General features: G+C 51.1%; 47 protein-coding genes, 2 pseudogenes and 1 other annotated feature (2 of these 50 running past the window's edge). Of the genes and pseudogenes, 32 read left to right on the top strand and 17 right to left on the bottom strand.

What is annotated here, in order from left to right; all coding sequences use genetic code 11:
- The 8 genes from cpsG to EDF75_RS09995 all read left to right on the top strand — a co-directional run.
- Positions 1-211 carry the 3' end of a phosphomannomutase CpsG gene (gene cpsG, locus EDF75_RS10030; RefSeq protein ID WP_133598952.1) on the top strand. It extends 1166 nt beyond the left edge of the window, so 211 of the gene's 1377 nt are visible here — the last part of the coding sequence; the start codon falls outside the window, past its left edge; it ends in the stop codon at positions 209-211.
- A gap of 101 nt (positions 212-312) precedes the next feature.
- The gene (locus EDF75_RS10025; protein ID WP_133598950.1) at positions 313-1467 is read left to right on the top strand and encodes a glycosyltransferase family 4 protein; all 1155 of its coding nucleotides are present in this window, start codon (positions 313-315) and stop codon (positions 1465-1467) included.
- 83 nt (positions 1468-1550) lie between these two features.
- Entirely contained in the window at positions 1551-2948 is a 1398-nt protein-coding gene (wcaJ, locus tag EDF75_RS10020) for an undecaprenyl-phosphate glucose phosphotransferase (protein WP_133598948.1), read from the top strand.
- A 10-nt stretch (positions 2949-2958) separates the two neighbouring features.
- Positions 2959-4131: a cellulase family glycosylhydrolase gene (locus tag EDF75_RS10015; RefSeq protein ID WP_133598946.1), complete on the top strand. Its 1173-nt coding sequence runs from the start codon at positions 2959-2961 to the stop codon at positions 4129-4131.
- A gap of 34 nt (positions 4132-4165) precedes the next feature.
- Positions 4166-5215, top strand: a complete 1050-nt coding sequence (locus EDF75_RS10010) for an acyltransferase family protein (protein ID WP_133598944.1) — start codon at positions 4166-4168, stop codon at positions 5213-5215.
- Positions 5216-5340: 125 nt separating this feature from the next.
- On the top strand, positions 5341-6747 hold the full coding sequence (gene gndA / locus EDF75_RS10005; RefSeq protein WP_133598942.1) for an NADP-dependent phosphogluconate dehydrogenase: 1407 nt from the start codon (positions 5341-5343) through the stop codon (positions 6745-6747).
- A 234-nt stretch (positions 6748-6981) separates the two neighbouring features.
- Positions 6982-8148, top strand: a complete 1167-nt coding sequence (gene ugd / locus EDF75_RS10000) for a UDP-glucose 6-dehydrogenase (protein ID WP_133598940.1) — start codon at positions 6982-6984, stop codon at positions 8146-8148.
- 81 nt (positions 8149-8229) lie between these two features.
- The gene (locus EDF75_RS09995) at positions 8230-9237 is read left to right on the top strand and encodes an acyltransferase family protein (RefSeq protein ID WP_133598939.1); all 1008 of its coding nucleotides are present in this window, start codon (positions 8230-8232) and stop codon (positions 9235-9237) included.
- A 363-nt stretch (positions 9238-9600) separates the two neighbouring features.
- On the opposite strand, the pseudogene EDF75_RS27595 reads toward EDF75_RS09995, so the two are convergent.
- Positions 9601-10710, bottom strand: a pseudogene (locus EDF75_RS27595) (IS3 family transposase).
- Between the two features lie 517 nt (positions 10711-11227).
- Here EDF75_RS27595 and EDF75_RS09985 point away from each other — a divergent pair.
- From EDF75_RS09985 to EDF75_RS09965, 5 genes and pseudogenes are all read left to right on the top strand, one after another.
- Positions 11228-12334, top strand: a pseudogene (locus tag EDF75_RS09985) (IS3 family transposase).
- Between the two features lie 528 nt (positions 12335-12862).
- A complete protein-coding gene (locus EDF75_RS09980; protein ID WP_133598937.1) occupies positions 12863-15499 on the top strand; it encodes a beta strand repeat-containing protein in 2637 nt (878 codons plus the stop codon).
- A gap of 308 nt (positions 15500-15807) precedes the next feature.
- Complete coding sequence (locus EDF75_RS09975; protein WP_133598935.1) at positions 15808-17577, top strand: type I secretion system permease/ATPase; 1770 nt, start codon at positions 15808-15810, stop codon at positions 17575-17577.
- A 53-nt stretch (positions 17578-17630) separates the two neighbouring features.
- Positions 17631-18962, top strand: a complete 1332-nt coding sequence (locus EDF75_RS09970) for an HlyD family type I secretion periplasmic adaptor subunit (RefSeq protein ID WP_133598933.1) — start codon at positions 17631-17633, stop codon at positions 18960-18962.
- 5 nt (positions 18963-18967) lie between these two features.
- The gene (locus EDF75_RS09965; RefSeq protein WP_133598931.1) at positions 18968-20344 is read left to right on the top strand and encodes a TolC family outer membrane protein; all 1377 of its coding nucleotides are present in this window, start codon (positions 18968-18970) and stop codon (positions 20342-20344) included.
- A 415-nt stretch (positions 20345-20759) separates the two neighbouring features.
- On the opposite strand, the gene EDF75_RS27060 is transcribed toward EDF75_RS09965, so the two are convergent.
- Both EDF75_RS27060 and EDF75_RS09960 read right to left on the bottom strand, forming a co-directional pair.
- Entirely contained in the window at positions 20760-20873 is a 114-nt protein-coding gene (locus EDF75_RS27060; RefSeq protein ID WP_166646153.1) for a small membrane protein, read from the bottom strand.
- A gap of 376 nt (positions 20874-21249) precedes the next feature.
- Positions 21250-22254, bottom strand: coding sequence for an NAD-dependent epimerase (locus tag EDF75_RS09960; RefSeq protein WP_132512183.1), 1005 nt, complete (start codon positions 22252-22254; stop codon positions 21250-21252).
- A 1125-nt stretch (positions 22255-23379) separates the two neighbouring features.
- On the opposite strand from EDF75_RS09960, the gene rfbB reads away from it, so the two are divergent.
- The 8 genes from rfbB to EDF75_RS09920 all read left to right on the top strand — a co-directional run bounded on the left by rfbB (position 23380) and on the right by EDF75_RS09920 (position 33210).
- Complete coding sequence (gene rfbB, locus EDF75_RS09955) at positions 23380-24444, top strand: dTDP-glucose 4,6-dehydratase (protein WP_133598929.1); 1065 nt, start codon at positions 23380-23382, stop codon at positions 24442-24444.
- Between the two features lie 17 nt (positions 24445-24461).
- Positions 24462-25331, top strand: a complete 870-nt coding sequence (gene rfbA, locus EDF75_RS09950) for a glucose-1-phosphate thymidylyltransferase RfbA (RefSeq protein WP_133598927.1) — start codon at positions 24462-24464, stop codon at positions 25329-25331.
- A 32-nt stretch (positions 25332-25363) separates the two neighbouring features.
- Positions 25364-26254, top strand: a complete 891-nt coding sequence (gene rfbD, locus EDF75_RS09945) for a dTDP-4-dehydrorhamnose reductase (RefSeq protein ID WP_133598925.1) — start codon at positions 25364-25366, stop codon at positions 26252-26254.
- A 14-nt stretch (positions 26255-26268) separates the two neighbouring features.
- Positions 26269-26823 (top strand): dTDP-4-dehydrorhamnose 3,5-epimerase, encoded by a 555-nt coding sequence (rfbC, locus tag EDF75_RS09940; protein WP_133598923.1) that lies wholly within the window; start codon positions 26269-26271, stop codon positions 26821-26823.
- A gap of 105 nt (positions 26824-26928) precedes the next feature.
- The gene (locus tag EDF75_RS09935) at positions 26929-27759 is read left to right on the top strand and encodes a glycosyltransferase (protein WP_133598921.1); all 831 of its coding nucleotides are present in this window, start codon (positions 26929-26931) and stop codon (positions 27757-27759) included.
- A 30-nt stretch (positions 27760-27789) separates the two neighbouring features.
- Entirely contained in the window at positions 27790-28623 is an 834-nt protein-coding gene (locus EDF75_RS09930) for an ABC transporter permease (protein ID WP_133598919.1), read from the top strand.
- Positions 28613-29941 carry an ABC transporter ATP-binding protein gene (locus EDF75_RS09925; RefSeq protein WP_133599440.1) on the top strand — a complete coding sequence of 443 codons (1329 nt, stop codon included), beginning with the start codon at positions 28613-28615 and terminating at the stop codon, positions 29939-29941. The genes EDF75_RS09930 and EDF75_RS09925 overlap by 11 nt, the downstream gene beginning before the upstream one ends.
- Positions 29941-33210, top strand: a complete 3270-nt coding sequence (locus tag EDF75_RS09920) for a GT99 family glycosyltransferase N-terminal domain-containing protein (protein WP_463671424.1) — start codon at positions 29941-29943, stop codon at positions 33208-33210. The genes EDF75_RS09925 and EDF75_RS09920 overlap by 1 nt, the downstream gene beginning before the upstream one ends.
- 110 nt (positions 33211-33320) lie before the next feature.
- Here the strand turns inward: EDF75_RS09920 and hisIE are convergent, their stop codons facing one another.
- From hisIE to hisL, 9 genes are all read right to left on the bottom strand, one after another.
- Entirely contained in the window at positions 33321-33920 is a 600-nt protein-coding gene (gene hisIE / locus EDF75_RS09915) for a bifunctional phosphoribosyl-AMP cyclohydrolase/phosphoribosyl-ATP diphosphatase HisIE (RefSeq protein ID WP_133598917.1), read from the bottom strand.
- Positions 33914-34690, bottom strand: coding sequence for an imidazole glycerol phosphate synthase subunit HisF (hisF, locus tag EDF75_RS09910; RefSeq protein WP_133598915.1), 777 nt, complete (start codon positions 34688-34690; stop codon positions 33914-33916). Before hisF ends, hisIE begins: the two co-directional genes overlap by 7 nt.
- Positions 34672-35409, bottom strand: a complete 738-nt coding sequence (gene hisA, locus EDF75_RS09905) for a 1-(5-phosphoribosyl)-5-[(5-phosphoribosylamino)methylideneamino]imidazole-4-carboxamide isomerase (RefSeq protein WP_076945658.1) — start codon at positions 35407-35409, stop codon at positions 34672-34674. Before hisA ends, hisF begins: the two co-directional genes overlap by 19 nt.
- A complete protein-coding gene (gene hisH / locus EDF75_RS09900; RefSeq protein WP_076945657.1) occupies positions 35409-35999 on the bottom strand; it encodes an imidazole glycerol phosphate synthase subunit HisH in 591 nt (196 codons plus the stop codon). The genes hisA and hisH overlap by 1 nt, the downstream gene beginning before the upstream one ends.
- Positions 35999-37066: a bifunctional histidinol-phosphatase/imidazoleglycerol-phosphate dehydratase HisB gene (hisB, locus tag EDF75_RS09895; protein ID WP_118842210.1), complete on the bottom strand. Its 1068-nt coding sequence runs from the start codon at positions 37064-37066 to the stop codon at positions 35999-36001. The genes hisH and hisB overlap by 1 nt, the downstream gene beginning before the upstream one ends.
- On the bottom strand, positions 37063-38124 hold the full coding sequence (hisC, locus tag EDF75_RS09890) for a histidinol-phosphate transaminase (RefSeq protein ID WP_133598913.1): 1062 nt from the start codon (positions 38122-38124) through the stop codon (positions 37063-37065). Before hisC ends, hisB begins: the two co-directional genes overlap by 4 nt.
- Positions 38121-39425 carry a histidinol dehydrogenase gene (gene hisD / locus EDF75_RS09885; protein ID WP_133598911.1) on the bottom strand — a complete coding sequence of 435 codons (1305 nt, stop codon included), beginning with the start codon at positions 39423-39425 and terminating at the stop codon, positions 38121-38123. Before hisD ends, hisC begins: the two co-directional genes overlap by 4 nt.
- Before the next feature lie 57 nt (positions 39426-39482).
- Positions 39483-40382, bottom strand: a complete 900-nt coding sequence (gene hisG / locus EDF75_RS09880; RefSeq protein WP_041146363.1) for an ATP phosphoribosyltransferase — start codon at positions 40380-40382, stop codon at positions 39483-39485.
- 46 nt (positions 40383-40428) lie between these two features.
- Positions 40429-40551: a sequence feature (His leader region), on the bottom strand.
- A complete protein-coding gene (gene hisL / locus EDF75_RS09875) occupies positions 40527-40577 on the bottom strand; it encodes a his operon leader peptide (protein ID WP_115193915.1) in 51 nt (16 codons plus the stop codon). (Overlaps the previous feature by 25 nt.)
- 175 nt (positions 40578-40752) lie before the next feature.
- Between hisL and EDF75_RS09870 the strand changes: the two genes are divergently transcribed.
- The 4 genes from EDF75_RS09870 (at position 40753) to EDF75_RS09855 (ending at position 44154) form a co-directional block, all read left to right on the top strand.
- Positions 40753-41577, top strand: a complete 825-nt coding sequence (locus tag EDF75_RS09870; RefSeq protein ID WP_133598909.1) for an SDR family oxidoreductase — start codon at positions 40753-40755, stop codon at positions 41575-41577.
- A 38-nt stretch (positions 41578-41615) separates the two neighbouring features.
- Positions 41616-42506, top strand: coding sequence for a LysR family transcriptional regulator (locus EDF75_RS09865; RefSeq protein ID WP_133598907.1), 891 nt, complete (start codon positions 41616-41618; stop codon positions 42504-42506).
- Positions 42507-42740: 234 nt separating this feature from the next.
- A complete protein-coding gene (yoeI, locus tag EDF75_RS27590) occupies positions 42741-42806 on the top strand; it encodes a membrane protein YoeI (RefSeq protein ID WP_115193916.1) in 66 nt (21 codons plus the stop codon).
- Positions 42796-44154, top strand: coding sequence for an APC family permease (locus EDF75_RS09855; protein ID WP_133598905.1), 1359 nt, complete (start codon positions 42796-42798; stop codon positions 44152-44154). Before yoeI ends, EDF75_RS09855 begins: the two co-directional genes overlap by 11 nt.
- Positions 44155-44208: 54 nt before the next feature.
- On the opposite strand, the gene EDF75_RS09850 is transcribed toward EDF75_RS09855, so the two are convergent.
- The gene (locus tag EDF75_RS09850; RefSeq protein ID WP_045859498.1) at positions 44209-44526 is read right to left on the bottom strand and encodes an ArsR/SmtB family transcription factor; all 318 of its coding nucleotides are present in this window, start codon (positions 44524-44526) and stop codon (positions 44209-44211) included.
- A 237-nt stretch (positions 44527-44763) separates the two neighbouring features.
- Between EDF75_RS09850 and fusA the strand changes: the two genes are divergently transcribed.
- Complete coding sequence (fusA, locus tag EDF75_RS09845; RefSeq protein WP_133598903.1) at positions 44764-46866, top strand: elongation factor G; 2103 nt, start codon at positions 44764-44766, stop codon at positions 46864-46866.
- Between the two features lie 46 nt (positions 46867-46912).
- Here fusA and sbcB read toward each other — a convergent pair whose 3' ends face one another.
- Positions 46913-48337: an exodeoxyribonuclease I gene (gene sbcB / locus EDF75_RS09840; protein WP_133598901.1), complete on the bottom strand. Its 1425-nt coding sequence runs from the start codon at positions 48335-48337 to the stop codon at positions 46913-46915.
- 317 nt (positions 48338-48654) lie between these two features.
- On the opposite strand from sbcB, the gene dacD reads away from it, so the two are divergent.
- Both dacD and EDF75_RS09830 read left to right on the top strand, forming a co-directional pair.
- Complete coding sequence (gene dacD, locus EDF75_RS09835) at positions 48655-49821, top strand: serine-type D-Ala-D-Ala carboxypeptidase DacD (protein WP_045859491.1); 1167 nt, start codon at positions 48655-48657, stop codon at positions 49819-49821.
- A gap of 155 nt (positions 49822-49976) precedes the next feature.
- Positions 49977-51413, top strand: coding sequence for a capsule assembly Wzi family protein (locus EDF75_RS09830; protein ID WP_133598897.1), 1437 nt, complete (start codon positions 49977-49979; stop codon positions 51411-51413).
- On the opposite strand, the gene EDF75_RS09825 is transcribed toward EDF75_RS09830, so the two are convergent.
- Positions 51403-52176: a molybdate ABC transporter permease subunit gene (locus EDF75_RS09825; RefSeq protein ID WP_133598895.1), complete on the bottom strand. Its 774-nt coding sequence runs from the start codon at positions 52174-52176 to the stop codon at positions 51403-51405. The genes EDF75_RS09830 and EDF75_RS09825 overlap by 11 nt on opposite strands.
- A gap of 14 nt (positions 52177-52190) precedes the next feature.
- A complete protein-coding gene (locus tag EDF75_RS09820; protein ID WP_133598893.1) occupies positions 52191-53105 on the bottom strand; it encodes an extracellular solute-binding protein in 915 nt (304 codons plus the stop codon).
- Positions 53106-53362: 257 nt separating this feature from the next.
- Here EDF75_RS09820 and sbmC point away from each other — a divergent pair, with 257 nt between their 5' ends.
- The 4 genes from sbmC to cobT all read left to right on the top strand — a co-directional run bounded on the left by sbmC (position 53363) and on the right by cobT (position 56716).
- On the top strand, positions 53363-53836 hold the full coding sequence (gene sbmC, locus EDF75_RS09815) for a DNA gyrase inhibitor SbmC (RefSeq protein ID WP_133598891.1): 474 nt from the start codon (positions 53363-53365) through the stop codon (positions 53834-53836).
- 98 nt (positions 53837-53934) lie between these two features.
- On the top strand, positions 53935-54993 hold the full coding sequence (locus EDF75_RS09810; protein ID WP_133598889.1) for an FUSC family protein: 1059 nt from the start codon (positions 53935-53937) through the stop codon (positions 54991-54993).
- Between the two features lie 167 nt (positions 54994-55160).
- A complete protein-coding gene (locus EDF75_RS09805) occupies positions 55161-55484 on the top strand; it encodes a DUF496 family protein (protein ID WP_041146350.1) in 324 nt (107 codons plus the stop codon).
- Positions 55485-55657: 173 nt separating this feature from the next.
- The gene (cobT, locus tag EDF75_RS09800; RefSeq protein WP_133598887.1) at positions 55658-56716 is read left to right on the top strand and encodes a nicotinate-nucleotide--dimethylbenzimidazole phosphoribosyltransferase; all 1059 of its coding nucleotides are present in this window, start codon (positions 55658-55660) and stop codon (positions 56714-56716) included.
- A 43-nt stretch (positions 56717-56759) separates the two neighbouring features.
- Here the strand turns inward: cobT and EDF75_RS09795 are convergent, their stop codons facing one another.
- Positions 56760-57671 carry the 3' portion of an adenosylhomocysteinase gene (locus EDF75_RS09795; protein ID WP_133598885.1) on the bottom strand. Its footprint extends 198 nt past the window's final position, so the window shows 912 of its 1110 coding nt (coding positions 199-1110); the start codon falls outside the window, past its right edge; its stop codon occupies positions 56760-56762.

The raw sequence follows: 57671 nt of genomic DNA, 5'->3' as shown, positions 1-57671 counted from the left end.
AGATGCAATTACCAGGGTATTAGATAAATACAAACCGGAAGCCTTATCTATAGACTATACTGATGGAATAAGTATTGCTTATGCTGATTGGCGATTTAATTTGCGCAGTTCTAATACTGAGCCAGTGGTTCGCTTAAATGTGGAGGCTAGGGGAAATAAGGAATTAATGTCTACCAAAACTGCGGAAATATTATCATTGCTTAGGGAATAATATTATGCAGGTGTACATGTTACACCTGCATAAAGTAAATAAAGTAGTAAGAAAAGTAAATCTTATTTTTCACGTTATTGCTTATGGATAAAAGGTTTTTTATGTCTAAAGAGTTTGATGTTGGAATTGTTGCTGACTGGCTTGTCACATATGCTGGAGCCGAACGTGTTATTAAAGAGTTTGTTGACCTCTATCCCAAAGCTGAATTATATTCTGTCGTTGATTTTTTATCAGATGACTCCAGATTACATTTTCAAAATAAAAAGGCAAAAACAACATTTATCCAAAATCTTCCTTCTGCGAAAAAGAAATATCAAAAATACTTACCTTTTATGCCGTTGGCAATTGAGCAGCTAGATGTTTCCTCTCATGATGTCATCCTCTCAAGTAGCCATGCGGTCGCAAAGGGGGTTTTAACTGGCCCCGACCAATTACATATTAGTTATGTCCATTCTCCTATTCGTTATGCTTGGGACTTGCAACATCAGTATCTCGCAGAAGCCGGTTTAAATCGAGGAGTTAAGGGTTTGATAGCCAAATTGATACTGCATAAAATTCGACTTTGGGATTACCGAACTGCGAATGGAGTAGATCATTTTATAGCTAACTCAAAATTTATCGCGCGCCGCATTAAAAAAGTTTATGGGCGTGAGGCGGATGTTATCTATCCACCTGTAGATGTGGATAGGTTTGCTCTTACACAAAGTAAAGATGATTATTACTTTACTGCCTCTAGATTAGTTCCTTACAAGCGAATTGACCTCATTGTTGAAGCTTTCAGCAAAATGCCAGATAAAAAGCTAGTTGTTATTGGTGACGGGTCAGAAATGAACAAAATAAAATCAAAAGCAAGTAAAAATATTGAAATACTTGGTTACCAACCAAATAATGTAATGGAAGAGCACATGAGGAATGCAAAGGCCTTTGTCTTTGCAGCAGAAGAAGATTTTGGTATTACTCCAGTTGAAGCTCAAGCGTGCGGAACGCCCGTAATTGCTTTTGGTAAAGGTGGTGCTTTAGAAACTATCAGGCCTTACGGTGTTAAAGATGCTACTGGTGTATTCTTTGGTGAACAATCTATTGGATCAGTAGTTGAAGCGGTCAATCAATTTGAAAAAATAAATGAATATATTGATCCGGTTTCCTGCAGAAACAACTCTTTACGCTTTTCGAACGAAAGGTTTAGTAAGGAAATGAGAGAGTATGTCGAGTGTAAATGGTTAGATTTCTCGGAATTTAAAGCTGTTAAATATTAATTAAATTTTAATGAGTTTTAGTAAAAATGTCTAAAATTATTACATTGGGCTGTTAACCAACAGTTAATAAGAGTGATATCCGTATGACTACATTTTCACACCGAGCGCGAGCAAATGCTAATGCATCACTTATATCAATGGTTCAGCGCTTTTCAGATATACTTATAATCTTTGTTGGGCTATATGCCATAAGCTTCTTCAATGGTTATGTTTTTGGTTATAAACATGTATTGATTTCGTTGGCTGTGCTTGTCGTATTCCAAATGATTGGTGGTATAACGGACTTCTATCGTTCATGGCGAGGCGTTAAAATCTCAGCCGAATTGATACTTATCTTAAAGAATTGGACATTAAGTCTATTGCTTACTCTCGGATTTGTATCTTTGTTGCCTGATTTTGACTTGAGTTTCTCCATATTTATACAATGGTATCTGATCGTTGTACTTGGATTCATATGCTGCCGATCCTCAATAAGATTGGGTTCAGGGCTATTACGTAACTTGGGTTATAATACCAGGCGTGTAGCCGTCGTAGGCTGTTTGCCAGCGGGTATTAATCTTTTAAAAGGTTTTATTGAGGAGCCATGGTTGGGGTTCATAGTTAAAGGAATATACGATGACCGAGTCGTCAGTGATTATGATGGTATTCCTTATGCTGGTACTTTAACACAATTAATTCAGGATGCTCGTGAGGGTAAATTAGATCGTATCTATATCGCACTTGGAATGAGAGATGAGACAAAAATTAAAGAAATAGTTAGCCAACTTACTGATACAACGTGCTCTGTATTACTTATCCCAGACCTTTTCACATTTAATATTCTTCAGTCGAGAACGGAGGAAATTAACGGTGTTCCTGTAGTTCCATTATTCGACTCGCCGCTGAATGGCATTAATATGGTTTTTAAAAGACTTGAGGATATAATTGTTTCTGCCATTATTATCATACTTATCTCACCGATCTTATTAGTGATCGCCTGTGCTGTTAAATTTACCTCTCCTGGGCCTGTCATTTTTCGTCAAATTCGTTACGGAATGGATGGAAAACCTATTAAAGTATGGAAATTTCGTTCAATGTCAGTAATGGAAAATGATGATAGAGTGGTTCAAGCAACCAAAAATGATTTACGTATCACTAAGGTAGGAAAGTTTTTACGTAGTACCTCTCTCGATGAGTTACCTCAATTTTTCAATGTACTTTTCGGTCAAATGTCTGTTGTAGGCCCTCGACCTCATGCAGTTGCACATAATGAGCAATATCGGTCACTTATTCGGGGATATATGTTGCGCCACAAAGTAAAACCAGGCATTACTGGCCTGGCACAAATTAATGGTTGGCGTGGTGAAACCGATACACTTGAGAAGATGGAAAAAAGAATAGAATTTGATTTATTATATATCCGAGGATGGAGTATTTGGCTTGACTTTAAAATTATATTTTTAACCGTATTCAAAGGTTTTATAAACAAATCAGCATACTGATGAGGCTTGTATGAACAAACTTTATTTAAGAACGCTGCTTATATCGTCTTTGCTAGTATGTAAAACTTCTCTTGCATTCGTTTTAGGTATTGGAATCCATACAGAGAATACTCGTTTATCTCCGCAAGAATATTTAGCCTATGCAAAACAGTATGGGTTTAATTCAGTCAGAACCGATTTTTATTGGTCTAAAGTTGAGCATCAACCAGGTACATTCAATGAAGGTGAATATATAAAGGCACAAGATTACATATTTAATAATTCCATTTCAGTACTAGGTAATAGTGCTATGATTGTACTCGATTATGGTAATAGCCTTTACACGCCAAAAAGATACCCTGAAAGTCAAAAGGAGATATCTGCATATGTCGCTTATGCTACACGTACTGCTCAGCGATATAAGGGAAAGGTTTTATATTATGAAGTATGGAATGAATGGCTACAAGGAACTGGTGTATCAAAGAAAAATAAACCTAACCCAGACCCAAAGATTTATACGGAATTGGTAAAGCAAACCTATAAGGCTATTAAAGCTGTGGACCCCAATGCTATCGTGACTATTGGGTCTATAAATCCCAATTCACCTTCATATTTAAAATGGCTGAATGGGTTAATAAATGAAGGTATTCTTGATTATTGTGATGCAATCTCTATCCACACATATTTTGCTCATGATGCATCTATGTTGTCGAAAACGCCTGAAGGCGCAATAGCTAACATAGATAGGCTTGAGGCACTATTAAGGAAAAAAAGCGGAAGATCTATAGATCTGTATATAACAGAGATGGGATATTCACAAACCGAAAGTGATATTTATTCAACCGAAAATGCAATTTTCCAAAATGTTGCGAAGTTTACTTTTCTCGCCAAGAGTCGGAATTATATTAAAGGGATTTGGTGGTATGATTTAATTAATGATGGAGATAACAAGAAAAATAAAGAAGATAATTTTGGTTTTTTACATTTTGACAAAAAACCCAAAAATATAGCTCATTTTATAAGTTCCATTGCACCATATATTACTGATGATAATGTTGTTTTTTCAAGTGAATCTTTAAAGAATAAAATTGTTATTACAGCATACAATAAAGCCAATGGCTCAATAAAGGTATTTGAGTGGATTCCATACGCTTCTGTATCTCAAGATGATGTGAATTCATACATTAAAAAATTATCTCAATAATACATTTTAAAATGTGACTTTAAAAGGGCAGGGTATGGGTGCAAGTCTAAGTAATCGTGATTTAAGAATAGATATACTACGTGTTGTTGGGTTGTTATTAATAATATTGGCACATGTATCACCACCTTTTTTACTTTTCCAATTTAGAACCTTTGATGTTCCTCTAATGGTTTTTGTCTCAGGGTTGTCCTATCTTGCCGCAGGGAAAAATAATGTAGGTTTTATTTCTTATGTTTTGTCTAGAGTGAAGCGACTTTTATTTCCTTTGTGGTGTTTCCTTACGTTGTTTTTCTTGCTAGTTTACCTCTTTGGTGCTCAAAATATATTAAATATTAACTTTTCCAAAGTTTTTTATTCCTATGCAATGCTAGGTGGCATTGGTTATGTTTGGGTTATTAGAATTTTTCTCATGATAGCCATCTTATCACCATTATATGTTGGTCTTTCGAAGCGTTTAAACGACGGCCAAGTTACTTTTTGTAGCTATGCTGTAATCCTTATTAGTAGTGTATTGGTTATGTGGGTGAAAGAATATACTCACGGCGTAGTTTTATTTACTTTTACCGAAGTTATTATACCTGCTGTTTCATATGGGGTTCTCTTCATCATTGGCTGTCGCTTTAACAGTTTTTCTATTAAGTATAAAGTAATTTTCTTTATGTTAGGGATGTTATCAATTATTTTGATTGAAGTATTCAGTATATATAGTTCTGGGAAATGGCTTTTCCCGCAAGATTATAAATACCCACCAAGTTATTTGTATGTATTTTATTCATTTGCATTAATTCCAGTTTTTTATTTGTTGTCAAATTGTTTGGCGCCAAAGTTCAAAATAAATGTCAGAGCCAGAGCAATACTGGTATTTATTTCATCCAATACAATTTGGATTTATTTTCTCCATATCCCAGTTGTAGAGTTTTTCAGAGTTAATCATATTTTAGATGAGTACTACATAAAATGGGTCCTGGCTTTTATAATCCCATGCTTACTATATACTCTTCAATATAAACTTATTACCTTATTAGCAATTAAGATAAAAAATAAGTCAACAGCACAGTTTTTGAAAAGAACGTTTACTGGTTGATTTTTAGTCATCTATGTAATAAGTGCTTTATGCATTCAGAGAACTATATATTTTCTATTCTTTGAGTTAAAATTAATTAAGACTGCGCATAGTGCCGTAGTCAGCACACCAGACAGGAGTATGTAATGTCCAAGCAACAGATCGGGGTTGTCGGTATGGCAGTGATGGGGCGTAACCTTGCTCTCAACATCGAAAGCCGTGGTTATACCGTCTCTGTTTTCAACCGCTCCCGTGAGAAGACTGAAGAAGTGATTGCCGAGAATCCTGGCAAAAAACTGGTCCCACATTATACCGTCAAAGAGTTTGTTGAGTCCCTCGAAACTCCGCGTCGTATTCTGTTAATGGTGAAAGCGGGTGCTGGTACCGATAGTGCGATCGATTCTCTTAAGCCGTATCTCGATAAAGGTGATATCATCATTGATGGTGGTAATACCTTCTTCCAGGATACCATCCGTCGCAATCGTGAACTGTCTGCTGATGGTTTTAACTTCATCGGTACCGGTGTTTCTGGTGGAGAGGAGGGTGCACTTAAGGGCCCATCTATTATGCCTGGTGGCCAGAAAGAAGCCTATGAACTGGTAGCACCAATCCTTGAGCAGATCGCTGCGCGAGCAGAAGACGGGGAACCTTGTGTTGCATATATTGGTGCTGATGGTGCAGGTCACTATGTGAAAATGGTTCATAACGGCATTGAATACGGTGATATGCAGCTCATTGCAGAAGCGTACGCTTTGCTGAAAGGTGGCCTTGCACTTTCTAACGAAGAGCTGGCTACAACCTTCACTGAGTGGAATCAAGGTGAGTTAAGCAGCTACCTGATAGATATCACTAAAGACATCTTCACTAAAAAAGATGAAGAAGGTAACTACCTGGTTGACGTGATTCTTGATGAAGCTGCCAACAAAGGTACAGGTAAATGGACTAGCCAGAGTTCTCTCGATCTGGGTGAACCTCTGTCCCTGATCACCGAATCTGTATTCGCTCGCTATATCTCCTCTCTGAAAGATCAGCGTGTTGCTGCCTCTAAAGTGTTGTCTGGTCCGCAGGCGCAACCGGCTACCGATAAAACAGACTTTATCGAGAAAGTGCGTCGTGCTCTTTATCTGGGTAAAATTGTTTCCTACGCGCAGGGCTTCTCTCAACTGCGAGCTGCATCTAATGAATATCGCTGGGACTTGAACTACGGCGAAATTGCCAAAATCTTCCGTGCAGGTTGTATCATCCGTGCTCAGTTCTTGCAGAAAATAACAGATGCTTACGAACAGAATGCCGACATAGCTAACCTAATGCTGGCACCATATTTCAAGTCGATAGCTGATGAATATCAACAAGCACTACGTGATGTAGTCGCTTATGCTGTGCAGAATGGTATTCCGGTTCCCACGTTCTCTGCCGCTATTGCGTATTATGATAGTTATCGCTCTGCTGTTTTGCCCGCGAATTTAATCCAGGCGCAGCGTGATTATTTTGGTGCTCATACATATAAACGCACTGATAAAGATGGTATTTTCCACACCGAGTGGATTAGTTAACTTATATATCTCGGCGTGTCAATAGTAGAATTCGGTTTTTTATAACCGGATTCTACTATAACAACTCGCTATTATGGTTTACTTCAGAATAGTCTTTTTAGATTTAAGCAATACTTAATGTGACAACATGGTAGATATATCGCCAATTGTTTTGTCTAGAGTAACAAGCTTGTAAATCTTAATTTAAAAAGGATTATTCATCTTCATCCCATTAGCTAAGTTAAGTGGATACGAATGAAAATTACAATTTCTGGTACAGGTTATGTTGGCTTGTCAAATGGTATTTTGATCGCGCAACACCATGAAGTAGTCGCGTTAGATATTGTACAATCTAAAGTCGATTTACTTAATCAGAGAATCTCTCCGATTGTTGATAAAGAAATTCAGGAATATTTAACAAGTAAAAAATTGAATTTTCGAGCTACTACTGACAAATATGATGCATATCATAATGCTGATTATGTCATTATTGCTACACCAACTGACTATGATCCTAAAACAAATTATTTTAACACAACTACTGTTGAAAATGTTATTCGCGATGTTACCGAAATTAACCCTTCTGCAGTAATGATTGTTAAATCTACGGTCCCTGTAGGTTTTATCCGTGATATAAAAGAACGTCTCGAGATTGAGAACGTCATTTTTTCCCCAGAATTCCTACGTGAAGGCCGCGCATTGTATGACAACCTACATCCATCTCGTATTGTTATAGGTGAACGCTCCGAACGAGCTCAGCGTTTTGCTAATCTGCTGAAGGAAGGAGCGATAAAACAAGATATCCCGACACTCTTTACTGATTCTACTGAAGCAGAAGCAATTAAACTATTTGCAAATACCTACTTGGCATTGCGCGTTGCCTATTTCAACGAACTGGACAGCTATGCTGAAAGTCAGGACCTCAACAGTAAGCAAATTATTGAAGGAGTATGCTTGGATCCACGTATTGGTAATCACTACAACAATCCATCATTTGGTTACGGTGGATACTGCTTGCCAAAGGATACGAAGCAACTACTAGCAAATTACGAGTCGGTACCAAACAATATTATTGGTGCGATCGTTGATGCTAACCGTACTCGTAAAGACTTCATCGCGGATTCTATTATTGCACGTAAGCCGAAAGTAGTTGGTGTTTATCGTTTGATAATGAAGAGTGGTTCCGATAACTTTCGAGCGTCATCAATCCAGGGTATTATGAAACGCATAAAGGCTAAAGGTATTCCTGTTATTATCTATGAACCGGTTATGCAAGAGGATGAATTTTTTAATTCCCGCGTTGTTCGTGATTTTGAACTGTTTAAAAAAGATGCTGATATCATTATTTCTAATCGAATGGCCGAAGAATTGGCAGATGTAGCGGATAAAGTTTATACTCGCGATTTATTTGGTAATGACTGATGTTACATTTAAAAGGCCGTTCCTTCGGCCTTTTTTTAAATGGCTTGCTCATGGGGTTGAAATTAAAATAAAGGTGTTTTTGTGGTATTATATAATTCCTCTAGAATCTCAAGTATTGACTCTTTAAGGTTTACAGCTGCTTTACTAGTTTGCATTGCACATTCAATTGAAAGATTTCATATAAACACTGATTTTCCTATGTTTGTTTTAGGAAAGATTGGGGTCGTTATATTTTTCTGTATCAGTGGCTATCTCATTCCCTACTCACTTAAAAAAGAAAGTGGGGGATTAAAAGTATTTTGGAATTCACGATTTTTTAGACTTTATCCTATGTATTGGGTGTCAATTATCTTTGCTGTATTATGTTTTGATAAGTATAATGTTGCACAGATACTAGCAAACATCACAATGTTTCAAGTTTTTTTCAAGCAAGTAGATTTAATAGGAGTTTATTGGACATTAGTTATTGAGATGTTTTTTTATATTGCATGTTCTATAATATTTTATTTTAATAGGCTAAGTTCATCGAAGTGGATTTTTTTTAGTCTAATATCTCTATCTCTTTTATCATGCTTTTTTGCATATGTTAGATATACGAAAGGAATTAACCTTCCAATTGCAGTGCCATTGCTTTTGTCAATAATGTTTTTTGGATATATGTTAAAGCTAAAGGAAAAGGGTATAGCATCAACAAATAGTTTGTTGTTTGCAATAGCTATTCTAATGTTATCTGTTTTATTTTCTTCATATACAGGTTACACAGTTAAAACACATCTGACCGGGGAGTCTATTCACTATGTACTTAGCTACTCTGCGGGTGTTTTAATATTCTTTTTGTTTTATAAGTTAAATATTGGTGGGCGACTATTTTCTTTCTTAGGTGAGGTAAGTTATTCGACATATTTAATTCATCCAATTGTTTTGTTTTACATTGAAAAATATGTGGGTGTTTTTCCAGTTTGGATGTTGGTTGTATGTTTTTTTGCCATAACTTATGTAGTATCTATTGTGTTTTTTTATTTGGTAGAGAAACCGTTTATTAAATTAGGGAAGAAAGTGAACATGCTTTATAGAACCGCTCAGATTTAGGTGGATAATAGTTGAAATATCAGCGTATAGGGCATTCTATGCCCTAACTCATTCATTCGATTTTTAATTAGATGTACGGACTGTAAGTTTTTATAAGGAAAAAGAGTTAATGATTTTTTGATATTTTTACTTTAGTGAGAGTTCTGTTTTAAGTTTTATTTTAATATGGGGTTGAACAGTATTTATATTTTTAAGTAAAGGTGTGAGTTCAAAATTAAATTCCCCGTCGTTAGTTATTAGCCTTTTAATATTATATTTTTCGCAGCGATGATTGGATGTTCCTTGGGCATCTTTCCGTTGTTGTTACTAGTAAATGTATAAAATCCATCATTGCAGCTTTCACCCAATGGTTGGTTAATTGGATCATCTGTCGATTTTTGGGAACGGTAGTGACCCTGGCCCCAAATATGCCCCAGCCATAATCAGGAATAACTGGCACCATGTTGGTTGCGTGTTCTGGCAACCGGAAGACTTTTCAGCAAATTTGGATGGGGTTATCCAGTCCAGCGCAGAATAGGGACATCTCTGATTATAGTGTAGGCGCCAGGCTTCGATTTTGTACCGTGCATCCTCCAGGGACATGAACCAGTTTTCGTTCAGGTATTCCTGCCACGACCTTCCGTTGAACGACTTGGCTGTGGCATTGTACGTTGCTTTTCCCGGTCGTGAGAAGTCTATATGGATCCCTCGCTTATACACCCACTTGTCCAGCATTTTTCCTGCAAATGTATAGCCGTTATCAGCTTTCAGCAACTATGATAAGGGGCGTCTGAGCGCAATGCTGTTAAGCATCTCCACAACTTCCGTTGAGCGCAGATCCCCAGGCATTCGCGTGTAAACAAATCGATTACCGTCAGCAGGCGCAATAGCCTTCTGTTAAACAGTGCATCGGAGACAAAGTCCATACCCCAGACATAACCCCCTGAGGCGGTGGCTGTCGCCGCTGTACTGATTTATTCTTGAGACGCAGGGACAGACCCAGCTTGATGTAGAGCTGATAAATGAGTTTGTGATTATCCCGCCATCGCCCCGCCTTAGCATGACGTGAACTCTGCGATAGCCATAGTGAGCCCGGGTTTCGGCGATCACGCTGATACGAAAGCGTAGCGCACTGCCATCTGACGCCACAGAAAGGTTGCGGAAAGAACTGGAGCTGTGGTGTAAACAGACCTGCCTCTCGCTGCCCCGTAACGTACCAGTGGGTACCGGACCCGTTCGCGCAGACTCGACAGCATCAGTTCTATTTTGGCAGAACATCCTGCAGCATTGCTTTGTCGAGGCTGAGATTCTCTTCCTCTTGCTGCCGCATGTACTTCAGCTCAGAAGGGGAAATCCCGTCGTATTTATTGCGCCATGTATAGAAAGTGGCATCGGGACATACCCAGCTTATGACAGACGTCCGGTACGGACGCCCCAGTTCAGCCTGCTTCAGGGCAAAACAATCTGCTCTTCGGTGAATCGTGACTTTTTCATGGGCACCACTTCCGATTCAGCACAGTATGAATCATGCAGGAATTCTGTTTCTGAATGGAGCAGGATTTCAGGTCAGGGTAACTTTTTTCAGACTTCAGATAAATTCTTCCGGAGTCAGCTTACTTAACGAAGAATTGTGTCTTTACTGGTTATATTCCTGTCGCCAGTGTTCAACCTTTTCCCGCGTATCATCCAGCGACAGGAACCATGTCTGTCTTCAGGCGGAGTGGTACTCGTTGCTTTAGGTGCTCCATAACTGCAACCAAATCCTCTCTGCGCAATCCCCGTTCAATATGAATATCCAAACATTCCCGATTAAAATTATCCACTACATTCAGCCCCCGGATCCGACGTCCGTTGAACAGATTTTAAGTAACAAAATCTGTGCGTTAGCACTGATCTACCGCGCTGACTTTCGAACGGCCGCGCCGGTGTTTGTGTAAGCATCCCGCTTTAACGAACCATTCTCTTTTAAAGATCCTCCGGAATACTGATTATGTCCTCTGAGGAGATCATTATGCGCAAAGCCCGATTCACTGAGCACCAGATCATCACTGTTCTGAAGTCTGTCGAAGGCGGACTAACGGCAGGGATATCTGCCGCGAAGCGAAGATATCGGAGGCCTCTCACTATAACTGGAAAGCAAAGTACAGCGGGATGGACGCCTCCGATATTAAAAAAATGAAGGTTCTTGAGGACGAAAATCGTCGACTCAAACAGATGCTTGCCGATCTCAGTCTGGAAAATCGTGCATTAAAAGACGTCAGAAAAAAAAGCTTTAAAACCAGCGATAAAGCATGAGCTCGTCAGCTATCTGAGAGTGACATTTTCGATGAGCGTACATCAGGCGTGAAGATGTTATCGCTGAGTAGAACGGTCTATTTTTACCAGCCCGATACCCGACGCGATGAATCTGTGATCCAGGCGCTGGCTGAGCTGGCGGAGCGCTATCCACGATACGGTTTTAATAAGTTGTTACAGTTGCTGCAAAGGCAGGGCAATCCCCGGAACCATAACGCGTTCACCGAATTTATTGCCTGCTGAAACTGAATTTTCGTCGTAAAGGAAAGCTGCGCCTGCCAGTGCGTAACCCCTGCGCCACTGGTGACGTCGGAAGCGTTACACCAGAGCTGGTCCATCGATTTTATGCACGATGCGCTGGTCTGTGGCAGATGCTTCCGGGCCTTCAATGTGGTAGATGATTTTAACTGTGAAGCACTGGCGATAGAAATCAACCTGAATATCCCGGCTCAGCGTGTCGTCCGGGTACTGGACAGGATCGTGCCAAACCACGGATATCCGCTGAAGACGCGGATGGATAACGGACCAGAACTGCTCTCACTGGCGCTGGCACAGTGCGCAGAAGAACATGGCGTGTTGCTGGAGTTTTTTAATCCGGGCAAGCCGACACAGAATGCTTTTATCGAGCGTTTTAACCGAACGTACCGGACAGAAATCTTGGATTTTATCTGTTCAGGACACTGAATGAAGCCGGGAGATTACGGAGCGTTGGCTGGGGGAATATAGCAGTGAGTGGCCTCATGAATCTCTGAATAACCTGACGCCGGAAGAGTGCCGACTGATAGCGGAGAAACCGGAAGTCTCAAAAAGTGCAGGGAACTAAAATGGTTGTGTTTACATGAGAAGTCTAACTGCCTTCAGACTACCTTCTGTAGAAATATTTTCTGGTTAGCTACAATTTTTTCTTCCGCTGATTTTATCCTCAGTTACCATAATTCCTGTAGTTTTCTCATGTGCAATAGGCGAATTATTTTAAAATTGTGAAGTGTGACCGCATAGCGCAATTTGCTCTTAGGCATAACAGCTATTCTTTTGCAGTATTGTTCAGTAAAGTTAGACCTGTTAGTTTAGTATAGCTTCTCAGGGAAAAGAATACACTCTCTTTTTTTAATTCTATTTAAAATCATTGATTTTTTATGTCACTAAAGATTATTAACGGTCATTTTGTTGTTTTTTGACTCTAGGTATTTTTGATTGCGCAGTAAATTGGTATAGCAAAAGTTGACAGATTCTCATTTTTGGACTTTTCTTATTGTGCGTGAAGTGAACACCTGCAATCAACCTAATCCACTACTATTTATAGTAGGTGATGGGGTAATGTTGATAACATAATAAATTTGAGGTTAATACAATGACTGCCCAAGTTTTGCTTACACAACAGCAAGTTGCTGCGATTCAGTATGCTGTCTTAGGTAATGATAGTTTTACTACAGATACTGCATTTGATGCTACAGCCCAGCAGTTTCGAGCGGGAACTATCACTCAGGAACAATATGTAGGGAGTTTGTTAACGTCATCTGCGGGGCAAGCCTTATATTCTGGAAAATCTGATTTAGATATATTAAAGTCCGTATATACAGCTGCTTACGGTGCTGCGCCTGCTGACAATGAGCTGCAAGCAGTATTAAATTCTACTGATCTAAACTCAGCGATTTATAATACAATTTCGGATTTGTTATATTATAACGGATTTGATAGTAATACGCTAAGTGCACAGCAGACGTTTGATAATGCTTTGAATAAACTGATGTATCAAGATTTTGGTTCGAATAGCTGGAATACATGGAGTGTTGCTCTTGATTCAAAAGAAAAATTAGCTGCTTCTTACTTGGCTTTTGGCGACCGTTCCTCTGACATGAGTGGACTTGCCTGGTGGACCAAGTCTTTAGCCGTTAATGGCACGGCATTTGATACCGTCCTTGGGAAAATGATTGGTTCTGCTGAGTTTCAGCGTAAAGGTGCCAATTTAAACGGTGATGATTTCATTAAACATGTTTACAGCGCCGTTTTTGGCTCAGATCCCGGTGATAACGTGATGGTGCCATATCGTTCATTTGGCTCTGATAAGGTCGCTATAACGAATGCTATTATCAATGATCTCCGCAATTCTACAGCAACTGACAATACCACCGTTACCAACCAACATGCATTCGAATACGAAATCGGTACCAGTTTGCTCTATAAAACTGGCGCAGTCCTCACGACCACGGCTGGCGGCGGTAATGCAACTGGTACAGTCAATACCAACGCCAGTCATCAAATAAGCAACGCCGAAACTGCTGTTTTGACAAATGTTCTTCTTAATGCCAACGCAGCAACAACCGTCAATTTAAAATTTGCCGATCATCTTGCAGATTTGTCGATTGGGGGGGGGAGCGCTGCAACTGTCAATCTTTCCGATAATGGTGTTAACCCGGGCGTTAACATAACTGTCAATAACGGAAGCATAATTTTAAACGCTAGCTCCGGTGCTGATAAGGTGCTTTTGACAACTGACGCTGTTGTTGCCTCCGCGACCGGCCAGTTTAATCTGGGGGCCGGTAATGATTCGCTGAAATGGTTAGGTAACGGTGTGTCTAATGGGGCTAACACAGTTTCTACTAACATTACGGCTAATGGCGGTCTTGGTGTAGATACCATTTCCGCAAACCTACTCACTAAAAATATTGCTGTTTCAGCCCCTGGACTGACCCGTACCGTTACTATAAGCACCAACTCCTCACAGTTTACTAATTTTGAGAAAGTTGACCTTGCGGGTTATATTGGCAAAGCGACTCTCAGCGGTTCTACAAGCGGTGCAACGGCCCCGGCGAATCATACTTTTGACTTTGGCATACTGACTGGCAATGCGTCCAATGAGTCGGGACTCACTGGCACGTTAGGCACTACGGTCAACCAGGCTGCAACATCAACCATCGGCTCCCAGGGCTTTGTGCTATCCGGGCTTGCCGATCAGGTACGCGTGATTAATGCGGCCGGTGGCAACTCAGCACAGCTGGAAGTCACCGGTAATGCAACTGCAGCTAGCAATGTTGGCATCACTTTCCTGGCAAACGCAACTGACCATTTTAACGTCAATTTCACTGCAACCAGTAATAGCGATGTCAATGCCGGGGCACTGTCGCTAACCAGTAGCAGCACTGTGCTTGGCGGTAATGTGGCGTTGAGTACATTAAATCTTGATTCCGGTGGTACCGGTAACTTTGACAACATACTGTCCCTGACAGGGACCAATGCTCAGGTACAAAATATCAATGTTACAGGCGACCATGCTCTGAATCTTACGGTAGGTTCCGGGTATAACAACGTTCGGAATATTGACGCTTCTACTAATACTGGTGGTCTGGATCTCAATGCTAACGTGGGTGGGACCGGCGACGGGATCATTACACAACTTCTGAAAATCCTTCCGTTAAGTGGTGTAACAGTTCCTGTGGTCAATACTTTGTTAGGCCTGTTAGGCCTGAATAGTGGCTACCACATGAACGTAGAAGGCACATCTGCTAACGATAGTTTTAACGTGCTGGGTAATACCTTGGTGACGGGGGGGAGCGGCGAGAACTTGTATCAGCTGAAATCCAGTACCGTTAGCTCGGGTGTCACTATTTCCGATTTTAACAGTACTAAAGATACCATCTTTGATACCGTTTCCAATCTGACCATTAGCGATAATACCGCTGGAACGGCGATTACCGATTACGGTACTCGCAGTACCGACGTAGTTGATGCGCTGCTGGGAACGTTGGTCGGAGGGATCACTGGTGGGGTTGTTGCACTTCTGGGGCAAATCCTTGGCGTTGGCGGCAACGGTTCGCTGACGAACAAAGTCGGGCTTGCTTCCGTGGTTTGGTCAGGCCAATCCGATACGGCCAGTTCCTATTTGATTATTGACAATAACAATAACCATAACCTGGACGCTTCAGATACTATCGTTTATCTGTCTGGCCAGAATCATCAGCAGCTGGTTGATAGTCTGCATTACGCATAATAATGACGCTTATTTAGTTAATCATTTCGAGCGTAATTATATTAAAAAGCGGGAAGGGCGACCTTTCCGCTTTTTTTGTGATAGAGATCTAATTACCTCACCTTTGATTTACCTTGTTTATTATGTGACTTTAAGCTGCGGCATTCTCATTGTTTAAATAATTTTATTTGTGAGCTTGATGTTATTCACTTTTGCTATCTATAGTTAAAAAAAAGTATCTGCCGCCTTGTGGTTGTTGGGGCACGAGAGTTCTCTCAGGTCAGCTAAGGTATGAGCGGCTTAAGGTACACATAAACTAAGGGAAAAAAGTGGATCAATTTATACCGCGCAATGAAATTGCGGATGTTATACGAACTCGCAGCAAAATATTCTGGACGGTGGGCATCTTTACCGCGTTTATCAATATATTAATGCTTGTTCCCTCAATCTATATGCTCCAGGTCTATGATCGGGTGCTCCCTTCTGGCAATGAAATCACGTTGTTGATGTTAACGCTTATCATGCTTGGAATGTTTGGCATGATGGCATTACTTGAGTATGCCCGTAGTATGGTTGTAATTCGCATCGGTGCGCAGCTGGACATGCGCCTGAATTCGCGAATTTATACTGCTGCCTACGAAGAGAATCTGAAGAACAAATCTGCCGATGCTGGGCATATGTTGAATGATTTAACCAATGTGCGGCAGTTTTTGACCGGAAATGCCCTTTTTGCTTTCTTCGATGCCCCGTGGTTTCCTATCTACCTGCTGGTCATTTTTCTTTTTAATCCCTGGCTTGGGTTGTTTGCGTTAATCGGCTCTTTGGTACTGGTTGCACTGGCTATCATTAATGAAATGGTTTCCAAAAAACCGCTTTCTGAGGCCAGTAAACTTGCTTTGCAGTCAGGGAGTCTGGCAAGCACTAATTTGCGCAATGCAGAAGTGATCGAAGCGTTGGGCATGCTACCTAACATAAAAGGTCGCTGGTACGATCTACATCAGAGATTTCTTAATAGTCAGCGCATCGCTAGCGAAAGAGCAACCAGCATTGCGTCAGTGACCAAATTTGTGCGGCTTTCCCTGCAATCCTTGGTTTTAGGGCTTGGCGGTTGGCTGGCTATTGATGGCCATATCACTCCGGGAATGATGATTGCAGGCTCAATTCTGATGGGCAGAACGCTTGCGCCGATTGAGCAGGTGATTAACGTCTGGAAAAGCTGGAGTTCGGCAAAGCTTTCCTATCAGCGTCTGGTGAAGCTACTGGAGCAGAATCCACCGCGAGGAACAAATATGTCCTTGCCTCCTCCACAAGGTGCCGTCGCGGTAGAAAATGTTACCGCAACCCCTCCGGGTTCGCAGGGAGAACCCGTGCTGCACAATGTATCTTTTGCAATCCAACCTGGTGACGTTCTCGGGATTATTGGCCCGAGCGCATCAGGGAAATCAACCCTGGCGCGCCTGCTGGTTGGCATTTGGCCCGTAAGTGAAGGAATCGTTCGTCTTGATAATGCTGATATTTACCAGTGGAATAAAGATGAACTTGGTCCCTATATTGGATACTTACCCCAGGATATCGAGTTATTTGCAGGAACGATCGCTGAGAACATCGCGCGCTTCAGCGAAATTGATGCTGAAAAAGTTATTGAAGCGGCCAAATTAGCTGGCGTACATGAGTTAATACTGAGATTCCCGCATGGCTATGATTCGATCATTGGTAATGGTGGCGCGGGTTTATCCGGTGGTCAAAAACAGCGTATCGGGTTAGCACGTGCTTTGTATGATGACCCGTCGTTGATTGTACTGGATGAGCCAAATTCAAACCTGGATGATGCAGGAGAGCTGGCATTGAACCAGGCCGTTGCGGCGCTCAGGCAACGAAATAAGACGGTTATTTTAATTACCCACCGAACTAATCTCTTATCGATGACCAGTAAGTTGCTGTTGCTGGTTAATGGCAAAGTAAACGCGTTTGGCCCCACCAATCAGGTATTACAGGCTCTGGCAAATGCGCAGAAGGTTCAGGCTGCGCAGCAGCAGGCGGTGCAGGCCGTAAATAGTGATATGCATGAAGGCAATATTCCAAAAACGCAGCTTAATTAAAATGTGAACTTGCCGGTGGAATAAATCCACCATTCGCAGTTGAAGGAGTGGGTATGTCTACACAAGTCAATATGCCGCATGATAATCATAGCGAGCCATTTTCAATGGATGAACGGAGTTATTCCCGGCTTGGTTGGCTAGTAATCGGAGTAGGGCTGTTAGGCTTTTTCTTATGGGCTGGTTTTGCTCCGCTTGATAAAGGTGTCGCGTCACCGGGTTCCGTGACGGTTGCCGGAAACCGCAAAACAATTCAGTCCCCGACCGGGGGAATTGTAAAAAAAATCGACGTCAAAGAAGGGGACAAGGTTAAAGCTGGCGAAGTGTTGGTACAAATGAGTAAGGTTCAGGCACAGGCCCAGGTAGATTCCTTGCAGGATCAGTATTACACCACCCTTGCTACAGAAGGTCGTTTGCTGGCCGAACGAGACAATCTTAGTAAAATCCAGTTCTCAAGCGTATTTGACAGCGTGAAAACACATCCTCGCGTGGCGGAAATTATTGCTCTCCAGATACAGCTTTTCTCGTCCCGCCAGCAGGCATTACGCAGCGAGGTGGATGGATTTAGGCAATCAATCGACGGAATTCGCTTTCAACTCAAAGGACTACAGGATTCTCGTAATAATAAGCAAATCCAGTTGAGCAGTATTCGTGAACAAATGAGCAGCATGAAGCAGCTGGCGGCGGAAGGGTATTTACCGAGAAACCGTTATCTGGATGCCCAACGCCAGTTTGCCGAAGTAAATAGCAGTATTGATGAGACTTTAGGACGCATCGGTCAGTTGCAAAAGCAGCTCCTTGAATCCCAACAGCGGATTGATCAACGCTATGCCGACTACCAGCGCGAAGTCAGAACGCAGCTCGCTCAAACACAGATGGACGTTAATGATTTCAAGAATAAGCTTGAAATGGCTAACTTTGATTTGGGCAATACGGCGATCGTTTCGCCGGTTGACGGCACGGTTGTCGGTCTGAATATATTTACCCAAGGCGGCGTCGTGGGGGCAGGGGATCACTTGATGGAGGTAGTCCCAAGCGAGGCTTCGCTTGTGGTTGATTCCCGGCTCAAGGTTGAGATGATAGACAAGGTCTACAACGGTCTTCCCGTTGAGTTAATGTTTACGGCATTCAATCAGAATAAAACACCGAAAATTCCGGGAACGGTAACGCTAATTTCCGCGGACCGGCTTGTCGACAAAGGGACAGGAGAACCCTATTACCAGATGCAGGTTACCGTAACGCCCGAAGGTATCAAAATGCTACAGGGTGCAGATATCAAACCGGGTATGCCCGTTGAAGTATTTGTTAAGACGGGATCGCGTTCATTGCTGAGCTATTTGTTCAAGCCAATTTTAGACCGTGCTCGTACATCGTTGACTGAGGAATAATCCAGATGCAGGTTAAAAGGCAGATTATGGGTCTGGCCATAAGTTCTTTTGCGCTTATGATGTCTGCACCTGTTTACTCATTAGGCATTTTAGATGCGTACTCTTTGGCTCTGGAAAAAGATCCCCTGTTTCAGGCTGCAATAAAGGAAAAAGAAGCCGGAAATGAAAATGAGAATATTGGCCGGGCAGGTCTTTTGCCGAAAGTCTCGTTAAATTATCAAAATGCGCCACGCAACTGGCAAACTCAGAAGTATCAAAGCAGTGATATCTTTGGGAACGTCAGCGATGTGACTAAACGACAGCAGTACCGTAGTTACGCTGGTTCAGTGATGTTGACTCAGTCCATTTTCGACTATGAGGCGTATGCGAAATATAAGTCAGGTGTTGCGCAATCGCTGATGGCTGATGAAAAGTACCGTGGCAAATATCTCGATCTGGCTGTGCGCGTTATCTCCGCGTATGTTGGTGTGGCTTACGCAAAAGATCAAATAGCGTTAGCACAGGCCCAAAAGGATGCCTATAAAGAGCAGCTGGCATTGAACGATCGTCTGGTGAGCGCCGGTGAAGGTACCATTACCGATGTTGCCGAAACACAGGCTCGCTACAGCCTGGCTGAGGCCCAGCTTATTGAAGCCCGGGATGTCCTCGATGCAGCACAGCGCGAACTGGAAGTGATAATCGGTATTCCCCTCAACCAGCTGGATGATTTGCAGACTTTACGCAAGGGTAAATTCCAGGTATCACCTTTACCCTATACCCAGTTTGTTGACTGGGAGAAAGTGGCGATGGAGCGTAACCCGCAGTTAGCGGCATCGCGTCATGGGGTTGACGCCGCCAGGTATGATGTAGAACGCAATCGTTCCGGTTTTATGCCCCAGGTTCAACTGTATGCCTCTCATTCTGAGAATGACTCAAGTAGCGACAATACGGTAAACCAGAAATATCGCACTGATAGTATTGGGGTTCAGGTGACGATGCCTATCTATTCAGGAGGCGGTGTTGCAGCATCAACCCGTCAGGCGGCAGCTCGTTATGGGCAGGCTAAATATGAGCTGGATGCACAGGTAGGTGACGTTATTAATGACTTACGTAAGCAGTTTAATCTTTGCATTAGCAGCCAGGCAAAGCTCCTTGCCTATGACTTTGCGGTAAAATCGGCGACAACTCAGGTTGAGGCTACTCGCAAGAGCGTGTTAGCTGGCCAGCGTGTAAACGTCGATGTTCTCAACGCCGAGCAGCAGCTTTATGGCGCGCAGAGAGACCTTGCCGAAGCCAAGTACACTTACATCAAAGCGTGGATCTCGCTCTTGAGTGATTCAGGTACCCTGAATGAAAAAAATATAAGTCATGTGGCGTCATATTTTTCGCAGCAAAGGAACTAAGTACGTGCTGCATACTTGCGGTATAAGGTTTCCCTGTTGAGCGAGAGGGATATAGGAATGGGGTTCTATCTGCCAGGCCGTTTGTGGAATAGTTGTATTTCCCCCTCGGCTAATGAAAAAATGTGATGTAGTTTAAAGTCTGTACTCAAATGAGTTGCGGCTGACAAACAGGTCGGATATGTTGAATCTACCTTGTGAAGAGCTACCGTCACTGTGATGTAGATGCTGGAGATAAGCGCCGGAAGGTAAAACGAAGCCTGCAATGCAGGCTTTTTTGTTGTTAAAATTTACGCGTAACCTGTGTTCTATATAATATTCTTTAATAAGTAGCTAATGCTTAACGCTCTGCTGAGAAAATGATTTTCAACGCCCTCGCCCGCTAGTTTGGTCATTAAAGTAAATATCGCCTGTATTATTATTTATGCTTATTAAGCCACGTTCTGGAACTTTTACGATCGTTTAAATAAGAAATTAAAAAGTAAACGGCAAGTAGTATGGCAGCAACAACCAAGAAAAATAAGTTTTCCATATGATCTACCAGAGCGAAGTTACGGGAGTAAATGATTAGCTTGCAATTAAAAGAACGATACAAATTATCTTTATCTCACTAACATAGCTTCTTTCTAAGAAGATTCCTATACGGTAATTGTGTTTTTTTTATGGAGAATGAAAAACTATACTTTCAAAAGAAAACTAGCTCGAGCTGCGGCTCCTTGGTGAAAGTTACAGTTTTAGTCTGCCATAATGAGGTAAGCGCGCTTCTGTTGAAAGAAGGGCCAGGTACTGTGAGTCGAAGATATAAAACTTTCCGCGCCAGTGAACAAGGTTGCGCGTAAGAGGGGAGGAGCGATGCCAGAAGAGAGAACCGCAGCTATGCCGCCGCGGTTGAGAAACTGATTGCCAGATTATGCCTTATAGTAGGCCTTATACCAGTCGACAAAATTCTGCACGCCTTCTTTGACGGTGGTCTGCGGTTTGAAGCCAACAAGATCGTACAGCGGTTTGGTATCCGCGCTGGTTTCAAGCACGTCGCCTGGTTGGATAGGCATCATGTTTTTCTCAGCGACCATTCCCAGCGCTTCTTCCAGGGCGGTGATGTAATCCATCAGTTCAACCGGAGAGCTGTTGCCGATATTGTAAACCCGATATGGAGCCGAGCTGTCTGCCGGAGAGCCATTCTCGACGGTCCACTCCGCGTTCGGCTGCGGGATAACATCCTGAACGCGTACAATGGCTTCCACAATATCGTCAACGTAGGTGAAATCACGCTTCATCTTGCCGTAGTTGTACACGTCAATACTCTTACCTTCCAGCATGGCTTTGGTGAATTTGAACAATGCCATATCCGGGCGACCCCAAGGGCCGTACACGGTGAAGAACCGCAGGCCGGTAGTCGGTATGCCGTAAAGGTGGGAGTAGGTATGCGCCATCAGCTCATTCGCTTTCTTGGTGGCGGCATAGAGTGAAACCGGATGGTCGACCGAGTCGTCGGTTGAGAACGGCATTTTGCGGTTCAAACCGTAGACGGAACTGGACGATGCGTACAGCAGGTGTTCGACCTTGTGGTGTCGGCAACCTTCCAGAATGTTCAAATAACCGATCAGGTTGGAGTCGGCATAGGCATGAGGATTTTCCAGCGAGTACCGAACGCCAGCCTGAGCGGCCAGATGGATCACGCGGTTAAACTTCTCTTCTGCGAACAGCTCTGCGATGCCCTGGCGATCGGCAAGATCGACTTTATGGAAACTGAAAAGGGAGGATTGCAGTAAATCCAGACGCGCCTGCTTAAGATTGACGTCGTAGTAATCATTCATGTTGTCGAGACCAACAACCTGATGACCCGCCTCAAGAAGGCGCTTGCAGGTATGGAAACCGATAAATCCTGCGGCTCCAGTGACTAAAAACTTCATGTTCATCCTCCGGGTTCGTTGTTTCCCGCTATATATAATTGTCGATTTTACACCGGGTTGCCTTAGGGGTCATCTGCTTTCCCGTTACAGGATCTTCATAAAGCGGTCAGAACGGGGCAGCGCTTAAGGAGCAGCGAGCGTTTTTGCGTCATATTTCCTGTATTATTCTCACAAATAGAAATAATTATCATTTGAATGTAGCTTAGCACCATAATAATACCTATAGTTTCTTATACCAATAATTGATGTTCCGCCGATAAAGTACTCAATATGAGACAGAGCGCGCCCTGCTGACTATATTGTTACTGATTATATGATTTCCGAGCATTCCGCCGTTGAATGTTCGTGATTCCTATGCTGATTGAGCCTTTTTTGATTTTTTTAATTACATATCAATTGGTTATGATAGCGCTTTTGAATGGTATAAATAATGTATCCTTATTGTTTACTTTTCACATGAATTGATTTGCCATGCTTTTTGATTTTTATTCTTAGTTACCAGCGTTATAATGCGCGGATAATCTATGCGTCGCAGGAGTGTTGTTTTTCAGGGTAACGCTTCCTCAGAACATCCGATGAGTCGTGTGACAAACCCGGAAATGGATACTCTTTATCTGGGGGGAAGAATATGAGCAATGTGCTGGAACGTTGCGTCAGTTTGGCTACCCTTGATGCTTTAGTGATGCATACAGCAGCTTTACTGGCGCGTGCAGTCGGCTTTCAACGACCGTACTGGTAATGTTGGTGAACCCTTGAGCTTGCTAAATGAGAAAGTCCCGATAGATAGCCGGCAGCAAAACGGGGAGAGTAGCGCTCGCGCATCTACTGCCCGGTTGTGCGGCATAGGGCCTGAAAACAGAGATATGGTTTCCGAGATATATCTCTGTTTTTAGTTGTTTATCGCGGATCTGTCAGTCTGTTTCGTTTGTGGCAGCAGAACGCAGCGCAAAGGCCAGCCGTCAGGTAGCAGCAAGAGCATGCTGTGACCGACTGGCCAGAGCCATAATCATGAAAGTAGTACAGCAGCGTTACGCGCTTTGGTTGCGATAGCCAATGGCGGTAGCGTGCCTGAAATTTATGATATATGTTGATTAACATATAACTATTTGAAAAATGAGATAAAGTATGAAGATCCTTGTTACGGGTGGCGCGGGTTTTATCGGTTCCGCCGTTGTTCGTCATATTATTGAAAATACCCAGGATGACGTTCGCGTCGTGGACTGCCTGACGTATGCGGGTAATCTCGAGTCTCTGGCATCCGTTGCCCAAAATGAACGCTATTCGTTTTCACGCACGGATATCACCGACGCGCAGGGGATCGCCGGGCAGTTCAGTGAGTTTCAGCCTGATATCGTGATGCACCTGGCGGCTGAAAGCCACGTTGACCGCTCTATTGACGGCCCTGCAGCCTTTATCCAGACTAACCTGATCGGCACGTTTACGCTGCTTGAGGCAGCGCGTCACTACTATCAGTCGCTGAACGAAGCGCAGAAACAACGCTTCCGCTTCCACCATATCTCCACCGATGAAGTCTACGGCGACCTGCATGGCACCGATGATCTGTTTACGGAAGAAACCTCCTACGCACCGAGCAGCCCGTACTCGGCCTCGAAAGCCGGTAGCGATCATTTAGTGCGCGCCTGGAATCGCACCTACGGACTGCCGGTGGTGGTCACTAACTGCTCGAACAATTACGGTCCGTATCACTTCCCGGAAAAACTGATCCCGCTGACTATTCTCAACGCGCTGGCCGGCAAACCGCTGCCGGTCTATGGCAACGGTGAACAGGTCCGCGACTGGCTGTACGTCGAAGATCACGCGAGAGCACTGTATAAGGTCGCTACCGAAGGGCATAGAGGCGAAACCTACAATATCGGCGGCCATAACGAGCGTAAAAATATCGATGTGGTCAGAACCATCTGCGCCATCCTTGATAAAGTGGTGGAGCAGAAACCGGGCAATATCAGCCACTTTGCCGATCTTATTACCTTTGTCAAAGACCGCCCGGGCCATGACCTGCGCTACGCTATCGATGCGGCCAAAATTCAGCGCGATCTCGGCTGGGTGCCGGAAGAAACGTTCGAAAGCGGCATTGAAAAAACGGTGCACTGGTATCTGAACAATCAGACCTGGTGGCAGCGCGTGCTGGACGGCTCCTATGCCGGCGAGCGTCTTGGTCTGAATAACTAATTAAGGTGGATTGCAGAATGAAAGGTATTGTTCTGGCCGGCGGGTCCGGCACCCGCTTGTACCCGATTACTCAGGGTGTGTCGAAACAGCTGCTGCCGATTTACGACAAGCCGATGATTTACTATCCGGTTTCGGTGCTGATGCTTGCCGGTATTAGGGATATCCTGATTATCACCACGCCGGAAGATATGCCGGCGTTCCAGCGTCTGCTGGGCGATGGTTCGCAGTTTGGCGTCAATTTCTCCTATGCAATCCAGCCGTCCCCGGACGGTCTGGCGCAGGCCTTTATCATCGGTGAAGAGTTTATCGGAGATGATTCCTGCGCGCTGGTGCTGGGCGATAATATTTACTTCGGGCAAAGCTTCGGTAAAAAGCTGGAAGCAGCGGCCAGCAAAACGTCGGGCGCCACCGTCTTCGGCTACCAGGTTCTCGACCCTGAACGCTTTGGCGTGGTGGAGTTTGATGAAAACTTCAGGGCGCTGTCGATCGAAGAGAAGCCGCTGAAGCCGAAATCAAACTGGGCAGTAACCGGCCTCTATTTTTATGACAACGACGTCGTAGAGATGGCGAAGGAAGTGAAGCCTTCCGCGCGCGGCGAGCTGGAAATTACCACCCTTAACCAGATGTATCTGGAGCGTGGCGACCTGCAGGTTGAACTGCTGGGACGCGGTTTTGCCTGGCTTGATACCGGTACCCACGACAGCCTGATGGAAGCCTCTCAGTTCATTCATACCATTGAGAAGCGCCAGGGCATGAAAGTGGCCTGTCTGGAAGAGATAGCCTTCCGGAATAAATGGCTGTCTGCCGAAGGGGTTGCGGCTCAGGCCGAGCGGCTGAAGAAAACGGAATATGGCGCTTATTTGAAACGTCTGCTCAATGAGCGTTAACCGTCTGCCGACCAAATACAGGGTATGAATTAATGAAAATTTTACTTATTGGCAAAAATGGTCAGGTTGGCTGGGAGCTGCAGCGCTCGCTGTCCACGCTGGGTGAGGTGGTCGCCGTTGACTATTTCGATAAGGAACTATGCGGCGATCTGACGGATCTTGCCGGGATTGCGCAAACCGTCCGCCAGGTTAAACCGGATGTGGTTGTCAATGCGGCCGCGCATACGGCGGTGGATAAAGCCGAAAGCGAGCGCGAGCTATCCGATCTGCTGAATGAGCGGGGCGTGGCGGTTCTGGCGGAGGAGTCGGCGAAGCTGGGCGCCCTGATGGTGCACTACTCCACCGACTATGTTTTTGACGGAGAAGGCGAGCATTATCGCCCTGAAGACGAGGCAACCGGGCCGCTGAACGTTTATGGCGAAACCAAGCGCGCCGGTGAACTGGCGCTGGCGCAGGCGAATCCTCGTCATCTGATTTTCCGTACCAGCTGGGTCTACGCGACGCGTGGGGCCAACTTTGCCAAAACCATGCTGCGCCTGGCGGGCGAAAAAGAGACGCTGTCGATTATTAACGACCAGCACGGCGCGCCGACCGGTGCCGAGCTGCTGGCTGACTGTACCGCCATCGCCATTCGTGAAGCGCTGCGTAACAGGGCGGTTGCCGGAACCTATCATCTGGTGGCCAGCGGTGAAACCAGCTGGTATGACTATGCCCGCTTTGTCTTTGATATCGCGCGCGCCAACGGAGCTGAGCTGGCGATCAAAGAGGTCAACGGGATCCCGACGACGGACTACCCGACACCGGCTAAACGTCCGCTGAATTCCCGCCTGTTGAATGAGAAATTCCAGCGGGTATTTGGCGTAACGCTCCCGGACTGGCGCCAGGGCGTTGAGCGCGTTGTTGTTGAAGTTTTAGGTAAGTAGGTAAATACAAAAGCATGAATATTATTAAAACAGACATTCCTGAGGTCTTAATCTGCGAGCCGAGAGTCTTTGGCGACGCGCGCGGGTTTTTCTTTGAAAGCTTCAGCAGCAAGATTTTTGATGAGGCGGTAGGTCGCAAGGTTGAGTTTGTGCAGGATAACCACTCGCAGTCGCAGAAAGGCGTGCTGCGCGGGCTGCACTATCAGCTGGCCCCGCATGCGCAGGGTAAACTGGTGCGCTGCGTTGAAGGTGAAGTGTTCGACGTTGCCGTCGACGTACGTCGCTCATCGCCGACGTTTGGTCAGTGGGTTGGGGTCGTGCTGAGCGCGGAAAACAAGCGTCAGCTGTGGATCCCGGAAGGGTTTGCACACGGATTTATGGCGCTGAGCGAGACGGTGCAGTTTGTCTATAAAGCGACCAACTACTACGCGCCGCAGTCGGAGCGCAGCATTCTCTGGAACGATCCGGAAATTGGCATTGAGTGGCCTGAGCTAAGCGGCTGCGCGCTTTCATTGTCAGAGAAAGATATGCAGGCTCATACTCTGGCGACAGCTGAAGTATATGCCTGACCTTGAGTCATTTGTAGATTTGATATGCTTAACGCATCCTCTTTTATTCATCAAGAATTATAATAATAATTAAATAGCAATGTTTACTCTAAAGGTAATAGATTCATGACTTATGAAGCAATGAAGCCGAAGATAATCGCTTCTATTGTATTATTTAATCATTCCTATGATGATATTAAAGATACGTTGATCTCGTTATGTCATGAGAGTGGTGTTGAAAAAGTTGTCTTAATTGATAATGGTGGATGTCAGTGGGTTACAGAACTGAGCGAACCGAAAATTAGTTATATCAAATCTCCTTATAACTGCGGGTTCGGTGCTGGTCACAATCTGGCAATCAAAGCTAATACTGATTTTGATGGTTATTTTCTGATTTGTAACCCGGATGTTAGTTTTGACAGAGGCGAGCTGGATAAATTATTGTCCTTTGCCTGGGATAACCAGTTCCCCTTTGTCTCGCCTAAAATTCTCTATAAAAATGGAGACCGGCAATACAGCTGTCGCTTACTGCCCACGCCGGTTAATCTGTTTTTAAGGCGTTTTTTACCCACCACTGCGCTGAAGTTTGACGTTGAGTATGAGCTGATGGATGCCGAGTACGATAAGGTCTTCTCTCCGCCTTCTGTCTCCGGCTGCTTCATGCTGCTAACGAATAGTTTGCTCCAGAAGCTGAATGGGTTTGATGAGCGTTACTTCATGTATTTAGAAGACGTCGATCTATGTCGCCGCGCGCTGCCGTTCACTAAGCTATATTATTTTCCGGATGCGACAATTATTCACCTTTTCAATAAAGGGTCATATAAAAGCAAGCTGTTGCTTTGGTATCATGTTCGCTCTGCGATTTCCTACTTTAATAAGTGGGGATGGTTTTTTGACCGTAAGAGGCATGCGTACAATAAAAAGGCGCTGCTTGAAGTTCCCCGGAAGCCAGGTTGATTGTTCAGATAATTTTATTACGAGTTTAAAATGAAAAACCCGCATCAAAAACTTTCATCATCACCCGTAGAGATTGCACGTAGTATTTTTGGCCATCGCGGGATCATCCTTCAGATGGCTAAACGGGATGTCATCGGAAGATACAAAGGATCGGTGATGGGCCTGCTTTGGTCCTTCCTGAATCCACTATTCATGCTAACCGTATATACCTTCGTGTTCTCCGTCGTGTTCAAAGCTCGCTGGTCCGCCGGTGGCGATGAGAGCAGAACGCAGTTTGCGATAATCCTGTTTGTCGGTATGATCGTGCACGGTTTCTTCAGTGAGGTCATCAATAAGGCGCCACTGATCATTCTTAGCAACACTAACTATGTTAAAAAGGTCATATTTCCGCTTGAAACCTTGCCGGTGATTTCCCTGCTGGCGGCTCTTTTCCATACCTGCATCAGCCTGTTCGTTCTGCTGGTGGCCTTTGTGCTTTTTAACGGCTTTTTGCACTGGACGATTGTGTTCCTGCCGTTGGTTTTCTTCCCGCTAGTCATTTTCTGTCTTGGCTTATCGTGGATCCTCGCCTCATTGGGCGTTTTCCTGCGCGATGTCAGCCAGACTACGGTGATTATCACCACCGTCATGATGTTCTTATCTCCGGTATTTTTCCCGATTAGTGCCTTGCCTGCGAAATATCATATTTGGATTATGCTCAACCCGCTGACCTTTATTATTGAACAAGCCCGAAGCGTTCTGATTTGGGGCGGTATGCCTAATTTCCTGGGTCTTTTACTCTATTCCATCGGCGCCGCAGTTGTCGCCTGGCTGGGTTTTGTCTTCTTCCAGAAAACAAGGAAGGGATTTGCTGATGTCCTCTAATGAAATTGCTATCCAGGTCACTAATCTGAGCAAATGCTATCAGATCTACGCCAGTCCGACCGATCGTTTAAAACAGTTTTTTGTGCCAAAAATTCAGCAGGTTGCCAGAAGAGAGCGCAACTGCTACTTCCGCGAGTTCTGGGCATTAGACGATGTCTCCTTCAGCATCAAGAAGGGCGAAACCGTTGGTATTATCGGCCGTAACGGGGCGGGTAAATCGACGCTTCTGCAAACGATCTGCGGAACCTTAACGCCTTCTGCGGGAGAAGTCCGGGTCAACGGGCGTATTGCCGCCCTGTTGGAGCTCGGTGCTGGCTTTAACCCCGAGTTTACCGGGCGTGAAAACGTCTATATGAACGGTTCGGTGCTGGGGTTAACGAAAGAGCAAATTGCGGCGAAGTTTGCTGAGATTGAAGAGTTTGCCGACATTGGCCAGTTTATCGATCAGCCCGTGAAGACTTACTCCAGCGGGATGTACGTGCGCCTGGCTTTTGCCGTTCAGGCCTGTGTAGAACCTGAGATCTTAATTGTCGACGAGGCGTTGGCGGTTGGCGACATTGGCTTCCAGTACAAGTGCTATAAGCGGATGGAAGCGCTGCGTGCGAAGGGTGTAACGATCATTATGGTGACCCATTCGACCGGCAGCATTCTTGAATATGCAGACCGCTGTCTGGTGATGGAGCACGGTAAGCTGATTGGCGATACCACGGATGTGCTGGCCGCGGTTCTGGCCTATGAAAAAGGGATGATCCTTGCTAACGGGAGCGAGAAGCCAGCCGCAAGCCGCACTGCGGACCAGGGTTCAGCTGAAGAAGTTAGCGTCGAAGAGCTGAAAGCCATCCAGCTGCGCACCACCAATGAGGCCACTGGCGAGAAGCGCTTCGGCAGCGCGCGTGCAATCATTGAAGATCTGACGATTTATAAATCGGATGGCACTACTCTGGCCGAAAAGCCGCTGATTAAATCAGGCGAAGAAGTGACATTTGATTTTACCATTCTGGCTAGCGAAGAAATTAAAGATATCGCGTTAGGGATCTCCATGTCGAAAGCACAGGGGGGAGATATCTGGGGAGACAGTAATATCGGTGCCGGTTCAGCAATTACGCTGCGACCCGGCCGCCAGCGCATCGTGTATAAAGCGACGCTGCCTGTTAACTCGGGCGATTATCTCATTCACTGTGGCCTGGCCAAGGTTGGCAACGGCGATCGGGAAGAACTCGATCAGCGCCGTCCGATGATGAAAGTTAAATTCTGGTCTGCAAGGGAGTTGGGTGGTGTGATTCACGCTCCGTTGAAAATTGTTTCGAATGGAGAGTAATGATGCTGGCTGTATTTTTACCTCCCTATCCGTTCAGGGGGCTTAAGGCCCCTTATTTATGGATGTTTTATAAATATCTGCACTGCGCAACGGATAGCCTTCTGTTTATTACCGGTGAGGATTATCTCAGCGTTACTGATGATGAAGCTCAGCGCGAACGCTGGGAATTTGATCCGGCGTCGATGGCCTCGCTTGGCTATGAGCTGCCAAATGCGCAAAGCATGGCGCGTCATGAGTACCTGACGCTCGATAGCGCCTTCTACGAAACGCTGCTTTCTCGTCACCATCACGATCCGATTAAATCATTCTCGGCGTTCCTGACCGAGCGGATCCCCGACCTGGAAACAGAGCTGCACGCTTTGCTTGACAGCAAAAAGGGCATAGTTGACCAGATCGACACTTTTATCTCTATCTGCAACTGTCCTTCCCTGGAACATGTCGCCAGGACGCTGGGGAAAGAGGTGATGCACATCGAGATTGGCCCGCTGCGTGCACCGATGTACCGCAACACTGCCTATCTGGACTTTGCCGGCGTCAATGGCGGGACCGAAGCCAGCGCTCGCTATGAAAAATGTCAGGCCGAGTTCGATATCAAGGCCTCGCTGGGCGATTTGCACAACTATTTTCTTGAGGTTTTACCGCCCGCAGAAGCGGCCACTCATTCTGCGGCCGGCGTCGTGCTTCAGGTTGAGGATGACTCCAATCTGATCGCCTACAATCACGACTTTACTAACATTTCGCTACTTTCGTACGTTCGTCAGCGCTATGAAAAAGAGGACATCCTGGTGCGCGCGCATCCGGGTAGCCTGTTCCGCTTAAGGGACGACGTTTTTACAATCGATGACTCAGCCAATAGCCTTGCCTTCATTAATCAGTGCAACGAAGTCTTCACCATTAACTCAAGCGTCGGTCTTGAGGCAATATTAACCGGAAAGAAAACGACGGTTTTAGGTGACTGCTCTTATGCCTTTATCAATGAATTAGACGAAGCCTCAGCCACGGTCAATGCTGCCGCGTTTTACCTGTTCTCGTATCTGGTTCCTTTCGACCTGATTTTTAATCAGGAGTACCTCAAATTCAGATTGAGCCATCCGGAAGAGCGCGAGATTGTCGGCAAGCATATTGAATTTTACTCAGCCGATATGCCGGGTAGCCTTTCGCAGGCCGTGCATAGCCTGTCATCATTGATAAATGAAGCCATTTCCCAAGACAAAGCGATGAGAAAGATTTTAGAAAACTCCCTGCAGGAACATAACAAACAGCTCGACCTGTTAAAAAACCAGCTGGCTGCAGAAGCGGCCGAACGTGAAAAGCTCGCGGCTACCCTCGCGCAGCTGCAGGATAAGGTTGAGGTTGCGGCGCACGCCAAAGCCGGCCTGATGTCGGCTGTGGAAACGAAGCAAGAAGAGATCAACCGCATGCGTAACAGCCTGTCATGGAAGCTGACCATGCCGGTACGCATGTCGGGCCGAATTTGCCGCGGTGAATTTTCTACGATAAGGGCGATGACTCGCTATCATGCAACCTCGGGTAACGGGACGCTATCGCGTTTCCTGCTCTCCGGCGGGCTGTTGTCAAAATCGAAGTATAAAACCGCGCTGCGCCTCATTATGTCCGGTAACTGGAAAGGGGCTGCGGACGGTTTTAAACGCGTGATCAACCGCGCGGCGACGGATTCCGCGCCGGCGGCGGCGTTCCTGGATAACGGCGATGTGCGTATTCTCGCAACGCAGCACACACTATTCGTTGCTCATCTTATCGAGAAGAGTCTGCTTGAGAATGGCCTTACTGCGCAGGTCAGTACGTCATACGTTGAGGAGCATGACAGCGGTCAACTGCATATCGTCGTCTGCCCGCAGATGTTTAAGCAGCTGCCTAAGCACTATATTGCTTTCCAGATGGAGCAATCGGTCAACTCAAGATGGTTTACCGAGGAGTATTTTGCCCGCTTGAATAACGCGGTAGCGATATTTGATTACTCGCTGAAAAATATCGAATACCTTCTCCAGCAGGGAATTCCCTATCAGAAGCTGTTCTATATGCCGATCTCCAGCTATGCGGACTATCCCGCTTATCTCACGCAGATCGGCTATGACCTGAGCGAGCGCAAGGGCGATAAGGCCGCTGACGTTTTATTCTACGGCGATCCCAATTGCGAACGTCGTAAGGCGTATCTGCAGGAGCTGAAGAAGCATTTCAACGTCACCGTCGCTTCCGAAGTGTTTGGTGACCGGTTGACCAAAATGGTCAAGGACGCGCGGGTTGTTATTAATATCCATTACTATGAGGATGCGCTGCTTGAGACGACGCGTTTGTATGAAACGCTGTCATTAGGCACGCCGATCGTGAGTGAAAGCAGTGCGGATATTGAAGAACATCAGGACCTGCAGGGGGTGATTGATTTCTGCCCGGTTGGCGATATTCAGGCGATGGTAGAAAAGCTCCGGACGCTGCTGTCTGATGAGCAGCACTACCGTGAGAAGCGGGCGGACATTGCGCGCTTCACCGCTGAAGATAAGAAAAACAACGTCTATCTGAAACGTTATTTGCTGTCGATTGATAAGCTCACGTTCTCACAGTACGAAAGCAGCTACGTCTTCGATGATATCGAGGAAAGCGATATTCCGCGTCTGTGTCTGTCGCTGTCGGAAACGCCGGTGCGTAGAAAGGCCTTCTTTAAAAGTCCTTCCCACGGATTCAGCTTCTTTGACGGTATTCGCTACCGTATTGGCTGGATTGGCTGCGGGATGAGCTATAAATATATGCTTTCCAGGATGCTGGCCAGCAGGGCGAAAATGGGCATTATCTGTGAAGATGACGTTATCTTCCCGCTCGATTACGACCAGAAACTCAATAAGATTATCGACCACCTGCAGGCCACTGAGATCAAATGGCATATTTTTGCCGGTATCATCGCTCACCTTCATGACGATACCAAAATCATTGATGTCAGGGAGATTGACGGTATCGAATACGTCTACATCGATAAAATGACCAGCATGGTGATGAATATTTACTCCCGCAGCGGGATGGAGTTGATCTCTAATTGGGATGAAACGAACATCGATGCTGAGACCAATACTATCGACCGCTACGTTGAATCGGCGGAAGATCTGGTGGTTGTGACTACGGTTCCGTTCCTGGTGGGCTATGCGGAAGAGCAGCAGTCTACGCTGTGGGGCTTTGAAAACTCGCAGTACACCTCGCTGATCAAGGCCAGTGAAGAGCTGTTGGCGAAGAAGGTCGCGGAGTTTAAGCGCAACCGCTAGCCATCGTCGACGGCCTCAGATGCCGCATAGCAAAAGGCCGGAAGCTGAACGGGATCCTTCATTAGGATTGTTCAACTTCCGGCCTTTTTTATGCCTTAAATCCGTCAGGCTTACTGATGACGGCTTTTTAAGTTGGCGATGATGTCTTCCAGAGAGAGCTCCTGATCCTGCAGCAGCACCATCAGGTGATACATCAGGTCCGAGGCCTCGTTCTTCAGCTCAAACCGGTCATGCACCGTGGCGGCCAGCGCCGTTTCCACGCCTTCCTCGCCAACCTTCTGCGCAATGCGCTTGGTGCCGCTGGCGTACAGCTTCGCGGTATAGGAGCTCTCCGGGTCGGCGTGTTTACGCTCGGCCAGCAGCTGCTCCAGCTGATACAGGAACAGCCACTGGTGTCCCGCTTCGCCGAAGCAGCTGGACGTGCCCTTGTGGCAGGTTGGGCCAATCGGATTAACCAGCACCAGCAGGGTATCGTTGTCGCAATCCGGCGTGATACTCACCACGTTGAGGAAGTTGCCGGAGGTTTCGCCCTTGGTCCACAGACGCTGTTTAGTGCGCGACCAGAAGGTCACCTTTCCGCTCTCTTCGGTCTTCGCCAGCGCTTCCTGATTCATGTAGCCAAGCATCAGCACTTCGCCGGAAATAGCGTGCTGTACGATGACCGGCATCATGCCGTCGGTTTTTTGCCAGTCCAGCTGTTCAGTTAACATACCCTAATCTCCACGCCCTGTGCTGCCAGGTACGCTTTTAGTTCACCAATATTAATAATCTGCTTGTGGAACACCGACGCGGCCAGCGCGCCGTCGACGTTGGCGTCGCGGAAGGCTTCAAGGAAGTGTTCCATCGTGCCGGCGCCGCCGGAGGCGATCAGCGGCACGTGGCACACGGCGCGGACTTTGCTCAGCTGCGCAAGATCGTAGCCGTTACGCACGCCGTCCTGGTTCATCATATTCAGCACGATCTCTCCGGCCCCGCGCTTCTGCACTTCCTCTACCCAGTCGATAGTTTCCCACTGGGTCACCCGGGTGCGGGCTTCGTCGCCGGTGTACTGATTAACATGATACTTGCCGGTATCGGCGTCGAACCAGGTATCGATACCCACCACGATGCACTGCACGCCAAAGCGATCGGCGAGGCGGGTAATCAGCGTCGGATCGGCCAGGGCAGGGGAGTTAATCGAAATCTTGTCTGCACCAAAAGAGAGGATCTGCGCCGCGTCTTCCAGCGATTTAATCCCGCCGGCGACGCAGAACGGAATATCGATAACTTCCGCCACCCGGGAAACCCAGCTTTTATCGACCACCCGACCGTCGCTGGAGGCGGTGATATCGTAGAAGACCAGCTCATCCGCGCCTTCGTCGGCGTAGCGCTTCGCCAGCGGGACGATATCGCCGATGATTTCATGATTACGGAACTGCACGCCTTTCACTACCTGGCCGTCGCGAACGTCGAGGCAGGGGATTATCCGTTTTGCCAGCATTGAATGGCCTCCGTTACGTTGAATTTATCTTCCAGCAGGGCGCGCCCGACAATGACGCCGCGAACGCCGGTTCCGCGCAGCGCGGCGATATCGTTAAGATCGCCGATGCCGCCGGAGGACTGGAACGCGACCTGCGGATAGCGAGCGCACACCTCTTCATATAAAGAGACGTTGGAACCGGCTAAGGTGCCGTCGCGGGAGATGTCGGTGCACAGCACGTGCTGCAGGCCAACCGGCAGATAGCTTTCCACCAGCTCCTCAAGGGTTACCCCGGAGTTTTCCTGCCAGCCGCTGACCGCCACCTGCTTATTACCTTCTGCATCGATACGTACGTCGAGCGCCAGCACCAGATGCTGCGGGCCGAAACGTTTGAACCAGCCCTTCACCGTCTCCGGCGATTTCACCGCCGTAGAGCCTACCACCACGCGCGCGACGCCGGCATCGAGCAGGGCCGCGACGTCCTCTTCCGTACGCACGCCGCCGCCGACCTGTACCGGTACGTCAACGCCGGCAACCAGCGTTTTGAGCAGCGCAATCTGACGCTTTTCGGGATCTTTCGCGCCGGTCAGGTCGACCAGGTGCAGTACTTCCGCGCCCTGGGCGGCGTAGGACTGCAGGCGCGGCAGCGGATCGTTACCGTAGTCGCGCTGCTGGCCGTAATCGCCCTGGTGGAGGCGGACTACCGTGCCGTCAATTAAATCTAAAGCCGGAATTATCATCACATCTCCAGGAAATTTTTCAGCAGCTGGGCGCCGGCGCTGCCCGAGCGCTCCGGGTGGAACTGCACGCCAAAAAAGTTATCTTGCTGTACCGCGGCGGTGAACGGCTCACCGTAGTTGCACTGGGCGATGGTGTGCGGATTGACCGGCATCGCGTAGCTGTGGACGAAGTAGAAATAGGCCCCGTCCTCGATGCCGCTGAACAGGCGATTCCCCGCTTTCGGGTACACGCGGTTCCAGCCCATATGCGGCAGCGGCAGCCCGTGGTCGGTCATCTTCGGCACGTCTTCGTCAATAATGCCCAGCAGATCGACGCCGTTGCTCTCTTCGCTGCGGCGGCCAAGCAGCTGCATGCCGAGGCAGATCCCCAGCACCGGCTGGGTGCAGGCCTTCACCAGCTCAATCAGCTCGCGGTCGCGCAGCTGGTCCATCGCCGCCTGGGCGGTGCCCACGCCGGGTAAAAACAGCTTGTCGGCGCGCAGCACCACGTCCGGATCGCGGCTCACCGCCGGCTGATAGCCGTGGCGGAGAATTGCCGACTTCACCGAATTGAGGTTGGCGCATCCGGTATCGAGGATCACCACGTTCATTACAGCACCCCTTTCGAAGATGGCAGCGTGTCGCCCTGGACGCGGATAGCCTGACGCAGCGTGCGGCCAAAGGCCTTAAACAGGCTCTCGACGCGGTGATGGTCATTCTTCCCTTTGGTTTTCAGGTGCAGCGTCACCGCCATGGTGTAGGAGAGCGAGCGGAAGAAGTGCTCCACCATCTCGGTGCTCAGATCGCCGACGCGCTGATAGGCAAAATCGGCCTTATATTCGAGGTGCGGACGCCCGGAAATATCCAGCGCGCAGCGGGCCAGGCACTCGTCCATCGGCAGCACAAAGCCAAAGCGATTGATGCCGCGCTTATCGCCCAGCGCCAGCTTCAGCGCTTCGCCCAGCGCCAGGCCGGTATCTTCCACCGTGTGGTGATCGTCAATATAGAGGTCGCCGCCGACGTTAATCTCCAGGCGGAAGCCGCCGTGGGTGGCTATCTGATCGAGCATATGATCGAAGAAGCCGACGCCGGTGTGGATTTTGCTGCCGCCTTCGCGATCCAGCCAGACCTTCACATCGACCTGGGTCTCTTTGGTGATGCGCTCAACGTGGGCATAGCGGTCGCGGCGGGTGAGCTGCTCGCAGATGGTCGGCCAGTCGAGGGTCTCGCGGTCGTAGCGCAGGCCGATAATGCCCATATTTTCCGCCAGCTCGATGTCGGTGGCGCGATCGCCGATGACGTAGCTGTTGGCTTTGTCCAGCACGCCTTCTTCCAGCCACGGCAGCACCAGCTGGGTTTTCGGCTTGCGGCAGTCGCAGCCTTCCGTCGGCAGGTGCGGACAAATCAGCACCTCTTCAAAGTTCACGCCCTGGGAAGCAAATACCTGCATCATCAGGTTGTGCGGGCCGTCAAACTCATCCTGCGGCAGGCTGTCGGTGCCCAGACCATCCTGATTGGTGATCATCACCAGCCGATAGCCTTCCTGCTGCAGCTTCAGCAGCGCGGGGATCACCTGCGGCTCAAAGGCCAGCTTTTCAAAACGGTCTACCTGAAAATCAACCGGTGGCTCGGAAATCAGCGTACCGTCACGGTCAATAAAGAGAAACTTCTGGGTCATACATTCTCCGCAGTCAAAGCGTCAATCACGCGCTGGCTCTCTGCTCGGGTACCGATAGTGATACGCAAACAGCCGCTTAATGAGGGTTGTTTATTCTGGTCTCGTAAGATAATGCCCTGATCCCACAAAGATTTAAATACCGCGCTGGAGGCTTTGAAGCGCACGAGCACGTAGTTGGTCTCGGAGTCGAACACGCGTTCAACGCAGGCGATGTTGCGCAACTGGCCAACCAGGTACTCACGCTCGTCAACGATCTGCGCGACGCGTGCGCGCATGGCGGCAATACCCTGCTCGTTGAGCGCCTGGGCGGCGATATCGGCGACCGGGGTGGAGAGCGGGTAGGGGGCGATAACCTTCATCAGCAGGTTGATCACCTCGGCGTTGGCCAGCGTAAAGCCGCAGCGCAGGCCGGCGAGCGCAAAGGCTTTCGACAGCGTGCGCAGCACCACCAGGTGCGGATAGTCGCTCAGCCAGCCGGCCAGCGTCGCCTGCGGGCAGAATTCGATATAGGCCTCATCGGCCACCACGATCGCCTTGCCGCGGGTCATCTCCAGCAGGGCGCGCAAATCGTCCGGGTTAATTATCTGCCCGGTTGGGTTGTTGGGGCTGCAGACGAAGACCACCTTTACGCCGTCGAGGCTGGCGGCAATGCCCGGCAGGTCGAGCTGCCAGTCGCTCAGGCTTGGCACCGTCCGGCAGGTCACGCCGATAGTCTCGGCGCTGACGCTGTACATGCCGTAGGTTGGCGGGCAGTAGAGCACCGCGTCCTGTCCCGGCTCGCAGAAGGCGCGGATCAGCAGCTCAATACCCTCATCGGCGCCGCGGCTGACCAGCACCTGCTCGGGCTTAACCCCGGCATAGCGGGCGTAGTTCTCAATCACCGCTTTCGGCTGACATTCCGGATAGCGGTTGAGGGTCTGCTGGGTCAGCTGAAACTCAACCGCGGTCGGGAATTCGTTGGCGTTCAGCCAGACGTCGCCGTTACCGCCCAGGCGGCGAGCAGACTGGTATGGCGTCAGGTCACGGACGTTAGCGCGGGCTAAATCTTCGATGCTCATGCTTGCTCCTTAAGCGCTGCAACGCGCAGCGTAACGGCATTTTTGTGGGCGGTCAGGCGCTCGGCGGCGGCGAGAATTTCAATCGTTGACGCCAGGGCGGAAAAACCTTCGCGGGACAGCTCCTGCACCGTCATGCGCTTCTGGAAATCCGCCAGGCCGAGGCTGGAACAGGTAGAGGTATAGCCGTAGGTCGGCAGCACGTGGTTGGTGCCGGAGGCATAATCGCCCGCCGACTCGGGCGACCAGTCGCCGAGGAACACCGACCCGGCGCTGGTGATGCTGTCAACCAGCTCGCGCGCCCTGCGGGTCTGAATAATCAGGTGCTCCGGGCCGTACTGGTTGGAGATCTCCACGCACTGCGCGAGATCGCGCGCCACGATAATGCGGCTGGCTGAGAGCGCCTCGCGCGCGGTTTCCGCCCGCGGCAGCTCCGCCAGCTGGCGCTCAACGGCCTGGGCGACGCGGCGGCCCATTTCAGCATCCGGGGTCAGCAGAATAACCTGCGAATCCGGGCCGTGCTCGGCCTGCGACAGCAGGTCTGAGGCCACGAAGTCCGGCGTCGCGCCGCTGTCGGCAATTACCAGAACTTCTGACGGACCGGCGGGCATGTCGATCGCCGCGCCGTCGAGACGCTGACTGACCTGACGCTTAGCCTCGGTAACGAAGGCGTTACCCGGGCCAAAGATTTTGTCCACTTTGGCAATTGATTCGCTGCCGAAGGCCAGCGCCGCAATCGCCTGCGCGCCGCCGACGTTGAAGACGTTACGCACGCCGCACAGCTGGGCGGCATAGAGAATTTCGTCGGCAATAGGCGGCGGGGAGCACAGCACCACCTGCTGACAGCCGGCGATGCGCGCCGGCGTTGCCAGCATTAATACGGTAGAGAACAGCGGCGCCGAGCCGCCGGGAATATAGAGGCCGACGGAGGCGATGGGGCGGGTGACCTGCTGGCAGCGCACTCCCGGCAGCGTCTCAACGTCCACGCCCGGAAGCTGCTGGGCGTTGTGGAAGGTTTCAATATTGCGTACCGCAACCGCCATCGCCTGCTTGAGCTCGTCGCTCAGGCGCTCGCCGGCGGCGGCAATCTCTTCGTCGCTGACCTTCAGCGCCTTGACGTCGGTCTTATCAAACTTTGCGCTGTACTCGCGCAGCGCCGCGTCGCCGTTTTGTTTAACGTTATCAAGGATCTCAGCAACGGTGCGCGTGATGCTGTCGGAAGCGGAAATTGCCGGGCGCATTAATAGTTGTTGCTGTTGTTCGGCGCTACGGCTATTCCAGTCGATGATTGTGTTGAAGCTCATGATCGTTTCCCCTGTTTACTCTCTGAGACAGGCCCGGCGGGGCCCGTGCTGGCTGGATTACTCCATCATCTTCTCAATCGGCAGAACCAGGATCGAGCTGGCGCCGAGCGCTTTCAGTTTTTCCATGGTTTCCCAGAACAGGGTTTCGCTGCTGACCATGTGCATCGCTACGCGCTGCTTATCGCCCGCCAGCGGCAGGATCGTCGGACGCTCGGCGCCAGGCAGCAGGGCCACCACTTCTTCCAGGCGCTCGGTCGGCGCGTGCATCATGATGTATTTCGATTCCCGGGCCTGGATCACGCCCTGAATGCGGGTCAGCAGGCGGTCAATCAGCTGCTGTTTGGCATCGGCGATGTCGCCGTCGCGCTGAATCAGGCAGGCTTTGGAGCGGAACATCACTTCCACTTCGCGCAGGCCGTTGGCTTCGAGGGTGGCGCCGGTAGAGACCAGGTCGCAAATCGCGTCGGCGAGGCCCGCGCGCGGGGCGACTTCAACGGAGCCGTTCAGCAGGCAGGACTTAAACGAAATGCCTTTCTGATCGAGGTAGCGCTTCAGCAGGTGCGGGTAGGAGGTGGCGATACGCTTGCCGTCCAGCGCCGCCGGGCCGTCCCAGCGCTCGTCCGCCGGCGTGGCCAGCGACAGGCGGCAGCCGCCGAAATCCAGACGACGCAGGGTGAAGTAGCGCGGATCTTCGCCCTGAGCGCGGCGGCTCAGCAGCTCTTCTTCCAGCACGTTTTCGCCGATAATGCCCAGATCGACCACGCCGTCCATAATCAGGCCCGGGATATCGTCATCACGCACGCGCAAAATATCGATCGGCATATTTTCTGCCAGCGCAATCAGGCGCTGGGTGTGCAGATTCACTTTGATGCCGCAGCGGCTCAATAATTCGCGTGAATCTTCGCTCAGGCGGCCTGATTTTTGAATAGCTATGCGTAAACGGCTGTTGTCTAACATTCTTCTTTTCCTCTTATACCTGTCTGAATCTGTCCGAATTTAATTCAAAAAAAAGCCCCCGGAAGTAAATCTTCCGGGGGCTCTCTTTGCGTTCATGCACCTCTGGAAGATCCAAACGTCTTCCAGCACACATCGCCTGAAAGACTAGTCAGGATGATGGTGATGATGGTGGTTTTTAGATTGAACGCAGTTCATAAAATTCTCTTTGAATGACTATGCATTTGATGCCTTTAACCTAAACCAGTTCAGCGGCATAAAGCAAGGGCTTTTTACTATCATTAATTCATTTCATATTCACCGAAGAAATTGTCAGCCGCCGCCGGCTGGCGTAGCCTTAAGTCAGCACAGCGAAAGAGCCAGGAGCCAGAGTATGAAAAAGGTCGCGATTGTCGGATTAGGATGGTTGGGTATGCCCCTTGCGCTGTCGTTGATGGCGCGTGGGTGGGAGGTGACCGGCAGTAAGACGACGCAGGATGGCGTGGAGGCGGCGCGGATGTGCGGAATTGACGGCTATCCGCTGCGTCTTGAACCGCAGCTGGTTTGCGACACCGAAGATCTGGATGCATTAATGAACGTCGATGCGCTGGTGATCACCTTGCCGGCTCGCCGTACCGGGCCGGGGGAGGATTTCTACCTGCAGGCGGTGCAGGAAATTGTGGATACCGCGTTAGCCCACCACGTTCCGCGGATAATTTTTACCAGCTCTACCTCGGTATATGGCAACGCCAGCGGCACCCTGAAAGAGGGTGCCCCCCGCAATCCGCAAACCGCCAGCGGCAGGGTGCTTAAAGAGCTGGAGGACTGGCTGCATAACCTTCCGGGAACCTCGGTCGATATTTTACGCCTTGCCGGGCTGGTGGGGCCATCGCGCCATCCGGGACGTTTCTTTGCCGGTAAGTCGGCGCCGGACGGCCAGCAGGGGGTCAATCTGGTCCATCTGCAGGACGTTATCGCCGCGATTGAGCTGCTGCTGCAGGCCCCGAAGGGCGGACACATCTATAATATATGTGCGCCAAAGCATCCCGCTCGCGGCGTCTTCTATCCGCAGATGGCCCGCGAACTTGGCCTGCCGGCACCGGTGTTTGCCGATAACCCGGACGGCGGTAGCGGCAAGATTATCGACGGCAACCGCATCTGCTACGAGCTGGGGTTTGAGTATCAGTACCCGGACCCGCTGGTCATGCCGATGGAGTAATCAGTCAGCGGGAAATCGCGAACCGTAAGGGGGCGGCGATGAAACCACTGCTGGATGTCCTCGTTATTCTCGATGCGCTGGAAAAAGAGGGGAGCTTTGCCGCGGCGTCGGCAAAGCTTTATAAAACGCCCTCCGCGCTGAGCTACACCATTCATAAGCTGGAAAGCGATCTTAATATTCAGCTGCTTGACCGCAGCGGACACCGCGCGCGCTTTACCCCCAGCGGCCAGCTGCTGCTGGAAAAGGGGCGCGAAGTGCTCCACACCGCGCGGGAGCTGGAAAAACAGGCGATTAAGCTGCACCAGGGCTGGGAAAACGCGCTGGTCATTGCCGTGGACGCCACCTTTCCCTTCTCTTTACTGGCACCGCTGGTGGGCCAGTTTTATCAGCAGCACCAGCTGGCGCAGCTGCGCTTTAGCCGCGAGACCGTTAGCGGCCGCTGGGAGGCGCTGGTCGAAGGGAGGGCGGATATCGTGGTCGGCGCGTTAAGCGATCCGCCAGCCCTCAGCGGCTACGGTTTCACTTCGCTAGGCGAGCTGGAGCATATTTTTGTCGTCGCCCCGCAGCATCCGCTGGCGCAGCTGCCGGAACCGCTGAGCTGGCGGGTGATGAAGCGCCACCGGGCCATTATCTGCGGCGGCGGCTGGCCGTCCGCTGACGATCGGGAGAATCTGGAGGCGTTTGATTTTCCCGGCCTGCTGGCGCTGGTTTCCGCCGGTCTTGGCTGGGGCTATCTGCCGCGCTACCTGGCCCAAACCCAGCTTGACCGCGGCGAGCTGATAATGAAGGAGGTTGCCGCCCATCAGCCGCTATACCGGGCGTGGATTGGCTGGCATGAGGACGCATCCGGCCTCGCCAGCAAATGGTGGCAGAATGCTGTTTTAGCAAATAATGCTATTCGCAGGATATACAATACTAAAATTGTATGAATATTAGGCTGTTAAATAATTTCTGCAATTTTTTGGCTCTTCAACGGCTTGTCATCCGGCCAGTAAATGTTGCAAAATACGCGGCCTGAAAAACAGAAACTAGCCGACGCTTTTTAAAGTGTCGGTTATTTTTTTGCTTTAAAGACACATCATTCAATACCAAGAGGCCGGGCTTCGTACCGGATAGATATTTACTAAAAACCGACAGTTGTTGTCGCTGAGGAATACACAGAAATGGGGCAATTTTTTGCTTACGCGATGGCTTTCGCCGTAAAAGGGGATGACCACAATGTCGCCTAACGCTACTCCAAAAACCTCTCGCGTGGAATTACGTAAAACCCTTACGTTGATTCCGGTTGTCATGATGGGCCTGGCCTATATGCAGCCGATGACGCTGTTCGATACGTTTGGTATCGTCTCTGGATTGACTGACGGTCACGTTGCGACGGCCTACGCCTTCGCGCTGATCGCAATTCTTTTCACGGCGCTGAGCTACGGTAAACTGGTTCGTCGTTTTCCGTCGGCAGGCTCCGCCTACACCTACGCTCAGAAATCTATCAGCCCGGCCGTTGGCTTTATGGTTGGCTGGTCATCGCTGCTCGACTATCTGTTTATGCCGATGATCAACATCCTGCTGGCGAAGATTTACTTTGAAGCGCTGATGCCTTCCGTTCCGTCGTGGATCTTCGTGGTTGCGCTGGTCGGTTTTATGACCGTGTCCAACCTGCGCAGCATCAAGGCCGTGGCGAACTTCAATACCCTGATTGTGGTTCTGCAGATGGGTATCGTGGCGGTTATCGTCGGCCTGATTATCTACGGTATCATGCACGGTGAAGGCGCCGGTACGCTGACCAGCACCCGTCCGTTCTGGTCCGAAGGGGCCCACGTGGTGCCGATGATTACCGGTGCGACCATTCTGTGCTTCTCGTTCCTCGGCTTTGACGGTATCTCTTCTCTGTCTGAAGAGACCAAAGACGCCGAGCGCGTGATCCCGAAGGCTATCTTCCTGACCGCGCTGATTGGCGGGATGATCTTCATCGGCGCCTCTTACTTCCTGCAGCTGTACTTCCCGGATATCTCGCGCTTTAAAGATCCGGACGCGTCGCAGCCTGAAATCATGCTGTACGTGGCGGGCAAAACCTTCCAGTGGGGCGTGCTGATCTTCTCCAGCGTGACCGTTCTGGCTTCCGGTATGGCCGCACACGCGGGCGTTTCCCGTCTGATGTACGTGATGGGCCGCGACGGCGTATTCCCGACCAGCTTCTTTGGCTACGTTCACCCGAAATGGCGTACCCCGGCGTTTAACGTCCTGCTGGTTGGCGCAATTGCGCTGCTGGCGATTAAATTCGACCTGGTGACCGCGACGGCGCTGATTAACTTCGGGGCGCTGGTGGCCTTCACCTTCGTTAACCTATCGGTTATTTCGCAGTTCTGGATCCGCGAGAAGCGTAACAAGACTCTGAAAGACCACGTTAACTACCTGGTGCTGCCAACCTGTGGCGCGCTGACCGTTGGCGCACTGTGGGTCAACCTGGAGCAGAGCTCTATGGTGCTGGGCCTGATTTGGGGCACCATCGGCCTGGTTTATCTGGCCTGCGTGACCCGTCGCTTCCGCAACCCGGTTCCGCAGTACGAAGACATTGCCTGATCGCGCATCAGAATGAAAAAAGCCGGGGGGAGACCTCCGGCTTTTTTGTTTCCGTCACTTCTGCGCTTCCTGGCGCATCACTCTGAGTAGCGTATCCAGCAGTCCGGGAAAACGCGCCTCCAGATCCTCCCGGCGTAGAGAAATCATATTCTCCCGCCCCTGCGGGCGCTGCCATATCACGCCGCTATCGCGCAGCACGCGCCAGTGGTGGGTCATGGTGGACTTGGCAACGTCTTCATGGCGCAGGGCGTTGCAGCTCTGTTCGCTGCCGTCGGCGAGGATGCGAATAATCTCCAGCCGCATCGGATTGCCAAGGGCAAAAAGAACATTTTCAAGGCGGATTTGTTCACGTTCGGGGTGATTGGCGATCATAATATTCCTGTGTCGGCGGTTGCTCTGTTCCGCGGAACAGCAGCCCGTATCGGCGGCTGGCCGGTAATATACCCAAACTCAATCGCTAAAGCCACGCGCGGTGCTGCAGCTTCACCGATAGTAACGATAGCAAAAATAGTTCGAATATACTCGTACAGTTGTACTATGATGGATGCCGTTGAACGAACCGCGGCCGTTTCGCCGCTCACTGACAGTCAAAATGACTAAGGACGCATCATGCCCCGACCCATCCCCCTCGAACGTTATCGCAACATCGGTATCTCCGCGCATATCGATGCCGGTAAAACCACCACCACTGAGCGCATTCTGTTCTATACCGGAATGAGCCATAAGCTGGGTGAAGTGCACGATGGCGCGGCAACAACCGACTGGATGGCGCAGGAGCAAGAGCGCGGCATAACCATTACCTCCGCCGCGGTGAGCTGCTTCTGGCCCGGCATGGACCGCAGCTTTGAGCCGCACCGGATTAATATCATCGACACCCCAGGGCACGTCGATTTTACCATTGAAGTCGAGCGCTCCATGCGGGTGCTCGACGGCGCGGTAATGGTCTACGACTCCGTCGGCGGCGTGCAGCCGCAGTCGGAAACCGTCTGGCGGCAGGCGAATAAGTATCACGTCCCGCGGCTGGCCTTCGTCAATAAAATGGACCGCCCCGGCGCCGATTTCTTCCGCGTGGTGCAGATGATGATCGACCGCCTGAAGGCCAACCCGGTGCCGGTGGTGATTCCCGTCGGCGCCGAGGAGCATTTCGTTGGGGTCGTTGACCTCATCAAAATGCGCGCCATTTTGTGGGACGATGCGACCCAGGGGATGACCTTCAGCTATGCGCCGGTGCCGGATGAGCTGCTGGCAACCGCCGGCCAGTGGCGGGAGAAGATGGTCTCAGCGGCGGCGGAAGCCAGCGATGAGCTGATGGACAAATATCTCGAAACCGGCGATCTGAGCGAAGCTGAGATCGTCGCCGGGCTGCGTAAGCGCACCGTTGCCGGAGAGATCCAGCCGGTGCTGTGCGGCAGCGCCTTTAAGAATAAAGGCGTCCAGCGGATGCTCGATGCGGTCATCGAACTGATGCCGTCCCCGCTGGATATCCCGGCGATTCAGGGCGTTGATGAGCAGGGCCGGCCGGCGGAGCGTCATCCTGCTGACGATGAGCCGCTTTCGGCGCTGGCGTTCAAGCTGATGACCGACCCCTACGTGGGCCAGCTGACCTTTATCCGCGTCTATTCCGGCACCCTGAAGAAAGGGGATGCGGTCTATAACCCGGTTAAAGGTAAAAAAGAGCGTATCGGCCGCATTGTGCTGATGCACGCCAACGATCGCCACGAGGTGGACGAGCTGCACGCCGGCGATATCGCCGCCTGCGTTGGCCTGAAAGACGTCACCACCGGCGATACGCTGTGCGATCCGAATGCGATCGTCACCCTGGAGCGGATGGAGTTTCCGGAGCCGGTGATTTCGCTGGCTATTGAGCCGAAAACCAAAGCGGATCAGGAGAAAATGGGCATCGCGCTGCAGCGCCTGGCGGCGGAAGATCCGTCGTTCCGCCTGCACACCGACGAGGAGTCCGGGCAGACGATTATTTCCGGGATGGGCGAGCTGCATCTGGAAATTATCGTTGACCGGATGCGGCGCGAATTTGGCGTTGAGGCGAACATCGGCCGTCCGCAGGTGACCTACCGCGAGACGATCCGCAAAACGGTGAAAGAGGTGGAAGGCAAGTTCGTCCGCCAGTCCGGCGGTAAGGGGCAGTACGGCCACGTGGTGCTGACTCTCGAACCGCTGGAGCCCGGCAGCGGCTTCGTCTTTGAAGATGCCACCAAAGGCGGGGTAGTGCCGCGGGAGTACATTCCTTCGGTGGAAAAGGGCCTGCGTGAAGCGATGGGCACCGGCGTGCTGGCAGGCTATCCGGTGGTGGACGTCAAAGCGACCCTGACTTTTGGTTCGTACCACGACGTCGACTCCTCGGAAATGGCCTTCCGCATGGCGGCCATTTTCGGCTTCAAGGAGGGGGCGCGCAGGGCCGACCCGGTGATCCTCGAACCGGTGATGCATGTGGAAGCGGAAACGCCGGAAGAGTACGCCGGTAATATTATGGGCGATCTCTCCTCCCGCCGCGGCATGGTGCAGGGGATGGAAGAGCGCTTCGGCAGCCAGATTATTCGCGCCGACGTGCCGCTGGCCGAGATGTTCGGCTATTCCACGACGCTACGCTCGATGTCCCAGGGGCGGGCGACCTACAGCATGGAGTTCCATCATTACGCGGAGGCCCCGCGTAACGTGGCGGAGGCGATTATCGCCAGCCGCGCGAAAGGGTAAATAACCGTTCCCGGCCTGCGTTGCGCAGTCCGGGAATTTATTTATTCTAAACAATAACCTGCGCGTACTGCCACAGCGCTTTCACCAGCATCAGCTTCTCGTTATTGTCAGCATACTGCTGCTGCAGGGTTTGCAGCTCATCGGCATAAGCCTGCAAAAACTCCGGCGTAAACACCTCCCGACGATGCTCTAACCAGCGCTGCTGCTCGGCTTCATCAAGGCTGCCCGGGAAGTTTCGCGCGCGATAGTTAAACAGCAGGCGCTCGATACGCGGGTCGGCGAAGGTAATGTCCAGCGCCGGCAGGTTGCGCGGATCGGTCTCCAGCACAATCTTCATCGCCGCGCGGTCGGCATCGCTGAAGAAGCCGTTGTAGAGCTGGGTATCGACGTTATCGGAAGGCACAAACGGCTCCGCTTCGGCGAAAATGGCCACCACTTTTTCCCGCACCTGCGGCTGGCCGCGCAGCAGCTGCAGGTTATCCAGACAGCGCTGACGGTCGATGCCCAGACGCTCCGCATCTTCCGGGCGCAGCGTATTGGCCTTGGCCAGCACCGGGCACTTATTGAGGTGGACCAGCTTGATCGGTACCGCCGGCAGGTCGCGGAGGTCGGCTTTGGCGGTATACAGCCGCTCGCGCAGCGCGTCGGCGTCCAGCTCCAGCAGCGGCGACATATCGCCGGCAAGGTCAACCATAATCACCGCATTGCGGTTATCCGGATGCCACGCCAGCGGAGCCACCCAGCTGGTGTTGCCGCGCGCGGCGCCGAACATCCCGGAGACGTGGACCAGCGGCGTCATCTGCGGCACGTCAATCAGCGTCGCCAGCTTGCGCTTGTTGCGGAAGGTGTAAAGGTAGTCGAACAGGCGAGGCTGTCGGGTTTTGACCAGTTTCGCCATGGCGATAGTGGCATACACGTCGGCCATCGCATCGTGGGCGTTGCTGTGCTCGATGCCGTTGGCCACGGTCAGATGCTCAAGGCGAAAGCTGGGCAGGCCGTCGTCGTTTTCCGGCCAGTTGATGCCTTCCGGGCGCAGCGCGTAGCAGGCGCGCATCACGTCCAGCAGGTCCCAGCGCGAGTTATCGTGCTGCCAGCTCCAGGCGTAGGGATCGTAGAAGTTGCGATAGAAAATATTGCGGCTGACTTCGTCATCGAAACGCACGTTGTTGTAGCCTACAATGCAGGTCTTTGGCACCGTGAACAGGTCGTGAATGCGGCGGGCAAAGGCGGCTTCGTTGTCGCCTTTGGCGATCGCTTCCTGCGGCGTGATGCCGGTAATCATTACCGCCTGCGGCTGCGGCAGATAGTCGTCAGCCGGCTTGCAGTAGAAAACCTCGGGCTCGCCGATAACGTTAAGATCCGCATCGGTGCGGATAGCGGCAAACTGCGCCGGCCGGTCAAGGGACGGGCGGGTGCCAAAGGTTTCGTAGTCGTGGAATAAAAATCCGGGCTGATTGGCGCTATCTTGCATAGTCTGTCTATTTTCCGTGGTGGTTGGCGTCCGTACTCTAAATCGTTCGCGGTAAGCGACAAATCTGTCCGCAACGGATCTGCACGCCGTGTCGCAGCGGCCCGTAAGGCCGGTGCTCAGGGAAGAGCCGTGTCATAACGCCAACGCATATGCTGCTGAAGTATGATGCGCTATGGTAAACGATTTGCCCGGGCATCAGAAGGGCGTCGGCCGCGCAGGGCGTTTATCGTGTCATATTTTCTTGCAATTAAACCATGATATGAAAGGAGAATTTCCGTAAAAAGGACGGCGGATCTGTAAATCTTGAGGATATGCCGTTGAAAGGCCGTTTTTTTATTGCTGTAACTTTGCTCGCTTCGAGCGTTTCCTGCGCCTTTGCCGCGAATGATTTTCCCGTCACCGTGACGCCGCCTTCCATTCAGGCAGGCTCCTGGGTGCTGATGGACTACACCACCGGTCAGATCCTGACCGCCGGTAACGAACATCAGCAGCGCAACCCCGCCAGCCTGACGAAACTTATGACCGGCTACGTCGTTGACCGCGCCATCGACAGCCACCGCATCACCTTTGACGATATGGTCACCGTCGGCAAAGATGCCTGGGCGAAGGGCAACCCGGTATTCGATGGTTCATCGCTGATGTTCCTCAAGCCCGGCGATCGGCTCAGCGTCCGCGATTTAAGCCGCGGGCTTATCGTTGACTCCGGGAACGACGCCTGCGTGGCGCTGGCCGACTACGTTGCCGGTGGCCAGCCGCAGTTCGTCGCCCTGATGAACGAATACGTGCAAAAACTGCACCTGCAGGATACCCATTTTGAAACCGTACACGGGCTGGACGCGCCGGGGCAGCATAGCTCGGCCTACGATCTGGCGGTCCTGTCGCGGGCGATTATTCACGGCGAGCCTGACGTGTACCACATGTACAGTCAGAAAAGCCTGACGTGGAACGGGATCACCCAGCAGAACCGCAACGGTCTGCTGTGGGATAAAACCATGAACGTCGATGGCCTGAAAACCGGCCACACCTCTGGCGCCGGTTTTAACCTTATTGCTTCTGCCGTTGACGGCCAGCGCCGCCTGATTGCGGTGGTGATGGGGGCCGAGAGCCCGAAAGGACGCGAGCAGCAGGCGGCCAAACTGCTGCACTGGGGCCAGCAAAACTTCGACACCGTCCAGGTCCTGCAAAAAGGCAAAAAAGTCGGCAGCGAGCACATCTGGTATGGCGATAAGGACCAGATCCAGCTCGGCACCGACCAGGACTTCTGGCTAGCGCTGCCGAAGTCGGAGGTTTCGCGGATCAAGGCCAAATATGTGCTGGATCAGAAAGAGCTTGAAGCACCGATCGCCGCCAATCAGCGGGTCGGCGAAATTTCGCTCTATGACGGCGACAAGGTCGTGGCCCACTGGCCGCTGGTGACGCTGGAAAGCGTTGGCAAGGGCGGCGTATTCTCACGCATGAGCGATTATCTGCATCACAAGCTGTAGCTCCCGGCGCCGCTCTCCTGCGGAGCGGCATCCTTTCTCGCCCCACGCCGTTGTGGCGCTGGTTGGCGATTCGTTTAGTTTCAGTCAATTACCTTACCTGCTCACCCTTTAAGGAAATTCTCCGGCGCCCGTGCGCCTGAAATGGAGCTGGGAAGATGAAATTTTTCGCGCGTAGTGCGCTTTCTCTGGGGCTTGCGGCCGTTTTGAGTCCCGCAGGCTTTGCCTCTGGTCTGGTTCTGGCCGATAACGACGTCCGCAATGATTTAGCCTGGCTATCCGATCGCGGAACCCTGTCGTTGAGTTTATCGACATGGCCCCTGAGCGAAGAGGAGATCGGCCGCGCGCTGGCCAACGCTCATCCGGCAACGCCCGCAGAGAGGGTGGTGCTGAGCCGGGTGAACCAGCGTCTGAGGGCGCTAAAAGCCGACCTGCGCGTCACCGGCTATAGCTCAACCGACCGGCCGGGAACGCCGCAGGGCTTTGCCGGGTCTTATCCTGCCGACCACTCGCTCTCCGTCGCGCTCAATAACAGCGGCGAATGGTGGGATCTGCACCTGCAGGGCAACGTTGAAGGAGACAAGCGCATCGGCAATAGCTCCTACGTTAACGCCAACGGCGCCTACGGGGCGTTGAAGCTGTGGAACCAGTGGCTGGCGTTTGGCCAAATTCCGCAGTGGTGGGGGCCCGGCTATGAGGGGAGCCTGATTCGTTCCGACGCCGCGCGGCCGATGACCGGTTTTCTGCTGCAGCGTGCCGAACAGCGGGCTCCGGAGAACGCCTGGCTAAGCTGGATTGGCCCCTGGCAGTACCAGCTTTCCGCCAGCCAGATGAGCCAGTACGCGGCGGTACCGCATACTAAAATTTTTGGCGGCCGCCTGACGGTATCCCCCTTTACCTCCCTGGAGCTGGGCGCTTCGCGCATTATGCAGTGGGGCGGCGAGGGTCGCCCGTCCTCCTTTGGCAGCTTCTGGGAGGGGCTTACCGGGCGAGATAACACCGGTGATTCGGCGGACGATCCGGGCAATCAGCTGGCGGGATTTGATTTTAAACTCAAGCTGGCGCCGACCACCGGCTGGCCGGTGAGCGTCTACGGGCAGATGATTGGCGAGGATGAGGCCGGGTACCTGCCGTCCGCCCATCTTTACCTCGGCGGCGTAGAAGGGCATCACCAGTGGAACAGCAGCGCGATTAACTGGTATCTGGAGGCGCACGATACCCGCTCGAATATGGGGCGCACCAACTACATCTATAACCACTTTATCTACAAAGACGGCTACTACCAGCAGGGCTACCCGCTTGGCGACGCGATGGGCGGCGACGGGCGTCTGTACGCCGGTAAGGTCGAACTGGTGACGGAGGAGAATCAGCGCTGGAGCGCGCGGCTGGTTTACGCCGAAGTGAACCCGAAAAATCAGCGGATTAATAAAGCCTTCCCGCACGCCGATACCCTAAAAGGCGTGCAGTTAGGCTGGAGCGGGGACGTGATGCCCACCGTGCGTCTCAGCACCTCCCTGTGGTATACCGACGCTAACCACAGCAACAGCGACGATCTGGGCGCCAGTGTCGGGATTGAGCTACCTTTTAGCCTGTAACCGCCGGCGGCGATTTTCGCCGCCACGTTGCGCCTCTTCCCAGCGCAAAGCAGGCCAGCGGCAGAGGCAGGGTGACGATCAGCAGCATCCACAGCAGGGTATAAACCGCGTCAACGCCGTCGTTTTGCAGATTGGTATAGAGTTTGACCGGGATCCCTTGGGGGAAATAGGCAAAGATCATCACAATGCCAAACTCGCCGACGGCGCGCACCCAGGCCAGCGCCACCGCCGAGGCCAGCCCCGGCAGCGCTATCGGCAGGGCGAGAAAACGAAAGCGATTCCAGCCCGTAGCCCCCAGCGTTTGTCCGGCCTCAAGGATCGCCTTCGGCACCGTGGCGAAGGCGGAGCGGGCGACCACGATAAAGTAGGGCAGCGCGCCGTAGACCTGCGCCAGGACAAAGGCGGCGGGATTGTTCACCAGCGTGATCCCCACCCGCGTCAGCCACTGTCCGGCCAGCCCGTAAGGGCCGTAGGCCGAGACCAGTAAAATCCCCATCGCCAGCGGCGGCGTCAGCAGCGGGATCATCATCAGCAGTTCCGCCAGCAAACGCCGACGACCGCTGGCCTGCGACAGCCACCAGGCGGTCGGCAGGCCTATCGCCACGATCGTCGCCAGCGCCAGGCACCCCAGCCCCATCGACACGAGGAGCGCATCGTCGTCACGCCAGGCCAGCCGCAGATGCTGCCACGGCGTGACGCTAATGAGGGTAATAAAGGGGACGCTGAGCAGTAGAAGAGCCGGCAGCGCGAGCCAGCCGGCAATGCGTCCCGCGCCTTTTATCTGGCGTATAGGTTTTCCCCTTTTGCCGCGGCGTAGCCGTACTGTTTAAACAGCTGCTGCCCCTGCGCGCTTTGCATGAACTGGACGAATTTCTCTCCTTGTTCCACGCCGTTCGGCGCATTTTTCAGCACTGCGGCGTAGAACACCAGCGGCTGGGTATGCAGCGTCTGGTCTTTACCGGCGCTGTCCTTAATGGTGAAGCTGACGGTGTCGTACCACTGCTTCGCCATCGCCGGGTTGCTGAGGTTAATCTCATCGGGCAGGGCGACGTAGGGCAGGTGGGCGGAGAGCACTTCGCTCTCGTAGCCCGCCGCGGCGTCAACCTGGCCGCTCTCCAGACGGCTCAGCAGGCCGCCCTCCTGATGGGTCTGCGCCGGGTTTTGCAGCTCGCCGAGGATTTTGTTGCTGATGCCAGGCTGGCGGTAATACTTCTCGGCCAGCAGCAGGGTAAAGACGATATTCTGACCCTTAGGATCGACGTACGGGTCGGTGCGGCCAAAGCTGACGTCTTTCTGCGCCAGCAGCTTCAGCCACGAGGCGTCCTGGTTTTTATTCGCCGCGGCAAACTGCGCGGCATATTTTCCTTTGGGGCTGTACGCGACCACCATGCTGGTGCTGGCGACCGGTATCGCCTCGTCGATCAGCCCGGCGTCTTTGAGGATTTGCATCGGACCCGGGGTAATGGAAATGAAAACGTCGGCGGTCAGCTTGTGGCTGGCCAGCAGGCGCGCCATGCCGTAGGCGCCCTGGCCTTGGCCCTGATAATCGCCGCTTTGCGCTTTGGCAAACGCCGGGCCTAGCCCCTGATCCATCACTTTACCCATCGAGCCGGCGTAGGTGACGCGAATATCCTGCGCCATCGCCGCATGAGCAAACTGCAGTGCCAGCACGGCGGCCAGCGTAAACTTCATTTTTCCTTGCATCGATATTCCCACTCGTTATGTTTTTATTTACATAACGATTATCAATAATCAGCGCGGCGAAAACAATTTATCCAGAGGTGGCATTGAGGCGCGGTTGAAGTAACCGTTCTGCGTGCCGGCTTCCTGAATCATTTTTTCAACGCCGGCCAATGGCGACTCTGTGAATCCGCGCACATACTGTTTTTTGGCTGCCTGCTACATTGCATGTATATTTATACAGTGTTTCAATCAATCGCGGAGGCAATATGAACTACAGCGTTAAGTCCGTCGGCGCGCGTAAAATCGCCGGTTTTCATATGGTTGGGCCCTGGGAACAGACCGTTAAGCAGGGCTTTGAGCAGCTGTCGGCGTGGGTCAGCAGCCGCCAGATCCCGGCCCGGGAGTGGATCGCCGTCTATTACGACAACCCGGAGCAGGTTCCGGCAGAGAAGCTGCGCTGCGACACCGTGGTTACGGTGGATGACGACTTCGTCATTCCTGCCAATAGCGAAGGGACGATCCTCACCGAGATCGCCGGTGGGGAGTACGCTTTTGCCAGCGCGCGGGTGCTGAATCATGATTTCTCCACGCCCTGGCTGCAGTTCTTTGCAAGCCTGCTGCAAAGTAAAGAGTATCAGCTGGCGGCAAAACCCTGCTTTGAGCGCTATCTTAACGACGGCAATCACGACGGCTACTGGGATATCGAAATGTACGTGCCGGTTGAGCACATCGGCAGGTAGGCGCTTATCCCCGAGATGTACAAGGTTTCTTACATTAGCGTGAGGCGTGCGGTGAAAAAACAGTTACAATCGGCCTTTTCTTCTTAGCGGAGAGAGTCGTGCGCGCTGATAAATCACTTAAGCCTTTCGAAATTCGCCTGTATCGACATTACCGAATCGTGCATGGCATTCGCATCGCGCTGGCTTTTGTTCTCACTTTTTTACTGGTACGGCTGCTGAAGGTACCGGAAGGCACCTGGCCGCTGATTACGCTGGTGGTGGTGATGGGGCCGATATCGTTCTGGGGCAACGTGGTGCCGCGCGCGTTTCAGCGGATCGGCGGCACCATCCTCGGTTCTGCGCTGGGGCTGGTGGCGCTCAAGCTGGAGCTTATCTCCCTACCCGTGATGGTGCTGTGGTGCGCGGCGGCGATGTTCCTCTGCGGCTGGCTGGCCTTAGGGAAAAAGCCCTATCAGGCGCTGCTGATCGGCATTACGCTGGCGGTGGTGGTAGGGGCGCCGCCGGGAGACATGAACACCGCGCTGTGGCGAAGCGGCGACGTTATCTTCGGTTCCCTGCTGGCGATGCTGTTTACCGGTATCTGGCCGCAGCGGGCGTTTCTGCACTGGCGTATCCAGATGGCAAATTACGTTACTGCCCTTAATCGCCTGTATCAGGCCGGGATCTCACCAAACCTGGTCGAGCGTCCGCGGCTGGAAAAGCACCTGCAAAAAGTCCTCAACGACGTGGTAAAAATGCGCGGACTGATTACGCCGGCAAGTAAAGAGACCCATATCCAGAAGGCCATTTTCGAGGCGATTCAGACCGTCAGCCGTAACCTGGTCTGTATGCTTGAGCTGCAGGTCAACGCTTACTGGGGCTCTCGACCGGGGCACTTTGTGATGCTAAATTCCCGTACGCTGCGCGAAACTCAGCAGATGACCCAGCAAACGCTGCTGACCATCGCCCACGCCCTCTATGAAGGTAACCCGCAGCCGATCCGCGCCAATACTGAAAAGCTTAATGAAATCGTCGCCGAACTGCGTCAGCTTATTAGAGAGCATCCGGGCGAAAACCTCTCGGAAACGCCGATACACGGCTACGTCTGGCTGACGATAGAGCTGGCGCGCCAGCTTGAGCTGCTGTCGAATTTGATCTGTCGGGCGTTGCGTAAATAAAAGCCAGATGCGCGAGAACGACCACAGGTTGCTTCGATTCAGCAACATTTAGGGGTATGATAACCCTAAAGGAAAAAACATTGTCATCAGCGGCTGCTAACAGTTATGTTAGCCCTATATTGCAGTCGCTTTAGCGAATCCGAATCTCAAATATTAGGGGTATAAAAATGGAAACAACTAAGCCTTCTTTCCAGGACGTACTGGAGTTTGTTCGTCTGTATCGTCGTAAGAACAAGCTGCAGCGTGAAATTCAGGACGTTGAGAAAAAGATCCGCGATAACCAAAAGCGCGTACTGCTGCTGGACAACCTCAGCGATTACATCAAACCGGGCATGAGCGTTGAAGCTATCCAGGGCATCATTGCCAGCATGAAGAGCGATTACGAAGATCGCGTTGATGATTACATCATCAAAAATGCTGAACTCTCTAAAGAGCGCCGCGACATCTCCAAAAAGCTGAAAGTTATCGGCGAAGCGAAGGTCGAAGAGTAATCTCCTCGACCCTGCCCGGCGGCGGTTCTCGTCGCCGGGAGTTATCCCCGGCATTCCCTCTGAACGACTCCTTTCTTCCGTATGGCGAACCGCCGTATAACGCAGGCTGCTGGCCCGAACGCAGAGAATACGGGCGCAACGGTCCGCTCCCTTTAAGCGCTACGAGGAACATCATGGACACACTTTCGGCCCTCATTGCCGACATTCCGCAGCCGGATCGGGCGGCGATGGCCCAGGCGCAGCAGCATCTTGATGGTTTATTAAAACCGCCCGGCAGCCTCGGCCGCCTGGAGGCGCTGGCGGTGCAGCTTGCCGGCATGCCGGGGCTGAAAGGCCGGCTGCGGCTGGCAGAAAAAGCCATCGTGGTGATGTGCGCCGATCACGGCGTCTGGCACGAGGGTGTGGCTATCTCGCCCCAGGCAATTACCGCGATTCAGGCGAGAAACATGACCCGGCAAAACACCGGCGTTTGCGTCCTGGCGGCGCAGACGGGGGCAAAAGTTCGGGTGGTTGACGTTGGGATCGACGCTGATCCGATCCCCGGTCTTGTCGACCTGAAAGTCGCGCGAGGCAGCGGCAATATTGCGCAAACGGCGGCGATGAGCCGCGAGCAGGCGACGGCGCTGCTGCTCTCGAGCATCGCCTACACCCGCGAACTGGCGGCTCAGGGCGTGACGCTGTTCGGCGTCGGCGAACTGGGAATGGCGAACACCACGCCGGCGGCGGCGGTGCTGAGCGTGCTGACCGGACGCGATGCGCAGGAAACCGTCGGCATCGGGGCCAACCTGCCGGTATCGCAGCTGGCGCATAAGGCGGAGGTGGTGCGTCGGGCCATTGCCGTCAATCAGCCGCGGGCGGAGGATGGCCTCGAGGTGCTGGCGAAGGTTGGCGGTTTCGATCTGGTTGGCATGACCGGCGTGATGCTGGGTGCCGCCTCCTGCGGGCTGCCGGTGGTGCTGGACGGATTCCTCTCCTACGCATCGGCGCTGGCGGCCTGCCGCATTGCACCAGCCGTTCATCCCTATCTGATCCCCTCCCATCTGTCGGCGGAAAAGGGGGCGCGCATTGCGCTTGAGCATCTGCAGCTCGAGCCGTATCTGGATATGGGGATGCGTCTGGGCGAGGGGAGCGGCGCGGCGCTGGCGATGCACCTGGTGGAGGCGGCCTGTACGGTGTTTAACGAGATGGGAACCCTGGCGGAGAGCAATATCGTCCTGCCGGAGAGTCGCTAAACTGCAAAGCAGGGCGCCGTCAGGCGCCCTGCTGTCATCCGGGCTACAGCGCTTTTTGCCACACGCTCTGCGGCAGCAGATAGACCTCGGCCTCGGCCTGCATGCCGTCGGTCACGATATGGTTGATACCGCTGGTCATCACCGCCAGGGTAACGTCAAAGGCGTTCAGGCTATCGCCAAAACCGGCGGTCAGGTTGAGCATCGAACCGTTGGCCATCAGGTAAAGGGTTTTAGCGCCCATTTGATAGGCGTTGATATACGGCATCACCTCTTCATGGCTGAACTGGCGCAGGTAGCCGCAGTCAATCTCTTCCGCAACGTGGCCGACGTTAAGGATAAATACCCCGTCTTTCGCTTTATCCAGCGCGCTGCTGTTAACCACCTTTTTCGCGCCGGTTGCCGTTGCGACGACGTCAGCTGAAGCCATGGCGTCCTGCAGTTCGACGACATGCCAGCCGTCGTAAGCCGCCTGCAGGCGACGGGCGGGGTCGATTTCGGCGACCATCACCTGGCCCCCGAAGGCCTTCGCGGCGGCGGCAACGCCCTGGCCCACCAGGCCATAGCCGATCACCAGCACTTTTTTCTCATGCAGCGTGAGGTGGGTGGTCTGGAAGAAGGTGTGCCATGCTGTCAGGCCGACCATGTGGCGGTTATGCAGGCCCTCTTTAACCGGCAGATCGTCCCAGTTAAAAATCGGATAGCCCGGGCGAATATCGCCCAGCCGGCTGACGCCGGAACCGGTCGCTTCCAGCCCGGCCACGATATTGCCAAATTCACCGCGCTGGTGGAGCAGGGTGGTGATATCGGCCCCCATTTCACACAGATGCGTCGGCCCCCAGGCGATGGCCTTTTCCCACGACTGCCGCCAGTCGGCATCGCTCATATCGCGCCAGGCGCTGGCTTCTGCGCCGCGCGCCACCAGCCAGCTAACGACCTCGTCCTGTACGGTGGTTGG

It is taken from the genome of Klebsiella sp. BIGb0149 (assembly GCF_004362605.1).
GTDB lineage: Bacteria > Pseudomonadota > Gammaproteobacteria > Enterobacterales > Enterobacteriaceae > Klebsiella > Klebsiella terrigena.
The sequence above is the reverse complement of the archived record's forward strand: the minus strand, read 5'-3'. Positions and strand labels throughout refer to the sequence as shown.

Coding starts and splice junctions, on each gene's coding strand:
- EDF75_RS10025 (WP_133598950.1), top strand. CDS start 313: ATGTCTAAAGAGTTTGATGTTGGAATTGTTGCTGACTGGCTTGTCACA.
- wcaJ (WP_133598948.1), top strand. CDS start 1,551: ATGACTACATTTTCACACCGAGCGCGAGCAAATGCTAATGCATCACTT.
- EDF75_RS10015 (WP_133598946.1), top strand. CDS start 2,959: ATGAACAAACTTTATTTAAGAACGCTGCTTATATCGTCTTTGCTAGTA.
- EDF75_RS10010 (WP_133598944.1), top strand. CDS start 4,166: ATGGGTGCAAGTCTAAGTAATCGTGATTTAAGAATAGATATACTACGT.
- gndA (WP_133598942.1), top strand. CDS start 5,341: ATGTCCAAGCAACAGATCGGGGTTGTCGGTATGGCAGTGATGGGGCGT.
- ugd (WP_133598940.1), top strand. CDS start 6,982: ATGAAAATTACAATTTCTGGTACAGGTTATGTTGGCTTGTCAAATGGT.
- EDF75_RS09980 (WP_133598937.1), top strand. CDS start 12,863: ATGACTGCCCAAGTTTTGCTTACACAACAGCAAGTTGCTGCGATTCAG.
- EDF75_RS09970 (WP_133598933.1), top strand. CDS start 17,631: ATGTCTACACAAGTCAATATGCCGCATGATAATCATAGCGAGCCATTT.
- EDF75_RS09965 (WP_133598931.1), top strand. CDS start 18,968: ATGCAGGTTAAAAGGCAGATTATGGGTCTGGCCATAAGTTCTTTTGCG.
- EDF75_RS27060 (WP_166646153.1), bottom strand. CDS start 20,873: ATGGAAAACTTATTTTTCTTGGTTGTTGCTGCCATACTACTTGCCGTT.
- EDF75_RS09960 (WP_132512183.1), bottom strand. CDS start 22,254: ATGAAGTTTTTAGTCACTGGAGCCGCAGGATTTATCGGTTTCCATACC.
- rfbB (WP_133598929.1), top strand. CDS start 23,380: ATGAAGATCCTTGTTACGGGTGGCGCGGGTTTTATCGGTTCCGCCGTT.
- rfbA (WP_133598927.1), top strand. CDS start 24,462: ATGAAAGGTATTGTTCTGGCCGGCGGGTCCGGCACCCGCTTGTACCCG.
- rfbD (WP_133598925.1), top strand. CDS start 25,364: ATGAAAATTTTACTTATTGGCAAAAATGGTCAGGTTGGCTGGGAGCTG.
- rfbC (WP_133598923.1), top strand. CDS start 26,269: ATGAATATTATTAAAACAGACATTCCTGAGGTCTTAATCTGCGAGCCG.
- EDF75_RS09935 (WP_133598921.1), top strand. CDS start 26,929: ATGACTTATGAAGCAATGAAGCCGAAGATAATCGCTTCTATTGTATTA.
- EDF75_RS09930 (WP_133598919.1), top strand. CDS start 27,790: ATGAAAAACCCGCATCAAAAACTTTCATCATCACCCGTAGAGATTGCA.
- EDF75_RS09925 (WP_133599440.1), top strand. CDS start 28,613: ATGTCCTCTAATGAAATTGCTATCCAGGTCACTAATCTGAGCAAATGC.
- EDF75_RS09920 (WP_463671424.1), top strand. CDS start 29,941: ATGATGCTGGCTGTATTTTTACCTCCCTATCCGTTCAGGGGGCTTAAG.
- hisIE (WP_133598917.1), bottom strand. CDS start 33,920: ATGTTAACTGAACAGCTGGACTGGCAAAAAACCGACGGCATGATGCCG.
- hisF (WP_133598915.1), bottom strand. CDS start 34,690: ATGCTGGCAAAACGGATAATCCCCTGCCTCGACGTTCGCGACGGCCAG.
- hisA (WP_076945658.1), bottom strand. CDS start 35,409: ATGATAATTCCGGCTTTAGATTTAATTGACGGCACGGTAGTCCGCCTC.
- hisH (WP_076945657.1), bottom strand. CDS start 35,999: ATGAACGTGGTGATCCTCGATACCGGATGCGCCAACCTCAATTCGGTG.
- hisB (WP_118842210.1), bottom strand. CDS start 37,066: ATGACCCAGAAGTTTCTCTTTATTGACCGTGACGGTACGCTGATTTCC.
- hisC (WP_133598913.1), bottom strand. CDS start 38,124: ATGAGCATCGAAGATTTAGCCCGCGCTAACGTCCGTGACCTGACGCCA.
- hisD (WP_133598911.1), bottom strand. CDS start 39,425: ATGAGCTTCAACACAATCATCGACTGGAATAGCCGTAGCGCCGAACAA.
- hisG (WP_041146363.1), bottom strand. CDS start 40,382: ATGTTAGACAACAGCCGTTTACGCATAGCTATTCAAAAATCAGGCCGC.
- EDF75_RS09870 (WP_133598909.1), top strand. CDS start 40,753: ATGAAAAAGGTCGCGATTGTCGGATTAGGATGGTTGGGTATGCCCCTT.
- EDF75_RS09865 (WP_133598907.1), top strand. CDS start 41,616: ATGAAACCACTGCTGGATGTCCTCGTTATTCTCGATGCGCTGGAAAAA.
- EDF75_RS09855 (WP_133598905.1), top strand. CDS start 42,796: ATGTCGCCTAACGCTACTCCAAAAACCTCTCGCGTGGAATTACGTAAA.
- EDF75_RS09850 (WP_045859498.1), bottom strand. CDS start 44,526: ATGATCGCCAATCACCCCGAACGTGAACAAATCCGCCTTGAAAATGTT.
- fusA (WP_133598903.1), top strand. CDS start 44,764: ATGCCCCGACCCATCCCCCTCGAACGTTATCGCAACATCGGTATCTCC.
- sbcB (WP_133598901.1), bottom strand. CDS start 48,337: ATGCAAGATAGCGCCAATCAGCCCGGATTTTTATTCCACGACTACGAA.
- EDF75_RS09830 (WP_133598897.1), top strand. CDS start 49,977: ATGAAATTTTTCGCGCGTAGTGCGCTTTCTCTGGGGCTTGCGGCCGTT.
- EDF75_RS09820 (WP_133598893.1), bottom strand. CDS start 53,105: ATGAAGTTTACGCTGGCCGCCGTGCTGGCACTGCAGTTTGCTCATGCG.
- sbmC (WP_133598891.1), top strand. CDS start 53,363: ATGAACTACAGCGTTAAGTCCGTCGGCGCGCGTAAAATCGCCGGTTTT.
- EDF75_RS09805 (WP_041146350.1), top strand. CDS start 55,161: ATGGAAACAACTAAGCCTTCTTTCCAGGACGTACTGGAGTTTGTTCGT.
- cobT (WP_133598887.1), top strand. CDS start 55,658: ATGGACACACTTTCGGCCCTCATTGCCGACATTCCGCAGCCGGATCGG.